The sequence below is a fragment of the Pseudomonas sp. PNPG3 genome (genome assembly GCF_023093815.1).
GTDB lineage: Bacteria > Pseudomonadota > Gammaproteobacteria > Pseudomonadales > Pseudomonadaceae > Aquipseudomonas > Aquipseudomonas asiatica.
The window spans coordinates 1-56,372 of the sequence record NZ_JALLKV010000024.1 but is presented as its reverse complement, the minus strand read 5'-3'; the positions used below and the strand labels follow the sequence as shown (position 1 = coordinate 56,372).

Here is a 56,372-nt window from a genome sequence, read left to right as displayed (position 1 = left end):
GCGCTGGCGGTATTCGTGCTGCTGCGGGTGACCGGCTGGACCGTGCGTCACGGCCAGACCCGGCTCAAGACCTTCGCCGGCCAGCAGGCCCCCGGCCTGTCGCGTGGCGCCATGTGGCGCGCCGTGGCGGTCATCGCCGTGCTGATGTTCGCCAAGTTCGTCTACATCGCCTCGTTCACCAACTATTTCACCTTCTACCTGATCGAGCATTTCGGCCTGAGCGTGCAGCACAGCCAGCTGTACCTGTTCGTGTTCCTCGCGGCCGTGGCCCTGGGCACCTTCGCTGGTGGCCCGGTGGGTGACCGTATCGGGCGCAAGGCGGTGATCTGGGTCTCGTTCCTCGGCGTGGCGCCCTTCGCCCTCGCCCTGCCCTACGCCAACCTGGCCTGGACGGCGGTACTGGCGGTGGCCATCGGCCTGGTGATGTCCTCGGCCTTCGCCGCCCTGGTGGTGTATGCCCAGGAGGCCGTGCCGGGCCGGGTCGGCATGGTGTCGGGGGTGATGTTCGGGTTGATGTTCGGTATCAGCGGCATCGGCGCCGCCGGGCTTGGCGAACTGGCCGACCGGCATGGCATCGAGTGGGTGTACCAGATCATCTCGTTCCTGCCGCTGCTGGGGCTGGCCACCGCGCTGCTGCCAGCAACCCGCTCGCAAGCCCGCCCCAGCCGCTGCTGTTAAAGTGGGCGTGCCAGGCTGCCCGTACAAGAGGTCGAAATGCTGAAGCCGCAGCACGAATTGCTGGTGGAGGTGGATGAGTGGAGCTGGGAGGTGGGCAGCCGTGCGACGGACTACCCGACCGACTGGTTCATCGAGCCCCACAGCCATGCCAAGCATCAACTGATCTATGCCACCAAAGGCCTGATGATCGTCGAGTCCGGTAACGAACGCTGGACCGTGCCTCCCAGCCGCGGCGTATGGATGCCTTGCGGCCAGGTGCACGCGATACGCTGCGTGGGCGAGGTGAAGATGCGCAGTGTGTTCGTGCGCGCCGACGCGGCAGTGCAGTTGCCCCTGCAGAGCAAGGCGATCAGCATCTCGCCGTTGCTCAGCGAACTGATCAAGGCCTCCGTAGGCTTTACCGCGCCGTTTGCCGAAGACTCGCGTGAAGCCCGGGTGATGCGCCTGATCCTCGACGAGATCTGCGTGCTGCCGACCTTGCCGCTGAAGCTGTCGCAGCCCGGCGACAAGCGCCTGCAGGCGATCTGCTCCGCGCTGCACGAGCGGCCTGACGATAACGCCACCGTGGCCGACTGGGGCCAGCAGCTGGGAGTGGACGAAAAGACCATCCAGCGCCTGTTCCGCAAGGAAACCGGCATGACCTTCGGCCAGTGGCGCCAGCAGGCGCGGTTGATGCAGGCACTGGAGCTGATCGCCCTGGGCGAGCGGATCATCGATGTGGCGGGGACGCTGGGGTATGACAGCCCCAGTGCCTTTGCCAGCATGTTCAAGCGCCAGTTCGGTATCACGCCGAGTCAGTTCTTCAAATAGCCTGTAGGAAACATATGAGATCGCCCCGCGTCGCCTGATCTCGCACAGCAACCCTGTCAAGCCGTGTACAGTACCCTCACAACAAAGCCCCCAGAAGGAGCCCGGCACATGACCGTGACGCTGTCCCCCCTGCAGATCGACTGCGATTTCGACTCCGGCAACATCCAGGTGCTGGATGCCAGCAACCCGGCCCGGGTGCACCTGGCCATCCGCCCGGACACCCACAGCGGCCACTACCAGTGGTTCCACTTCAAGGTCAGCGGGCTGACGCCAGGCCAGGTCCATCGCTTCAGCCTCGACAATGCCTCCGGTTCCTCCTACAAGAACGCCTGGAGCGGCTACAACGCCGTGGCCTCCTACGACCAGCAAACCTGGTTCCGCGTCCCCAGCCAGTTCGACGGCACGGCGCTGTCGTTCGAGATAAAGGCCGAACAGCCGCACATCTGGTTCGCCTACTTCGAGCCCTACCCGCGCGCTCGTCACAACCAGCTGATCGAACGTGCACGGCAACTGCCGGGGGTGGAATTGCTCGCCAGTGGCCGCAGCGTACAGGGTCGCGACATTCCCCTGCTGCGTGCCGGTGATGGTGCCGCAGGCAAGCGCAAGCTTTGGCTGATTGCCCAGCAACACCCGGGCGAACACATGGCCGAATGGTTCATGGAGGGCGTGATCGACCGCTTGCAGGCCAACGACGAGGTGATCCGGCAGTTGCTGGCCAAGGCCGACCTGTACCTGATCCCCAACATGAACCCCGACGGTGCCTTCCTCGGCCACCTGCGCACCAACTTCAAGGGCAAGGACCTGAACCGTGCCTGGCAGGACGCCAGCGTCGAGCTCAGCCCCGAGGTCTTCTTCGCCCAGGCACAGATGAAGCAACACGGCGTGGATGCGTTCATCGACGTGCATGGCGACGAAGAGATTCCCCATGTGTTCACCGCGGCCTGCGAGGGCAACCCGGGCTACACGCCGCGTCTGGCCAAACTGGAGGAGCAGTTCCGCAGCACCCTGTGCAGCCTGACCCGCGACTTCCAGACCGTGCATGGCTATACCCGCGACGAACCGGGGCAAGCCAACACGACGCTGGCCTGCAATGCGGTGGGGATGGCGCATGACTGCCTGTCACTGACCCTGGAAATGCCGTTCAAGGACCATGACGACGCGCCGGATGCCGTCACCGGGTGGTCGGGGGCGCGCTCGAAGGCGTTGGCCGGGGCGGTGCTTGAGACCTTGGCGAAGATGGTTGGCGATTTGCGCTGACTGAAACGGCCCATCGCCGGCAAGTCGGCTCTCACAGGACTGCACATGACTCATGGAATTAGCAGGGCCCCTGTGGGAGCGGCTTTAGCCGCGAACACCGGCGTAGCCGGTGCCATGCACCGCGTTGGATTCTTCGCGGCTAAAGCCGCTCCCACAGGTTACGCGGACCGCCGCTCCCACAAGGTCCCTGCGCTCAGAACTGCACATCCAGAATCACGCTGTCGGTATAGGTCGCAGCCGGGGGTGTAGCCTGGTCGGTGTAGACCTTGGCGTTGTAGTTGAACACCTGGCTACCGGTGCCGGTCCCCGTGCCGGGGTTCACATCGGCATCGGCACTGGCCCGCCGCGCAGCCCCTGTCGAACCCCAGCGCACCGCACCGGCGCCCTTGAAAATGTCATAGGCCAGGTAGTTGTTGGCCGCCGACTTCATCCGCCGTCGACCATTGGCCACGTTCTGCCCGTTATCCAGGCCCACCGTGTAGTTGCTGCCCTTGGTGCACGACACGCTCAGGCTCTGGCTCACCGTGCCGAACCCCGCCACCACCGGCGCGCTGGCGAAGTTGATGCTGGGCGTGGTGATCTGGCAGTCGTTGGTCACCGTCATGCTTACCAGCAGGGTCCTGGTACCGGAGCCCTTGTCTCGCCCTATGCAAAGCCCGCCAACACCAATCCCGTCGCAATAGTCCCAGGTCCACTCGACATCGAGGATTTCCTGATATAGCCCCGCCGATACGTTGCTGCCCACCTGCGTGCGCATGTAGATAGGCACATTCTTCGGTGTACCGTTGAGCAACCCGAGCAAGTCGAGGATGCCGGTGGTCCTGAATTCGAAGGGGGTGCCACGGGTGATCGGATAGTTGGTTGTGGCGTCGGCATAGAGGGTGTAGGGGATCACATCCCCGGTAGGCCCTACCAGGCCGCTGGTGGTGGAGGTGATCTTGATCTTGAAGGAGTCGGTGCTACTGAGCACGCTGATCACCGAACCGTTGCATTGCAGGCCCGAGTTGGTGCTGGAAGCTGTCTGGCCCGTGCCACGTACCTGAGTCGAGTTGAGCGAACCAAACGCCGCCGGCGCAGTCAACACTGACGTGCACTTGGCCCAGGCCGAGCCCGCCCACAACAACAAGGCGCATGCCCACAAACCACGCCAGCAGGCCTTCACTTGCACACCAACGGGCCAATCAACGGGATCGAACCTTGCGACTCAGGCAGGTCGAACGCCACCTGGCAATGCCCGCCCCCCTGCAACTCAACCAGCAGTCGGTTATGCGGCGTCAGGTTCTCCAGATAAACCAGGCCATCCCAACCGACCACCGCCTGGCTGCCACTTTCTGCATGGGTGACACGGCTGCCCAGCTTGAGTACCTGCTGTTCGGCGTCCACCAGTTCGACGCTGGCCGCCAGCACGCGCCTGAGCGGAAACTCCAGCAAGTAGCCGCTGCCCCGGCGCACCGCCACCCGCTGTTCCACTTCCGGCGCGAGGATGTCCGGCGGCAAGCCCATGGGGTCGATCTCGTACTTGCCGCGGTAGTAACCGCTGCTGTACGGCACCAGCAGGTGACCATCGGCATCGGTACGGCCGACCTCCTGGTTTTCATAGCGCACCGGCACGTCGGCGTAACCACTGGTGCTGACTAACACGAAGGCATCGTCGATACGGTTGGCAGCGAACAGCCCGGCATCCATCCAAACCAGCGAGCCACTGGCGTCGGCCCAGCGGGTCATCTCTCCACTGCTGCCATACAAACCGGCCTGCAACTGCACCGACTGCAGGCGCCAGGTGACATCGGCCTGGCGGTAGGCATCGCGCTCGCTACCGGCGGCGTAGCCCAGGTTGTAACCGACACCACCCCCCACCGGCGTCGCGCGGCTGTAGTTGACCCGCTGCAGGGTTTTGCCTTGCTGGCTGCGCTCCATGCCCAGGGCCAGGGTGCCGTGCAGGTCGAACGGGATCACCAGTTGCGCCTGCACTGCCCACTGGCTGTTCCCCACTTCACGGTTGGCCGACAGATAAACGCTGCTGTTGCCCCACAGCGGCCTGCTGTAGCTCAGGTTGATCAGCCGGGTACGTGTGCCGTCGCCGGCGCGCACATCGAAATAGCCGGCGCCGATGTTGCCGTATTCGTTCAGGTTCAGGCTCAGCGTGACCTGCTCGCTGCGCTGGCTCAGCTGTATGTCCCGGCTGTCGACCCGGGTCAGATCGGCATAGTCGCCATGGCGTTGCAGGCGCTGGTAGCTGAAGCCGATGCGCTGGCTGTTGTACTGGTAGCCGAGGGCGACCTGGTGGCCCTTGTCGCCGTCGAACCGGCTCTGCGCCAGCGCCGCATTTAGCACGCCGAAGTTGCCCAGCCGCATGTTGCCACCCAGGCCTCCCAGCATCAGCGATTCGGCGCTTTCGGCATGGGTCTCCAGGGTGAAGACGTCGCTGACCCCGTAGCGCAGGCTGGCCGAAGCAACCCCGGGGCCGTAGGCAAAATCGCGCACCCCGTAGTCACGCCGCAGGCTGCCGGCCGCTACCGAATAATCCGCCAGGCCCTGCTGCAGCAGGCTGCTGGTGACGTAGAACGGCAAGGTGGTCGACACCTGCCGGCCAAGGGCATCGGTGGTGACCACCACCGCCTCCCCGGCGCCGTTGATGAACGGCACGTTGGTCAAGGTGTAGGGACCCGGCTGCAATTCGCTGGTGCTGGATTTGTAGCCATTGATGAACAGGTCCAGCGAGGTCGGTACCGCCGCTTCACCGGAGAACGCCGGCAGCGGATAGGTGACCAGGTCAGGGCGTACAGCGAAATCGCGCGACAACTGCAGGCCACCGACCCGCACCGAGCTGGTCCAGGGCAAGGCCCCGGTTACCAGGTCACCAGCTTCGTAGGTCAGCAGGCGCTGCTCGTCGGTGAAGCGCCAGGTGGTGTCGTAGCGCAAGAAGCCTTGGCGCATATCGTCGGTCGGCGCACCATTGAACGACTGGCGCCACTGCCCGCTGCTGGAGAACGTTCCCCAGCTGTCGAACAGGCGCAGTTCGTTCCAGGCCGCCAGGTAGCTGCCGCCGTCATCGGTGTCGTTCAGGTACAGGTCGTAGTTGAACAACGCGCCGAAACTGCTGCGTGCATCGCTGGCCGGGTACAGGTTGCGGTCGCCCAGTTGCTGGTCGGGCAGCCAGGCCGGCGGCACTTGCAGCAGCAGGCGCTGGTTCTGGCTGTCGTAGTCGGCATGCATCCCCACGATGGCCTCAAGCGCCACCTCGCCCTGGGGGGGGCCCGGCAGCGAAACTCCGGCCGCCCGCAACACCTCGCTATCCAGGTACAACTGCCCGGCACGCTGCTGCACCGGCACCAGCTCAGCCCTGGGCACCTGGTTCACCAGCAACTCGAGGTACAACGTGGCATCGGCGATGGCAGACATCTCCGTGGGTGGTGGCGGCAGGTCGTCGGCCAGCACCAGGCCTGGGCCGACCAGGGCGAGCCCCAGGCAACAACGGTGGGTCAGCCACCTCACACACGGTGTCCAACCATTGCCGGGTTCTCCACGGCCTCTGCGCGGCATTCAGGCGCAGGCTCATTGGCTTTGGCGGATGGCGTCCGCGCTGCTCTGGCCGTTTACCCTCCCCTTCAGCACACTCCCGGCACTCGGTGCCAACGGTGCCGGCCAGCGCATGCTGGCACCCGGCAGCACATAACCCAGCAAGCCATCGGCCAGTGGTTTGCTCTGGCTGCCCTGCTGCACCACCACATCAGTCAGGCGTGCATGCACCGGGCCGGTGTTGCGCAGTTCCACGTACGGCTTGCCCTGCACGGTCACTGCGCGCCAGCTGAGTTGCGGCTTGCCGACGCCCTCGGCATTGCGCTTGCCCTCAGGGCCTGCCTTGCCCCACAGGCCTTCGCCGTAGACGAACAGGGGTACCGAGTAGCGCATCTGCAGGCGGATCGCCGCGGTGGTGCCGGGCTCGGCCTTGTCGACCGGGATGGCGGGCGGGATTTCGTCGATGATGATGCGGTAGGCCTGCTCCTGGCCGACTGGCGAGGGGCCGGTGCGGGTCAGGCGGATCAATTGCTTCTGCCCGGGGGCGACGTTGGCCACCGGCGGGCTGCCAATGATCTCGCGCTGTGCCTGGTACTGTTCCTGGTAGTCACCTTGGCGCCAGGCGAACACCCGCACCTGCAGGTTGGCCGGTGCGGTTCCGCGGTTTTCCAGCCACAGTGCGCCAGCCTTCTGGTCAGCCTCCAATACCGGGTCGATCGGCCAGATCAGCACCGAGGTGGCCGCCCAGGCTGGCAGGCTCGCCAGCCACGATACTCCGATCAATCCTCGCGCCCACTTCGCGCCTGCCCCCATGAAGCTCTCCTTGGATACTGGTCATTAGTGCCGATGCATTCACCAGGTCACCGTCACTTGCACCACATCGGTGTAAGTCCCCGCCGGCATCATGCCGGTCAGCTGAACCCGCCCGTACACCGGCAGCTTGATCGCCGTCGGGTCGGTATAGCTCACGGCCACGCTCTGGCCGATCCCCAGGCTCTGGCTGTACGCCGCGTCCCGGTACAACTGGTAGGCCAGCACCTGCGTGCCGCCCGTGCGTTTGAGGTTGCGTGTGCCACTGGCACTGTTCTGCCCGCCATCCACGCTCATGCTCAAGGCCACGCCCGGGGTGCACTGGAAGGTCACCGTGGTACCGCCCAACGAGGTGCCGAGAGTTCCGGTGGCCAGTGCCGACTGCGAGCCGTAGTCGAGCGTCCCGTAGCTGGTCACGCCGCCCACCACCAGGCACCCGGCGACGATCTGCGCCGTCACCAGGAAGCTGCTGGTGGTCGCCGCATCCAGAGGCGCGGCCAGCAGCACGCCAAGGACGCTCATGCCGCCCGCCAGCCAGCTGCGCATGGTTCAGAACGACAGCTCGACGGACACTGTGTCGGTGTATTCCCCCGCCGGCAGGCCGACCTTGCCGCGCGCCTGGCCATACAGGTTGACGGTCTGGGCCACACCACTGCTGAGCGGCAAGGTGATGGTGCCGTTGATGGCCAACACCTGCGTACGCCCGGCATCGGTGTAGAAGTCGTACGGCACGAAGTTGCCGACGCCATCCGCCAGCGCACGGCTGCCCCCGGCCGACTGGCCATCGTGGGAACCTGCACCCACGCGGATGACTGGTACCGTGCCAGCCGAACAGAGAATGCTGATCGCCTCACCGCCGCCGCCGATTACCTGGCCGTCGGCAGTGTTGAACAAGGCATCGTGAGTGCCGAAGTCCAAGGTACCGAAGTCTGCCCCCGAGGAGGCTGAGCTGCCGTTGACCTGACACGCTGCGGTCAAGGTCAGCGTCGACTCGATAGTCCCGGTGGTGGCGGCCTGCGCCTGGTAAGTCAGCATCAGCCCCAGGCCGGCCAGGATGCAGCGTGAAAGGTTCGTTCGCATCGAAGTCTCCTTGTGTCGTTACCAGTCCAGGGTCACCCTCAGGGTGTCACGGTACAGGCCGGCTGGCAGCGCACGCGGTTGCGCCACTACCACACCGTAGATGGGGATCGGTATCTGCCGGGTACTGCTGATGGTGAAGGCACGCGCCTGGCCGATGCCGTAGCGGCTGTTACCACCTGGGTCGATCGCCAGTTGGTAGGGGATCAGCTCGCGGCCGTTGCTCAGCCGCCGTATGCCGTCACTGCCATTCAGGCCGCCGTTGATGCGCACGTTGAACGCCCGCACCTCGGGCGTGCAACTGATCTGCAGGCTGCCTTCGCCGCTCACATCGTCAACCCGGCTGCGCAGCGGCTGGCGCCAGTTCGGACCGCGCTCGCCGAAGTCCAGCACTCCCGGGTTACCCACCGTTGCCGGTTGCGTCTCGTTGCTGCTGATCTGGCAAGCGGTGCTGATCACCAGCCGCGCCTGGATGAAACCGGTGCTGGTGCCATGCGCGGCTCCACCGGGCACCAGCAATGGGCCCAGGGAAGCAGCAGGATCGAGGTGCGGTTCATGGCGTCGCGTCCTTGAGCATGGTTGCATCCCTACCAGGTGACCGTGATTTTGAGCAGGTCGGCGTACAGGCCGGCAGGCGGTACCCAGGCCAGCTTGTCGATCCGTGCGTACAACGGCAGCTCGACCGAGCCGCTGTCCGGCACCCGCGCCGAATGCGCCACATTCACCGCCAGCGGCTCGCGCCAGGCAGCGTCGCGGTAGAGGCGATAAGGGATGAGCCGGGCCGTGTCATCGTCACTGGCCAGAAAGCGCAACTCGCCGACGCCGCCATGCTGCCCACCATCGACGCGGACCTGATAGGGGGTGTGGGGATTGCATTCCAGGCGTGGCGGGCGCTGGCTCAGCAGCGCGCCGGTGAGCGGCTCACCAGGGCCATCCAGCCGTGCAGCAGCGCCCAGATCGATACGCCCCAGCGCCTGCGCACCAGCATCGCGGGGCTGGTTGATCAGCATGCAGCCACGCTGCACCAGCACCCGCACTTCCACCAGGAAGTCCGCCGCCATTGCGCTGCTGCTCAACATAAGGCCCAACAGGGCGGCCAGGTAGCGGTCCGTCACCTTATTATCCTTGTCGATGTCTGCTGTGCTGAGCGTAGCAGCGACGTGACATCACGGTACTGGCATCGAGCCATTTTTTTGTATTAGCCAAAAAGCGCTACCACCTAAAAAAAAACCACACGACACAGAACGCATCGCCGGCATTCTCCTCAAATGGCCAAGGGCCGTTATCCCGGCGGGTATTCTGTTAAGGTGTATTCCCTTCATCCTGCCTAGACTCATGCGGCATGCATGGACGGACACGACAGGAGCGTTTTCATAGATGATTGCAGACAGCACGCTCACCCAAGCCCTCGAGCGCTGCGCCCAGGAGCCGATCCAGCTGCCTGGCAGCATCCAGCCCCACGGCTTCCTTCTAGTGCTGGACGAAACCGACATGCGGGTACTCCAGGCCAGTGAAAATGTCGAGCAGTGGCTGGGCATACCGGCCAGTGAACTGATAGGTCGCGAGTTCGCCGAACTGGTCAGCGGTGCCTTCGACTTGCGCCTGCACCTGGCCCGCCTGCCGCAGGACGAGGTCTTTCCGTTCCACATCAGCGATGTGCACCTGCGCCAGGACGCTCCATATCCTGGCAACCTGCACCTGCTGGTCCACCGTCACGACCAGGTGCTGATCGCCGAATTCGAACCCCCTCGCCTGCCGGCCGATCTTGTCGGGCAAGGCGACTACTACCCGCTGGTGCGCAGCTTCGTAGGCCGCCTGCACCAGGCCGGCAGCCTCGAGGAACTGCTGCAGCAAGCAGTGCTGCAGCTCAAGCGCATCACCGGCTTTGGCAGGGTCAAGGCCTATCGCTTCGATGCCGAAGGCAACGGCCAGGTGCTGGCCGAGGTGGCCGACCCGGGCTACCCGAGCTATCTGGGCCTGTGTTTCCCCGCTTCGGACATACCGCGCCAGGCGCGCGAGCTGTACCGAATCAACCGCATCCGCGTGATCGAGGACGCCAACTACCAGGCCTCGCCGTTGCTGCCCGCTGCCAACCCACGCACCGGCAAGCCGCTGGACCTGAGCTTTGCCGCGCTGCGCAGCGTGTCGCCAGTGCACCTGCAGTACATGCGCAACATGGGTACCCTGGCATCGATGTCGCTGTCGATCGTGGTCGACGGGAAACTCTGGGGCCTGGTGTCCTGCCACCACGAACAGCCGCGCCCGGTGGACTTGCGCACCCGTACCGCCTGCGAACTGCTGGCCAGTGTGCTGTCGCTGCAGATCGAATCGCGCGAGTCCCACGCCAACACTCGCCAGTTGCTCGAGCTGCGCCAGCACATCGTGCGCATGATCTCGTCCATGGCCGACCATGACAGTGTCGGCGACGGCCTGCGCGACTTGCCCGAAGTACTGCTGGCCTTCGCAGGCGCCCAAGGTGCCGCGGTCATTTCCGCCGAACGTTGCGACCTGATCGGCAAGACCCCTCCGGCCGCGCAGGTAAACGCCCTGGTGCACTGGCTCTCCCAGCGTGGCGAAGAGAGCGTGTTCCACAGCGACAACCTGTGCCGCGACATCGATGAACTGCCCGAGCTCGCGGCCCATGCAGGCGGTGTGCTGGCAGTGGCCATTTCGCAGATCCACTCGCACTACCTGCTGTGGTTCCGTCCCGAGCAGGTGCGCACGGTGAACTGGGCCGGGCAGCCGAACAAACAGGTCGGGCCGCAGGGCAACCTCGACCCGCGGCACAGTTTCGATAGCTGGCAGGAAAAACTGCGCGGCTACTGCGAACCCTGGCACCCGCTGGTCATCGAAGGCGTGCAGGAGCTGCGCACGGCAGTGCTGGGGATTGTCCTGCGCAAGGCCGAGGAACTGGCGCAGCTGGCTGGCGAACTGCGTCGCTCGAACAAGGAGCTCGAAGCGTTTTCCTACAGCGTGTCCCATGACCTGCGCGCCCCCCTGCGCCATATTGCCGGCTACTCCGAACTGCTCGGCGAAATCGAGGGCCAGGGCCTCAGCGAGCGCGGCAGGCGCTTTCTGCAACACATCGAGGAAGCCGCGCATTTTGCCGGAAGCCTGGTCGACAACCTGCTCAACTTCTCGCAAATGGGCCGCTCTGCCCTGCGCCTGTCCGAGGTCGACCTCAACGCCCTGGTCGAGGCCATTCGCAGCGAACTGGCGCCCGACTACCAAAACCGCGAAATTGTCTGGGACATCGCCCAACTGCCCAAGGTGGTCGGTGACCCGGCGTTCATCAACATGGCCTTGCACAACCTGCTGGCCAACGCCATCAAATACACACGTGGGCGCACCCCGGCGCGCATCGGCATCAGCGCCGTGCAACATCCGGGCGAAACCGAGATCTGCATTCGCGACAACGGCGTGGGCTTCGACATGGCCTACGCCAACAAACTGTTCGGCGTGTTCCAGCGCCTGCACCGCATGGAAGACTTCGAAGGCACAGGGATCGGCCTGGCCAGTGTTCGTCGCATCATCGAACGCCATGACGGTCGGGTCTGGGCCCATGGCAAGGTTGGCCAGGGTGCTACCTTCCACTTCACCCTCCCGCGCCACCCCGCGACCACTTGAGGCACCGCTACCATCATGCTCAAACCCATCCTGCTGGTCGAAGACAACCCACGGGACCTGGAGCTGACGCTCCTGGCGCTGGAACGCAGCCAGTTGGCCAACGAGGTCATCGTGCTGCGTGACGGTGCCGAGGCACTCGACTACCTGCTACGGCGCAATACCTATGCCGAACGTGACGATGGCAACCCCGCCGTGTTGCTGCTGGACCTGAAACTGCCAAAGGTCGACGGCCTGGAGGTGCTGAAGGAAGTGCGCGCCACCGCCGAGCTGCGCAGCATCCCGACGGTGATGCTGACGTCCTCGCGCGAGGAGCCCGACCTGCTGCGCGCCTACGAGCTGGGGGTGAACGCGTACGTGGTCAAGCCGGTGGAGTTCAAGGAATTCGTCGCCGCCATTTCCGACCTGGGGGTGTTCTGGGCGGTACTCAACGAACCCCCACCCGGCTCGCTGCGCCTGAACCGGCGTGGCAGCATCTAAGGTGGCCGCGACGATGCAGCCAACGCCGCTGAAACTGCTGATGGTCGAAGACAACTCGATGGACGCCGAGCTGACCCTGATGCGCCTGGAACGTAGCGGGTTGCAGGTGCAGGCGCAGCTTGTGTTCGACCATGCCGGTGTCGAGCAAGCCCTGAGCGAGGCCCACTACGACCTGATCTTGTGCGACTGCGTGCTGCCGGGCTCGTCCGGCACCGATGTGCTGGCCATCGCCCAGCGCCTGGCACCCGACATTCCGTTCATTTTCCTGTCTGGTATCTATGGCGAAGAACATGCGGTGGAAATGATCCGCCTGGGCGCCACCGACTATGTGCTGAAGAAGAACCTGCCGCTACTGCCCAAGGCCGTGCGCCGGGCCCTGACCGAAGTGCAGGAGCGCCAGCGCCGGCGCCGCGCCGAAGAGGCCCTGGCAGACGTCGAGGCACGTGCACGCATTGCCATCGACGCTGCCGGCATGGGCACATGGGACATGCGCCCGCAGGAAGGCCTGTTGTTGTGGGATGACCGCTGCAAGACCCTGTTCGGTCTACCCACCGATACTGAAATGAGCCTCGAGGTGTTTTACGCCGGCATCTACCCCGACGACCTGCCGCAGGTGCGCGAGGCGGTGGAACAGGCCATGTGCCCGGAAGGTGGCGGCCTGTATCGGGTCGAATTCCGCATCGCCCAACCCGACGGCCTGGAACCGCGCTGGTTGCTCAGCAGCGGCCAGAGCCGGTTCGTCAACGACCAGTGCGTGCGCTTTTCCGGGGTGTTGCAGGACATCCACACCCAACGCCTGGCCACCCAGGCACTGCGCCAGCTCAACGAAATGCTGGGGGAAAGGGTCGAGCGCCGCACCCGCGAACGCGACCGTGCCTGGGAGCTGTCGCAAGACTTGCTGGCCGTGCTCAACAAGGACCTGACCCCAGTCGCGCTGAACCCCGCCTGGGAAGCCAGCCTGGGCTTGTCCCGCGAACGTCTGAGCCAGTCGTCCTTGCTGCACCTGCTGCCCGAGCATGACCAGGAACTGATGCTCACCGAACTGGCCGCCCTCGCCCATGGTCGCACCAGCGCCCGCTTTGTCGGGCGTATCCTGGATGCCGGTGGTCTGCAGCGCTGGTTGTCTTGGGTGGTGGTGCCGGAAGACACCCTGCTGTATGTGGTGGCACGCGACATCACCAGCGAGCGCGAGGCCGCCCTGGGCCTGGCCGAAGCCAACGCCCGCCTGCGCGAGCAGATCGCCGAACGCGAACGCATCGAGGCCGCGCTGCAGCAGATGCAGCGCCTGGAAGCGGTCGGCCAGCTGACCGCCGGTGTGGCTCACGACTTCAACAACCTGCTGACGGTAATCCTCACCGGCGCCAGCTTCCTTGAGCGCGACCTGGCCAAAGCCGACCTGGAAAAGGCCAGTGCGCGGCTCAAGCACATCCGCGAAGCCGGCGAGCGCGGCGCCAAGCTGACCTCGCAGTTGCTGGCTTTCTCCCGCCGCCAGCGCCTGGAGCCGGTGGCGCTGAACCTCAACCGCACCCTGGCCGGGCTGGAAGAGTTGCTGCGCCGCACCTTGGGCGGCAATGTCTCGGTGCGCCTGGACCTGGAACCAACCCTGTGGCAGGCCTTGACCGACCCGACCCAGACCGAAATGATCATTCTCAACCTGGCGATCAATGCCCGCGATGCCATGCCCGACGGTGGCCAGCTGACGCTGTCGACCCGCAACACCCGGATCGACGCACGTCCACAGCGCCCGGAAGACCCGGACCCTGGCGAGTACGTGATGCTGAGTATCCGCGATACCGGCTGCGGCATGAGCGAAGAGGTGTTGGCCAAGGTGTTCGAACCGTTCTTCACCACCAAGGATATCGGCAAGGGTTCGGGCCTGGGCCTGGCCCAGGTATTCGGCTTCGCCAAACAGTCCGGGGGTGGCGTGCGCATCGACACCACGCCGGGGCGTGGTACGCAGGTGGCCGTGTATCTGCCGGCAGTCAAGGGTGAAGCCGTCAACGAACCGATGCCGTCGCTGCTCAGCCACTCGACTAGCGAAAGCGGTTGTAATCGCACCGTGCTGCTGGTGGATGACGACCATCTGGTACGCGACATGCTTGGTGATGTGTTGCGCCAGTACGGCTACCAGGTACGCCAGGCGCACAGTGGCGAACAGGCTTTGGCCTTGCTGGATGAGCAGATCGACCTGCTACTGAGCGATTTCGCCATGCCCGAGTTCAACGGTGCGCAACTGGCCCTGGCGGCGCGCGAGCGCTACCCGCACCTGCCGGTGGTGCTTCTTACCGGTTATGCAGAGTTGCAGGGACTGGAGTTGCCGGGCAGCCTGGTGATCCAGAAGCCGGTAAAGGCCGATGAACTGGCCCGCTTGCTGAACGAGATGCTTGGAACGGCCAGGTGACCGAACAGAGCCTTCGGCAAAACCTGTGGAAACGACAAAGCCCAGCGCTTGTATTTCCAAGCACCGGACCGAGATACGTTTGAAGCAAGAAAATGGCAGGGGCGGCTGGATTCGAACCAACGCATGGCAGGATCAAAACCTGCTGCCTTACCGCTTGGCGACGCCCCTGTATCGGATGCAGCATCTGCTGCTCTGACAATTCCAACTGAGTGACAACTGGGTTGTTGTCTTGGAATGCGCGGCACTTTAACAACAAACTTTCGGTCTGTGAACCCCCTGATGAAAAAAAATTACCAAAAAACAGCGAGTTAGTCATTTTCGCGGTTGGCGAGGCGACCATCCGTCGCTTTCCGCCCGCTTGGCTTCAACACAATCGCATTCCTCCCTTCCAATCAGATGAGCCATCTGCATTGACCAAGGAGGACCCCATGCCTGTCTCCCACGATCTTTATCAGGACTTGCACTACCCGCGCGAAATCGTCCAGCAGCGCCGACAGCAGGACAAGGCACTGGACCGTCTGCTGGACGAATACATGGACATCGACAACCAGGTGCTGGCCGCCGAGTCGATTTCGGCGGGCAACTTCGAGGATGAAGACCTGCGCCGCCTTAAAGAACGTCGGCTGGCAGTGAAGTACATGATCGAGCGCCAACTGGAGCAAAAGGCCTGAACTAACCCTGCAACATGGCCAGCGTCAGGGCGTCCGGCTCACCGTCGTAGAACTGCACCAGCGCCAGCTGGAACAACGGGTTGCCGGGCGCGGCCTGGGCGAACAGGGTCAGGCACGAGCGCAGCTTGAGGTAGTCAGGGCTGCCGAGCATTTCACGGGCACTCTTGTCATGGTGCTGCAGCAGCGCAGTCACGCACGCTTGCAGGCGCGGGCCGAGCAGCGGATGAGCCAGGTAGGCACGGGCTTCGTCGATACCGGCCAGCGCATAGCGTTCGGCCATGGCGCTGTGGCCCAGGCCATCGAGCTGGGGAAACACGTACCACATCCAGTGGCTGCGCTTGCGCCCGGCCTGCAGCTCCTGCATCACCTGGTCATACACAGGGTTCTGCGCCTCTACGAAGCGCTGCAGATCAAAGTCGGCGTGCATGCTCGCCCCTCCTCGCACCGGTTCCAGCCTTTACTGTACGCCTGCATGGCGAACCTATCTCGTCAGGCGATGATTGCCGCGCACTTTCTGTATTAGTCAAAATGGCTGCCCTCGGGCAAGCTGCACCCTGCCCTGCCATCGCCCAAGGAGCTTTGCTTTTGCCTGCCTGGATCCCTACCCCGCTACGCCAGCTTGGCCAACGCCTGCGCGGCGCCGCCGCCAACCAGAGCGAATTGCTCGGCTGGTTCGAGGACAAGGCGCACAGCCGCGGTTACCAACTCAGCGACGGCCAACGCTGGGTAATCCACTGCATGGCCGAACAGCTGGCGCAGCTCGAACAAGGCCAGCCACGCAGCCTGTACCTGTACGGTTCGGTGGGCCGTGGCAAGAGTTGGCTGCTCGACGGTTTTTTCCAGGCCGTGCCGGTGCAGGCCAAGCTGCGCCTGCACTTCCATGACTTCTTTGCCCGCCTGCACCAGGGCATGCACCGCCACCGGGCGCTGGATGATGCACTGGGCGCGACCCTCGACGAGCTGGTGGGTGATTGCCAGATGCTGTGCTTCGACGAATTCCATGTGCACGACATTGGCGATGCCATGCTGCTCACGCGGCTGTTCAATGCGTTGTTCAGCCGTGGCGTATTCCTGCTTGTGACGTCCAACTATGCACCCGAAGGGCTGCTGCCCAACCCGCTGTACCACGAGCGCTTCCTGCCGGTGATCCGCCTGATCAACAGCGCGATGGAAGTGCTGGAAGTGGGTGGCGATACCGATTTCCGCAGCCTGCCGGCCAACCGCGAACATCAGCGCTTTACCCGGGGCCACTATGTCTGGCCGGGCAATGCAGCGCAGCGCCAGGCGCTGAATGTGCCCGAGCCGCAGCCGGTGATGCTGGAAGTGAACAAGCGCCCGCTGCGCGCACTGGCGGTGGACGGCCGGCGGGTGGTGCTGGGCTTTGACGACCTGTGCGAAAAGGCCACGGCAGTGATCGACTACCTGGTGCTGGCCGGGCAATTCGATGAGTGGATCATCGATGGGCTGGATGACTTGTCGGAATGTTCCCTGGCGGCGCAGCAGCGCTTCGTCAACCTGGTGGATGTGCTGTATGACCAGGACCGGCAGGTGCTGGTGATCGGCAAGCGGCCACTGGAAGAAAGCCTGGGCGGGCCGCTTGCCGACCTGATGCGTACGCGCAGCCGGTTGGGGCAGCTGCATCAGGTAGGACCCTAGAACTGCTTTGCCCGGGCCGGCCTCTTCGCGGGCACGCCCGCTCCCACAGGTATTGCACAGTTCTGTAGGAGCGGGTTTACCCGCGAAGAGGCCAGCCAGGTCAAACCCTCAGCCAGCCCTGGGCAAATCCGCCAGCACCGCCTCGATCTCCCCCAGCACCGCCGGGTCATCCAGGGTCGAAGGCGGCACATAGTCCTGCCCGTCGGCAATCTTGCGCAGCACCGCCCGCAGAATCTTCCCGGAGCGGGTCTTGGGCAGTCGCTTCACCAACCGCACCCGGTTGAAACATGCCAACGCGCCAATCTCCTCGCGCACGCTGCCCACCAGGTCCACCAGCAACTGCGCCTCGGCAATGCCCTCGCCGTCCTTGAGCACCACCAGCGCCAACGGCACCTGCCCCTTGATCTCGTCATGCACGCCAATCACCGCGCACTCGGCCACTGCCGGGTGGCGTGCCACCAGGTCTTCCATCTCGCCGGTGGACAGCCGGTGCCCGGACACGTTGATCACGTCATCGGTGCGCCCCATGATGTAGACGAAGCCGTCATCGTCCAGGTAGCCACCGTCACCCGTGTGGTAATACCCCGGGTAAGTCCGCAGGTAAGCCTGCAAGTAACGCTCGTGGTCGCCCCAAAGCGTCTGGCTGCACCCGGGCGGCAATGGCAGGGCGATGACGATCGAGCCCTGGTGGTTGGGCCCCAGCAGGTGGCCCTCGTCATCCAGCACGCGCACGTGGTAGCCCGGCACCGCCCGGTTGCTCGACCCCGGCTTCGCCGCGCTGCCTTCCAGCCCTACGCAGGGCGCGGTGACCGGCCAGCCGGTCTCGGTCTGCCACCAATGGTCGTGCACCGGCTTGCCACTGACCCGCTCCAGCCACTCGTGGGTGCTGGAATCCAGTTTCTCGCCAGCCAGGAACAACTGGCGCAGCGAGCTCAGGTCGTGCTTGCGGATCAGCTCGCCCTCAGGGTCTTCCTTGCGGATGGCGCGCATGGCCGTGGGCGCGCAGAACAATGCATTGACCTTGTATTGCTCCACCACCCGCCAGTAGGCCGAGGCATCCGGGGTGCGGATCGGCTTGCCTTCGTAGAACACCGTGGTGCAGCCGCTCATCAGCGGCCCATAGACGATCAGCGAATGGCCAACCACCCAGCCCACGTCGGATATGCCCCACCACACATCGCCGGCCTGCATGCCGTAGATATGGCGCATGGCGAAGCACAGCGCGACGGCATTGCCGCCGTTTTCCCGCACGATGCCCTTGGGTTTGCCGGTGGTGCCAGAGGTGTACATGATGTAAAGCGGATCACCCGCATCCAGTTCCACCGGTGGCACCGGCTCGGCTTTGGCCAATGCCGCCTGCCAGTCCAGGTCGCGGCCTGGCTGCAGCTGGGCACGCGCCTGCGGGCGCTGCAGCACCAGCACGTTGCGCGGCTGGTGGCGGGCCAGTTGCAGGGCACGATCGACCAGCGGCTTGTATTCGATTACCCGGTCGAACTCCAGCCCGCAGGACGCCGTCAGCAGCAGCGTCGGCCGGGCATCGTCGATGCGCAAGGCCAGCTCGTTGGCGGCAAAGCCACCGAACACCACCGAGTGCACTGCGCCAATCCGCGCACAGGCCAGCATGGCCATGGCCGCCTGCGGCACCATGGGCATGTAGATGATCACGCCATCGCCCTTGTTCACCCCCAACTGGCGTAACAAACCGGCCAGGCGCGCCACCTCGTCACGCAGTTGGTGGTAGGTGTAGGCCTGTTGCACACCGGTCACCGGCGAGTCGTAAATCAGCGCCAGCTGCTCGCCACGGCCCTGCTCGATCTGGTGATCGAGGGCCAGGTAGCAGCTGTTCAGGCGGCCATCGGCAAACCAGCGGTGGGTACCGTCGGCATTTTCTTGCAGCGTGAGGGCCGGCTTGCGGTGCCAGGCCAGGTGCGCGGCCTGCTCCGCCCAGAAAGCGGCAGGGTCGGAAATGGAATGGGCGTAGCTGTGCTGGTAGCTCATATCGAAAGAAACCCGGTACTTGTTGTTATTGAAGGGCGAAACTTGAGTATGGACCGCTACACCCGCGCCGCCATGGGACTAAAGTCACAACCGACCTGCAAATTTGCAGACAACGCAAAAACGCCCCATAACGGTGCAAAGCCTCTAGAATAGGCCACCCCTTCAGCCACCGAGCAGCTCATGGACATCGATCAGGCCCGTACCTTTCTGGAAATCGTGCGTTGCGGCAGCCTGGTCGCCGCCGCCGAACGCCTGTTCGTGTCACAGACGGCGATCACCGCGCGGGTGCAGCGCCTGGAGCAGCAACTGGGCTGCCAGCTGTTCGTGCGCAGCCGCAACGGCGCCAGCCTGACCAGCGACGGCGAGGCATTCGTCAGTTATGCCAACCAGATGGTGCAAACCTGGGAAGCGGCGCGCCGCGACCTCCCGCTGCCCCAAGGCTGCCAGCAAGTGCTGCACGTGGGCGCTGAGGTGAGCCTGGGCAACCCGATGCTGCTCGACTGGGTCAGTGCCCTGCACCGCGAGCTGCCCAGCCATGCCATCCGCAGCGAGGTGAGCGACGGTGAATCGCTGCTGCGCAAGGTCGAGATGGGCCTGCTGGATGCCGCGCTGGTCTACCAGCCGACCTACGGCCCGGGCCTGCAGGTGGAGCAGTTGATGGAGGAAAAGCTGATCCGTGTGCGCCGGGTCGACCAGCCAGACCCGTACATCTATATCGACTGGGGCGAAGCCTTCCGTCGCCAGCACGATGCCGCCCTGCCCGACTGCGCGCGCCCGGCGCTGAGCTTCAACCTGGGCCCGCTGGCCTTGCAGTTCATACTCGACCAGGGCGGCAGTGGCTACTTCCGCACGCGGGTAGTGCAGGCCTATCTGGACAGCGGGGTGTTCGAGCGGGTACCGCAGGCGCCGGAATTCACCTACCCGACCTTCCTGGTGTACCCGCGCAAACGCGACAGCGAAGCCCTGCAACAGGCCTTCGCCATCCTGCGCCGGCTGGTGGCCGCCGGCGCCAGCGACTGGTCACAACGCTGGGACCCGCTTATCTGAAGCCTCGGCCTCGCTAAGCAACTGGCGCTTGAGGCCGGCGATCAGGTCGGTCTGGGTGATCACCCCCACCAACTGGTCGGCATCGAGCACCGGCAGGCAATGCAGGCCCTGTTCGCACAGCAGTGGCAGCAAGCGCTCCAGAGGGTGCTGGCTGCTGACACTGATTACCCGGCGGCTCATCACCTGCTCCATGCGCACCGTCTTGCGGCCGAACAACCCACGCCAACTGAAGCGGCCACGCTGCATGGCCGGGCCGACCAGATCGCTGAGGCTGACTACTCCCACCAGCTTGCCCTGCTGCAGCACCGGCAGGGTTTTGAGGTGGTGGCTGGCCAGCAGTTTCCAGGCCTGCTCCAGGGTGGTGTCGGGCGTGGCGAACTGCACGTCGCGGGACATCACCGAGGCCGCGGTGATGCCGCCGAGGCTGCGCTGCAGGGCGTGTTGCTCGGTGGCCAGGATGATGCGCTCCAGTTCGTCACGGGTGACATCGACGAACTCGCCCAGTTCTTCCAGAGCCTGGTCCAGGTCTTCCCCACGGATGCCGACCCGCTCGCTGGGCAGCGGGTCATGGGTGTGGTGCAGGTCCTTGCGCGGCACCGCGCCTTTCGGGTAGCGCACGCCGGTGACGCGGTTGTAGAGGATCGCCACCGCTACCAGGATCAGCGCGTTGAGCAGCACCGGCTCCAGCAGGTGGTCGCCCATGGCGGTAAGCCCTGGATCGGCCAGCACCGCGCTCACCGCCACCCCGCCGCCTGGCGGGTGCAGGCAGCGCAGCAGGCACATCACCAGAATCGAGATACCCAGGGCGGCAGCGGCAACCCACAGCTGCGGGCCGAAGCCCTGGCGCATGGCCAGGCCGACCGCGCCGGCCAGGGCGTAGCTGCCCAGCACCGGCCAGGGCTGGGCCAACGGGCCGGAGTGCACGGCGAACACCAGCACGGCCGAAGCCGCCAGCGGGCCGAGCAGGTGCAAGGCAATGCTGGGGCCGTACGCCATGCTGGTCAGCCAGCCGGCGAGGAAAAGGCCGAACAACGCGCCGATACCGGCACGCAACCATTCTTTAGGGGGAATATTCAGGGGCGCTGGCAACAGCCGCTGCAAACGACTTTCGAAACGCGAGGCAGGCATGTAGGTAATCGGAATCTGTAGTTTTTCTGGTTAAAAAGAAAGCCCAGCCGAGGTGGCCTGGGCCTCGTATTGCGGTTGCAATAGCACAAGGGGCTCCGTCCGTGGAGAGATGGAAACCACAGGGTTTCGTGGGGGAATTTTGCCGGGTGGGGTGAGATTGGGCTAATTCAAAAAAATGCGGCTGTACTGCAATTTTTTTGCAGTGGTGATATGGCCAGCAAATTCCCCAAGCGCGCCGCGCAACTTGTGGGAGCGGGTTCACCCGCGAAGAATGCGACACGGTGCATGGCACCGGCTTCGCCGGTGTTCGCGGGTAAACCCGCTCCCACAGGGCCCTGGTATTACCGAGCCTTGCGCGGCAAGTCTATGCTCACCCGCAGCCCGCCCAACGGGCTATCCAGCAGCGCCAGGCGCCCGCCCCAGGCCTCGACGATATCGCGCACGATGCCCAACCCCAGCCCGTGCCCGTCTACCTGCTCGTCCAGCCGCGAACCGCGCTCCAGCACCTGCTGCCGCTGGCCCTCGGGGATACCGGGGCCATCATCATCGACCCACACCTGGTAGCCATCGGCACTCGGCGCGATACCCAGCCGCACCTCGCTGTCGGCCCACTTGCAGGCGTTGTCCAGCAGGTTGCCGAGCAGTTCCAGGAAGTCCTCGCGGTCCCACGGCAGCAGCAGCCCGGGCGGCACATCCCTGGCCAGCAGCAGGCCCTCGCCATGGATCATGCCCAGCGTCCCCAGCAACCCCGGCAGTTCGACGTCGCAGTCGAACTGCGCGCCAGGCAGCGCATCCCCCGCCAGGCGCGCACGGTTCAGCTCACGCGCCAGGCGCTGCTGAATCTGCTCCAGTTGCTCGCGCATCTGCGCGCGAACATCCGGCAGGTCTTTCAGGCGCTCGCTGGAGGCCAGGCTCAGCAACACCGCCAGCGGCGTCTTCAATGCATGGCCCAGGTTGCCCAGGGCATTGCGCGAGCGGCGCAGGCTGTCTTCGGTATGGCTCAGCAGGTGGTTGATCTGCCCCACCAGCGGCGCCAGTTCGCTGGGCACTTCGGCATCCAGCTGCGAGCGCTGGCCCTGCTGCAACTGGGCGATCTGCTGGCGCGCCCGCTCCAGTGGCCGCAGCGAGCGGGTCACGGTGATGCGCTGCAACACCAGCACCAGGATCAGCGCCACCAGGCCCATGCCCAGGCCGATCTGCTGCAGGCGCCGGAAACCTTCGCGTACCGGTGAATAATCCTGTGCCACGCTGATCGAGATGTCCTGGCCCAGGCGCCGGTAGTCAGCACGCAGGGCAAGCAGTTGCTGGCCTTCCGGGCCGAGTTCGTGGCTGTCGGAAAGGCCCGGCGCGGCGGGCTTGGGCATGTCCAGATCCCACAGCGACCGGGAACGCCAGGTGCCTTTATCGAAATCGATGCGGAAGTAATAGCCGGAAAACGGCCGCTGGTAGGCGGCCGAGATACGCCGCTCATCCAGCTGCAGACCCGAAGGCCCGCGCACCAGGGCCACCAACAGGTTTTCGCTTTCCTTGCGCAGGCCATTCTCCAGGTAGCGCTGCAGGCCGACCTCGAACAACCACAGGGTCAGCTGCGCCAGCACCAGGCCGACCACCACCAGCACCGCCACCAGGCCCAGGCTCAGGCGCGCCTGGATCGACTTCACGCGGCGCTCCCGGCGTAGATGTAGCCCTGCCCGCGGCGGGTCTCGATGACGCTGCGGCCCAGCTTGCGTCGCAAGTGGTTGACGTGCACTTCCAGCACGTTGGAGTCGCGCTCGGTTTCACCGTCGTAGAGGTGCTCGGCCAGGTGGCTCTTGGACAGGATCTGCTGCGGATGCAGCATGAAGTAGCGCAGCAGGCGGAACTCGGCGGCGGTCAGCTGGATATCCACGCCGTCACGGTTCACGCACTGCCGGCTTTCGTCCAGGTGCAGGCCGGCCGCTTCCAGCGTTGGCTGGTTGGCCAGGCCACGGGCACGGCGCAACAACGCCTGGATGCGCAGCTGCAGTTCTTCGGGGTGGAAGGGTTTGCTCAGGTAGTCATCCGCCCCGGCCTTCAGCCCTTCGATACGCTCGGCCCACGAGCCACGGGCAGTAAGGATCAACACCGGCGTGGCCAGGCCGGCGGCACGCCACTGGGCCAGCACTTCCAGGCCCGGCAGGCCCGGCAGGCCAAGGTCCAGGATGATCAGGTCGTAGGGTTCGCTCTGGCCCTGATACACCGCGTCGCGGCCATCGGCCAGCCAATCCACGGCGTAGCCCTGGCGCTGCAGGCCTGCGGTAAGTTCATCGGCCAACGGTACATTGTCCTCGACAAGCAACAGGCGCATTCAGTCGTCTTCCTCGTCTTTTAGCAGGGCACCGCTGCTGGCATCGAGTTTGATCTCGCGCACCACGCCTTCAGCTGTCAGCAACTCGACTTCGTATTCGTAGCGATTGTCGTCTTCTTCCAGCTCGGCCTCCAGCAGGCGCGCCCCGGGGTGACGCCCCAGGGCGGTCTCCAACAGATGCTCGAGCGGCAGGATGATGCCCTTCTGGCGCAGTTCCAGGGCTTCGTCCTGATCAAGGTCACGGGCAACGGCCAGGGAACAGACGGCCAGCAGCGCCAGCGCGAAGTAGCGCGCCGGCCGCAGTAGGTGGATCATCAGTTGTCCCGCTCGTCCTTCAGCACTTCACCGGTCTTGGCGTCCAGCGCCACGTCCCATTCGACGTTCTGCGTGTCGCGCAGCTCGACCTTGTAGACGTAGCGACCGTACTCATCTTCAAGTTCCGAGTCGGTGACGGTGGCACCCGGGTGCTTGGCCACGGCGGCGGCCTTGAGTTCGTCCAGCGACTTGACGGTCTTGGCATTGACCAGCTTGACCACTTCGTCGGGCTGCACATCCTTGGCGATGGCGGAATGGGCGCCCAGGGCAAGGGCGGCGGCTACGGTGAACAGGGCAGTCATGCGTTTCATCGTTCTTCTCTCCTGAGAACTGTGCAAGTTGTCTACGGGGTTAAGATTAACCACCGGTCCTTAATTCAACCTGAAAACAACTGGCGCCATGATAGCGCAGGTCAGGCTGCTGTCTCGCGATCACCGAATCCTGCGCGGTCCCTGTGGGAGCGGGCTTGCCCGCGAACACCGGCGCAGCCGGTGCCATACACCATGTTGCATGCTTCGCGGGTGAACCCGCTCCCACAGGGTATTCGCATGAAGCCTTATAATGACCGCCTGCTGCCCAAGAGATCCGCCATGAACGCCATTCACATCAAATACCCCGCCCTCACCTTCAAGGCCGGCCAACGCGCCCTGCGGCAGGTCCGCGAGCGCGGCCTGCAGGCGGCCGATGTCGGTGTGCTGCCGGGTGCGGCTGGCGGGCCGAAGCCGCTGGGCATCCAGGGCCTGGACCTGGCGCTGTTCGGTGAGTGGCTGCCGTCGGCACCACGCCAACGTGCGCTGATCGGCGCCTCGATCGGCGCCTGGCGCTTTGCCAGTGCCTGCCTCGACGACCCGGTCGCAGGCATCCGTCGCCTGGGCGAACTGTACACCGAGCAGGATTTCGCCAAGGGCGTCACCCCGGCCGAAATCAGCCGCAGCTGCCAACACATGCTCGATGACCTGCTGCAAGGCCGCGACAGCCAGCTGCTGGCCAACCCGCACTATCGCCTGAACATCCTGGTGGTGAAGAGCCATGGCCAGCTCGCCCACGACCATCGGGGCCGCCTGGGCCTCGGCCTGGGTTCGGTGATCGCCAGCAACCTGCTCGGCCGCTCGCACCTGGCACGGCACTTCGAGCGCGTCATCCTGCACGACGGCCGCGCCACGCCGCCGCTCGACGCACTGACCGACTTCCCCTCGCGCTGCCTGCCGCTGGACCTGGCCAACCTGCGCCATGCCCTGCTTGCCTCGGGCTCCATCCCCATGGTCATGGAAGGCGTGAAAGACATCCCCGGTGCAGGTGCAGGCACCTACCGCGACGGCGGCCTGCTCGACTACCACCTCGACCTGCCCTACCGCGGCGACGACCTGGTGCTGTACCCGCACTTCACCGACAAGGTCGTACCCGGCTGGTTCGACAAGGCCCTGCCCTGGCGCAAGGGCGATGCCACGCGCCTGCAGAACGTGCTGCTGATGACGCCCTCGCCGCAGTACCTGGCGGCCCTGCCCTACGGCAAGCTGCCCGACCGCAATGACTTCAAGCGTTTCATGGGCGATGCGCCTGGCCGCAAGCGCTACTGGTACAAGGCCATTGCCGAGAGCCAGCGGCTGGGCGACGAGCTGCTGGAACTGATTGCCACCGGGCGGTTGCATGAACGCCTGCAAGCCTTGTAGCGGCCATGCTGGTAGACTGCGCGCATTCTTGATTCACATAGAGTTATGACAGCGTGGAAATCTTCAAGGAATTCACATTCGAATCGGCCCACCGCCTGCCGCACGTCCCTGCCGGGCACAAATGCGGTCGCCTGCACGGCCACTCGTTCAAGGTCGGCCTGCACCTGACCGGCCCGCTCGACCCGCACACCGGCTGGATCCGCGACTTCGCCGAGATCAAGGCGATCTTCAAGCCGATCTACGAGCAACTGGACCATAACTACCTGAACGACATCCCGGGCCTGGAAAACCCCACCAGCGAAGTGATCGCCAAGTGGATCTGGGACCAGGTCAAGCCGCTGCTGCCGGAACTGTCGAAGGTGCGCATCCACGAAACCTGCACCAGCGGTTGCGAATATACCGGCGACTGATTTGGTAAACGCACCAGCCCATTCGCGGGCATGCCCGCTCCCACAGGATGCCCACCGTTCTCGAGGTCTGTGATACACCTGTGGGAGCGGGCGTGCCCGCGAAGAGGCCGGCAGCTTCACCAATAAAGCTTCAGCCCTGCCCCGCCTCCAAGGCATCGCGCAGGAAACCGGGGGCGATGTAGCGCTGGTAATGCGCCTCGGACAGCAGGAAGAACTCGCGGTCGATGGCGTCGCGCAACTGCGGCAGCTCCCAGTCGCGAAATTCCGGCAACAGCACCATGCCGTAGGCTTCCAGGTCACGGATCATCCGCGCCCCGCGGGCAATCAGCTGGTACGCCCAGCAATATTCCGACTGCTGCTCGACAAAGCGGATGGAACGCTGCTCCAGTTGCTGGCGCAGCAGGCCTTTGTCGAACACCTCCAGCTTGGCCATCATCACCTGCACCAGCAGCTGCTCCAGGCGCAGCCACACGGCGCGCTTCTGCGCATCGTCGTAGCCGTTCCAGCTGATCACTTCGTGGTGAAACCGCTTGCAGCCACGGCAAACCGTGTCTCCGTAAACCGTGGAGCACAGGCCGACACAAGGGGTCTTGATGGACTTGTTGGACATGAAAAACAACAGCTTGGCGATGGAACACGAACCCATGTTAGCCCTTTGTCTAACCAGGGTCACTCGTTAAAGTCATCTTCGCCGCCTTACCTTCGGGCTTTTTTTGCCGTAGAATCATCCCGCCTTTTCAAAGGCAACAATGTCCGTTGGAAGCTGTTTTCAAAGCGTCACGAGCACAGTTCATCCGGTAGAACGGTGTTGGCCCGGGCCATGCATCCCTCGCATGCCCGTGCCAGCCCTCATCAGCTCCCCGTTCTGCAGGCGTAAAACTTTGAAAGCAGCTTCTGTAAGGATTCTTTGCGACTCTGGCTGGGCGGCCCACAAAGCCGTGGCAGCGCATGGGTGCATTGAATGCTGGATGAGCGTCCCGGACCCCCTTTAGGGACCACTGATGAGGGAAATAACTGTGCTTGAAGCCTACCGCAAACACATCGAAGAGCGTGCCGCCCTGGGTATCGTGCCCCAGCCGCTGAACGCCGAACAAACTGCAGGCCTGGTCGAGCTGCTGAAAAACCCGCCGGCCGGCGAAGAAGCCTTCCTCGTAGACCTGATCACCCACCGCGTACCGCCAGGGGTCGACGAAGCTGCCTATGTCAAGGCCGCTTTCCTCTCCGCCGTCGCCAAAGGCGAAGCCAAGTCGCCTCTGATCGACCGCAAGCACGCCACCGAACTGCTGGGCACCATGCAGGGCGGCTACAACATCGAAACGCTGGTCGCACTGCTGGATGACGCCGAACTGGGCGCCGTCGCGGCCGAACAGCTCAAGCACACCCTGCTGATGTTCGATGCCTTCCACGACGTGGCCGAAAAAGCCAAGGCCGGCAACGTTCACGCCAAGGCCGTGCTGGAATCCTGGGCTGCCGGCGAGTGGTTCACCTCGCGTCCGGCCATCGCCGACAAGTACACCCTGACCGTGTTCAAGGTCCCTGGCGAAACCAACACCGACGACCTGTCCCCTGCCCCGGACGCCTGGTCGCGCCCTGACATCCCGCTGCACGCACTGGCCATGCTGAAGATGGCCCGCGACGGCATCGAGCCGCAGCAGCCTGGTTCGGTCGGCCCGCTGGCCCAGATCGAAGCGGTCAAGGCCAAGGGTTACCCGGTTGCCTACGTCGGTGACGTGGTCGGTACCGGTTCTTCGCGCAAATCCGCCACCAACTCGGTGCTGTGGTTCTTCGGCGACGACATTCCGTACGTACCGAACAAGCGCGCCGGTGGTTTCTGCTTCGGTACCAAGATCGCCCCGATCTTCTACAACACCATGGAAGACGCCGGCGCCCTGCCGATCGAATTCGACTGCACCAACCTGGCCATGGGCGACGTCATCGACGTTTACCCGTTCAAGGGCGAAGTGCGCCGTAACGGCAGCGACGAACTGGTCACCACCTTCGAGCTGAAAACCGAAGTGCTGCTGGATGAAGTCCGCGCTGGCGGCCGTATCCCGCTGATCGTCGGCCGTGGCCTGACCGAGAAGGCCCGTGCCGAACTGGGCCTGGGCGCCTCCGACCTGTTCAAGAAGCCGGAGCAGCCTGCCGATTCGGGCAAGGGCTTCACCCTGGCACAGAAAATGGTCGGCCGTGCCTGCGGCCTGCCGGAAGGCCAGGGCGTGCGCCCAGGTGCCTACTGCGAGCCGAAGATGACCACCGTCGGTTCCCAGGACACCACTGGCCCGATGACCCGCGACGAGCTGAAGGACCTGGCGTGCCTGGGCTTCTCCGCTGACCTGGTGATGCAGTCGTTCTGCCACACCGCGGCCTATCCGAAGCCGATCGACGTCACCACCCACCACACCCTGCCAGACTTCATCCGCACCCGTGGCGGCGTGTCGCTGCGCCCGGGCGACGGCATCATCCACAGCTGGCTGAACCGCATGCTGATGCCTGACACCGTGGGTACCGGTGGCGACTCGCACACCCGCTTCCCGATCGGCATCTCGTTCCCGGCCGGTTCCGGCCTGGTGGCCTTCGCCGCCGCCACCGGCGTCATGCCGCTGGACATGCCAGAATCCGTGCTGGTGCGCTTCAAGGGCAAACTGCAGCCAGGCATCACCCTGCGTGACCTGGTCCACGCCATCCCTTACTACGCCATCCAGAAGGGCCTGCTGACCGTCGAGAAGAAGGGCAAGAAGAACATCTTCTCCGGCCGCATCCTCGAGATCGAAGGCCTGAACGAGCTGACCGTCGAGCAAGCCTTCGAGCTGTCCGACGCCTCGGCCGAGCGTTCCGCTGCCGGTTGCACCATCAAGCTGCCAGAGAAGGCCATCGCCGAGTACCTGCAGTCCAACATCACCCTGCTGCGCTGGATGATCGGCGAAGGCTACGGCGATGCCCGCACCCTGGAGCGCCGCGCCCAAGCCATGGAAGCCTGGCTGGCCAAGCCTGAGCTGCTGTCGGCTGACGCTGATGCCGAATACGCCGAGATCATCGAAATCGACCTGGCCGAAGTGAAAGAGCCTGTGCTCTGTGCACCGAACGACCCGGACGATGCCCGCCTGCTGTCTTCGGTACAGGGCGAGAAGATCGACGAAGTGTTCATCGGTTCGTGCATGACCAACATCGGCCACTTCCGCGCTGCCGGCAAGCTGCTGGACAAGGTCAAGGGCGGTATCCCGACCCGTCTGTGGCTGGCTCCGCCAACCAAGATGGACGCTCACCAGCTGACCGAAGAAGGCTACTACGGCATCTACGGCAAGGCTGGCGCGCGCATGGAAATGCCAGGCTGCTCGCTGTGCATGGGTAACCAGGCACGTGTGCAGACCGGCTCGACCGTGGTCTCCACCTCGACCCGTAACTTCCCGAACCGTCTGGGCGACGCCACCAACGTGTACCTGGCATCGGCCGAGCTGGCCGCTGTCGCTTCGATCATCGGCAAGCTGCCGACCGTCGAAGAGTACATGCAGTACGCGAAGGACATCGACAGCATGGCTGCCGACGTTTACCGCTACCTGAGCTTCGACCAGATCGCCGAGTTCCGCGAAGCGGCAGCCAACGCCAAGATCCCGGTGGTTCAGGCATAAGCTGAGTTGTAAGACGTAAAAGAAAGCCCCGGCAGAAATGTCGGGGCTTTCTTGTTTCCACCTGTACCGGCCTCTTCGCGGCTAAAGCCGCTCCCACATGGCCCCCACAGTTTTCGAGGGCTGCGCAAGACCTTGTGGGAGCGGCTTTAGCCGCGAAGAGGCCAGCACAGGCAACCTCAGATCACGAACAGGTCGACAAACCTGTGCACCGCCATCTGCTCCAGCTTCTGCTGGTTCTTGCACACATCCACGATCTCCCCACACCTCTGCCGCGCAAAGCGCGTCGCCAGGTTGTCCCTGAACTTGGCCTCCAGCAACGGTATGCCCTCCCCTCGCCGCCGGCGATGCCCGATCGGGTACTCCACCACCACCTGCTCGGTACTGCTGCCATCCTTGAAGAACACTTGCAGCGCATTGGCGATCGAGCGCTTGTCCGGCTCCAGGTACTCACGGCTGAAGCGCGGGTCTTCCACCACCTCCATCTTTTCACGCAGGCGGTCGATGCTTGGGTGGTTGGCATGGAAGGCGTCTTCGTAATGCTCGGCCACCAGATGCCCGAAAATCAGTGGCACTGCCACCATGTACTGCAGGCAGTGGTCGCGGTCGGCGGCATTGGCCAGCGAGCCGCTCTTGGAAATGATGCGGATCGCCGACTCCTGAGTGGTAATGACGATACGGTCGATCTCGTGCAGGCGGTTACGTACCAGCGGATGCAATGTTACCGCAGCCTCACAGGCGGTCTGGGCGTGGAACTCGGCAGGGAAACTGACCTTGAACAGCACGTTTTCCATCACGTAGCTACCCAGGGCTTGCGGCAGGCGCAGCTCTTGCTGCTCGGACGGCTTGAGCGCCAGGTCCTTGTTGGTGTGGCTGAACAGCACATCGTAGAAGCCCCACTGCGGCGCGGTGAGCACGCCAGGCACGCCCATCTCGCCACGCAGGGCAATGTCGGCCAAGCGCACGCCACGGCTGGAAGCATCCCCGGCGGCCCACGATTTGCGCGAACCAGCGTTGGGCGCATGGCGGTAGGTACGCAGCGCCTGGCCATCGACGAACGCGTGGGACAAGGCGCTCAGCATCTGCTCACGGTTGGCCCCCATCAGCCTGGCGCACACGGCGGTGGAGGCTACCTTGACCAGAATCACATGGTCGAGGCCAACGCGGTTGAAGGCGTTTTCCAGCGCCAGCACGCCCTGGATCTCGTGAGCCATGACCATGGCTTCGAGCACATCGCGCATCAGCAGTGGCGCTTCACCTGCGGCCACGCGCTTCTGCGACAGGTGATCGGCAACGGCCAGGATGCCGCCGAGGTTGTCCGACGGGTGGGCCCATTCGGCGGCCAGCCAGGTATCGTTATAGTCCAGCCAGCGAACCGTGCAGCCGATGTCCCAGGCAGCCTTGACCGGGTCGAGGCGGTAGGCGGTGCCGGGCACGCGGGCGCCGTTGGGCACCAGGGTGCCTTCCACCTGGGGGCCTAGCAACTTGGTGCATTCGGGGAAGCGCAGAGCCAGCAGGCCGCAGCCGAGGGTATCCATCAGGCAGTTGCGCGCGGTATCCAGGGCTTCGGCGGATTCGACCCGATACGTGAGGGCGTAATCGGCGAGGGTTTGCAGCACCCGGTCGTAGTCCGGGCGGGCGTTGAGGTCTACGTTGGCGCTCATATCCAGCTCCCTTCAGAATTGCCGGGGCTGCTTTGCAGCCCTTCGCGACACAAGGCCGCTCCTACAGGTACCGCGCAAACCGTGTAGGAGCGGGCTTGCCCGCGAAGGGGCGCAAAGCGGCCCCAACGAACTAAAGCCGAGCGCCAGTGGTGCGTTAGAAGCTATCGCCAGGCACGCGAACCCAGCCCTCCATCAGCACGCGAGCACTGCGGCTCATGATTGCCTTGGTCACTGTCCATTCACCATTCACCTGGCGCGCCTCGGCCCCCACCCGCAGGGTGCCCGAGGGGTGGCCGAAACGCACGGCGCTGCGCTCGCCCCCGCCTGCGGCGAGGTTGACCAGCGTGCCCGGAATGGCCGCCGCGGTACCGATGGCCACCGCGGCCGTCCCCATCATTGCATGGTGCAGCTTGCCCATCGACAAGGCCCGTACCAGCAGGTCGATATCACCTGCCTGCACCGCTTTGCCACTGGACGCAGTGTAGGTGCTCGGCGGCGCGACGAAAGCCACTTTCGGCGTGTGCTGACGCCCGGCAGCCTGGTCGACGTTGTCGATCAGGCCCATGCGCACGGCGCCATGGGCGCGAATCGTCTCGAAGCGCAGCAGCGCCTGCGAGTCACCGTTGATGGCGTCCTGCAGTTCGGTGCCGGTGTAGCCGATATCCGCCGCATTGACGAAGATGGTCGGGATGCCGGCATTGATCAGGGTCGCCTTGAACGTACCGACACCCGGCACCTCGAGGTCATCGACCAGGTTGCCGGTGGGGAACATCGCCCCGCCGTCGCCATCTTCGTCGGCCGCCGGATCGAGGAATTCCAGCTGCACCTCGGCGGCCGGGAAGGTCACCCCGTCCAGCTCGAAGTCGCCGGTTTCCTGTACTTCACCTTCGGTGATCGGCACATGGGCGATGATGGTCTTGCCGATGTTGGCCTGCCAGATGCGCACGGTGGCGATGCCATTGCGCGGAATGCGTGCCGGGTCGACCAGGCCGCTGCTGATGGCGAACGAACCGACCGCGGCGGAGAGGTTGCCGCAGTTACCGCTCCAGTCGACGAAGGCCTTGTCGATGCTGACCTGGCCGAACAGATAGTCGACGTCGTGCTCAGGCTTGATGCTCTGCGACAGAATCACGGTCTTGCTGGTGCTCGAAGTGGCACCGCCCATGCCGTCGATCTGCTTGCCGTAAGGGTCGGGGCTGCCGATCACCCGCAGCAGCAGTGCGTCGCGGGCCGGGCCGGGGATCTGCGCCTGCTCGGGCAGGTCTTGCAGGCGGAAGAACACGCCTTTGCTGGTGCCGCCACGGATGTAGGTGGCGGGGATTTTTACTTGCGGTACATGAGCCATGTTCAATTCCTGTCTTGCGCACCCCCTGTGGGAGCGGGTTCACCCGCGAAAGCGTCCGATCAGAAAACAATGTTGTATCTGCTGACGCATTCGCGGGTAAACCCGCTCCCACAGAGGACCGCGCTGCTCTTGATTAGGCGGTCGCTTCGAGGAAGTCCTGAGCGAAGCGCTGCAGCACCCCGCCGGCCTCGTAGATCGACACTTCCTCGGCGGTGTCCAGGCGGCAGGTCACCGGTACCTCCAGGCGCTCGCCGTTGGCGCGGGTAACCACCAGGGTCAGCGTCGCCCGCGGCGTGCGCGCGCCCAGCACGTCATAGGTTTCGCTGCCATCCAGGCCGAGGGTCTTGCGGTCGGTGCCCGGCTTGAACTCCAGCGGCAGTACGCCCATGCCCACCAGGTTGGTACGGTGAATACGCTCGAAGCCTTCAGCGACGATCGCCTCGACACCGGCCAGACGCACACCCTTGGCCGCCCAGTCACGGGACGAACCCTGGCCGTAGTCGGCACCGGCGACGATGATCAGTGGCTGCTTGCGCTCCATGTAGGTCTCGATCGCCTCCCACATGCGGGTGACCTTGCCTTCCGGCTCGATACGCGCCAGCGAGCCCTGCTTCACGCTGCCGTCTTCCTTGCGCACCATTTCGTTGAACAGCTTGGGGTTGGCAAAGGTGGCGCGCTGGGCGGTCAGGTGGTCGCCACGGTGGGTAGCGTAAGAGTTGAAGTCCTCCTCCGGCAGGCCCATCTTCGCCAGGTACTCGCCGGCAGCGCTGTCGAGCATGATGGCGTTGGACGGCGACAGGTGGTCGGTGGTGATGTTGTCCGGCAGCACTGCCAGCGGGCGCATGCCGCGCAGGGTCCGTTCACCGGCCAAGGCACCCTCCCAGTAAGGTGGGCGGCGGATGTAGGTGCTCATCGGGCGCCAGTCATACAACGGCGCCACCTTCGGCCCACGGTCTTCCTCGATGGCGAACATCGGGATGTACACCTTGCGGAACTGCTCCGGCTTGACCGCGGCACGTACCACGGCGTCGATTTCTTCGTCGCTGGGCCAGATATCCTTGAGGCGGATTTCCTTGCCATCGACCACGCCCAGCACATCTTTCTCGATGTCGAAGCGGATGGTACCGGCGATGGCGTAGGCCACCACCAGTGGCGGCGAAGCGAGGAACGCCTGCTTGGCATACGGGTGGATGCGCCCGTCGAAGTTGCGGTTGCCCGACAGCACGGCGGTGGCGTACAGGTCACGGTCGATGATTTCTTGCTGGATCACCGGGTCCAGGGCACCGGACATGCCGTTGCAGGTGGTGCAGGCGAAGGCGACGATGCCAAAGCCGAGCTGTTCCAGCTCCTTCTCCAGCCCGGCCTCTTCCAGGTACAGCTGCACGGCCTTGGAACCAGGCGCCAGCGACGACTTGACCCACGGCTTGCGGGCCAGCCCCAGTTTGTTGGCATTGCGCGCCAGCAGGCCTGCGGCAATCACGTTGCGCGGGTTGCTGGTGTTGGTGCAGCTGGTGATGGCAGCAATGATCACCGCGCCATCTGGCATCTGCCCTGGCACTTCTTCCCAGCTGCCGGCGATGCCTTTGGCCGCCAGGTCGCTGGTGGCGACGCGGGCATGCGGGTTGGACGGGCCGGCCATGTTGCGCACCACGCTCGACAGGTCGAAGCTCAGGGTGCGCTCGTAGACTGCGCCGCCCAGGCTGTCGGCCCACAGGCCGGTGGCCTTGGCATAGGTTTCCACCAGCTTGACCTGTTGCTCTTCGCGACCGGTCAGGCGCAGGTAGTCGATGGTCTGCTGGTCGATGGCGAACATCGCCGCAGTGGCGCCATATTCCGGGGCCATGTTGGAAATGGTGGCGCGGTCGCCCAGGGTCAGGGCACGTGCACCCTCGCCGTGGAACTCCAGGTAGGCGCCGACGACTTTCTGCTTGCGCAGGAATTCGGTCAGGGCCAGCACCAGGTCGGTGGCGGTGATGTTCGGCGCCAGCTTGCCGGTCAGCTCGACGCCGACGATTTCCGGCAGGCGCATCCACGAGGCACGGCCGAGCATCACGTTCTCGGCCTCCAGGCCACCCACGCCGATGGCGATCACGCCCAGGGCGTCGACATGCGGGGTGTGGCTGTCGGTGCCGACGCAGGTGTCCGGGTAGGCCACGCCACGGTCGTTGTGGATCACCGGCGACATCTTCTCCAGATTGATCTGGTGCATGATGCCGTTGCCCGGCTGGATCACGTCGACGTTCTTGAACGCCTTCTTGGTCCAGTTGATGAAGTGGAAGCGGTCTTCGTTGCGGCGGTCTTCGATGGCGCGGTTCTTTTCGAAGGCCTGCGGGTCGAAACCACCGCACTCGACGGCCAGCGAGTGGTCGACGATCAGCTGCACCGGCACCACAGGGTTGACCTGGGCCGGGTCGCCGCCTTTGTCGGCAATGGCGTCACGCAGGCCGGCGAGGTCGACCAGTGCAGTCTGGCCGAGAATGTCGTGGCACACCACGCGGGCCGGGAACCACGGGAAGTCGAGGTCGCGCTTGCGCTCGATCAGCTGGCCCAGCGAGGCGTCGAGGGTAGCCGGGTCGCAGCGGCGCACCAGGTTCTCGGCGAGTACGCGAGAGGTGTAAGGCAGGCCATCGTAGGCGCCGGGCTTGATGGCCTCGACCGCCGCGCGGGCATCGAAGTAGTCCAGGTCGGTGCCTGGCAGGTGCTTGCGGAATGCAGTGTTCATATCGTTATCAGGCTCGGTCACGGTATTCGGGGGCAGGTGCGGCTCAGGCCTTGGGGGCGCTACGCGCCCCTTTCGCGACACAAGGCCGCTCCCACAGGTACTGCGCCGTCCCTGTGGGAGCGGCCTTGTGTCGCGAAAGGGCTGCGCAGCAGCCCCAGCGATCTATGACTCAGCGCTGCTCGATCGGCACGAACTGGCGCTGCTCGACGCCGACATACTCGGCGCTCGGGCGGATGATGCGGTTGTTGGCGCGCTGTTCGAAGACGTGCGCCGCCCAGCCGGTCAGGCGCGAGCAGACGAAGATCGGGGTGAACAGCTTGGTCGGGATGCCCATGAAGTGGTACGCCGAGGCGTGGTAGAAGTCGGCGTTGGGGAACAGGCGCTTCTGCTCCCACATGGTCTTGTCGATGGCTTCGGAGACCGGGTACAGCACCTTGTCACCGACTTCGTCGGCGAGCTGTTTCGACCAGCCCTTGATCACCTCGTTGCGCGGGTCGGACTCTTTGTAGATGGCATGGCCAAAGCCCATGATCTTGTCCTTGCGCTCGAGCATGCGCAGCAGCTCGGCAGTGGCTTCCTGCGGGCTCTGGAAGCGCTCGATCAATTCCATCGCCGCCTCGTTGGCACCGCCGTGCAGCGGGCCGCGCAGCGAGCCGATGGCAGCGGTGACGCAGGAGTACAGGTCGGACAGGGTCGAGGCACAAACGCGAGCGGTGAAGGTCGAGGCGTTGAACTCGTGCTCGGCGTAGAGGATCAGCGACACGTTCATGACCTTGACGTGCAGCTCGCTCGGCTTCTTGCCGTGCAGCAGGTGCAGGAAGTGGCCACCGAGGGTGTCTTCGTCGCTAGTGCAGTCGATACGCACGCCATCGTGGGTGAAGCGATACCAGTAGCACATCACCGCCGGGAACAGTGCCAGCAGGCGGTCGGTCTTGTCACGCTGGGCCTCGAAGGTCAGTTCGGGCTCCAGGGTACCCAGCACCGAGCAACCTGTGCGCATCACGTCCATCGGGTGGGCGTCACGGGGGATACGCTCGAGCACTTCCTTCAGGGCTTGCGGCAGGTCGCGCAGGCCCTTGAGCTTGCGCTTGTAGTCGGCCAGTTCGGCTTTGCTCGGCAGCTCGCCGTACAGCAGCAGGTAGGCGACTTCCTCGAATTCGGCACCGGCTGCCAGGTCACGCACATCGTAACCGCGGTAGGTCAGCCCGGCACCGGCCTGGCCCACGGTCGACAGCGCGGTCTGGCCGGCCACCTGGCCGCGCAGGCCTGCGCCACTGAGTACTTTTGCTTCGGCCATGGTGTTTCTCCTTTCTTGAACTTGTTATGGAAATCTAGCTGGCTAGTCAGTTTTGCCTGTGCCGGCCTCTTCGCGGGCAAGCCCGCTCCTACAGGGACGGTGTGGCACTCTATGCCTGTGGGGTCCCTGTGGGAGCGGGTGCCCCCGCGAAGAGGCCAGCCGCTCTAACGCAAATCTTTGACCTTCAGCCCTTCTTCTGGGCAAACAGCGCATCGAGGCTCTGCTCGAAGGCGTGGTAACCAATGGCATCGTAGAGCTCCATGCGGGTCTGCATGGTGTCGATCACGTTCTTCTGCGTGCCGTCGCGGCGCAGCGCGGTGTACACGTTCTCGGCTGCCTTGTTCATGGCGCGGAACGCCGACAGCGGGTACAGCACCAGCGACACGTCGACCGAGGCCAGCTCCTCGGTGGTGTACAGCGGCGTGGCGCCAAACTCGGTGATATTGGCCAGGATCGGTGCCTTCACCCGGTCGGCGAAGGTCTTGTACATCTGCAGTTCGGTGATGGCTTCCGGGAAGATCATGTCGGCACCGGCCTCGACGCAGGCGGCGGCGCGGTCCAGGGCGGCGTTCAGGCCCTCGACGGCCAGGGCATCGGTACGCGCCATGATCACGAAGCTGTCATCGGTACGGGCATCGACTGCGGCCTTGATGCGGTCGACCATTTCCTGCTGGCTGACGATTTCCTTGTTCGGGCGGTGGCCGCAGCGCTTGGCGCCAACCTGGTCCTCGATATGGATGGCGGCAGCGCCGAACTTGCTCATCGAGCGCACGGTACGGGCGACGTTGAAGGCAGAGGCACCGAAACCGGTGTCGACATCCACCAGCAGCGGCAGGTCGCACACGTCGGTGATGCGGCGCACATCGGTGAGTACATCGTCCAGGCCGCTGATGCCCAGGTCCGGCAGGCCCAGCGAACCGGCGGCGACGCCGCCACCGGACAGGTAGATGGCCTTGAAGCCGGCGCGTTTGGCCAGCAGGGCATGGTTGGCGTTGATGGCGCCAACCACCTGCAGCGGATGTTCAGCGGCAACGGCGTCGCGGAAACGCTGACCGGGGGTGCTCTTCACAGTCATTTCTCACCTCGTGGGCTGTTGTTGTGGGCGTCCAGATAGTGACGCTCGATATTGCGCTTGGACGCGCCGATGTGGCGGCGCATCAGGAGTTCGGCCAGCTCGCCGTCACGGTCGGCGATGGCATCGAGAATGCGGTGGTGTTCGGCAAAGGCCTGGCGCGGCCGGTTGGGCGTGGCGGAGAACTGGATGCGGTACATGCGCACCAGCTGGTACAGCTCGCCGCAGAGCATCTTGACCAGGGTCTGGTTACCGCTGCCCTGGATGATCCGGTAATGAAAGTCGTAGTCGCCTTCCTGCTGGTAATAGCCCAGGCCGGCCTGGAACGCGGCATCGCGCTCGTGGGTGTCGAGCACCCGGCGCAGTTCGTCGATGTCGGCCTGGCTCATGCGTTCGGCGGCCAGGCGGCAAGCCATGCCTTCCAGCGATTCGCGAATTTCGTACAGCTCGATCAGTTCGGCATGATTGAGCGACACCACCCGCGCCCCCACATGCGGCACGCGCACCAGCAGGCGCTGGCCTTCGAGGCGGTGGATGGCCTCGCGCAGCGGCCCGCGGCTGATGCCATAGGTACGCGCCAGCTCCGGCTCGGAAATCTTGCTGCCGGGGGCGATATCGCCCTTGACGATGGCCGCCTGGATGCGCCGGAAGACGTTTTCGGACAAGGTTTCCGTTTCGTCTGTCAGCACCGGGCTGGGGGTGGATAGGTCCTGCATATTGTCGACACCTTGAAAATCTCTTTGCCAGAAATTAGCGAATTAGACCGAAGCAGTCAAAGACAAAATCAATATTGTCGACAATCGTCTAAGAACGAACTAATGCCAGCCCGGTGCTGTCAGATCGCGCACCGCTGGCGTCAAGGCGCCGGCGTGATAGAATGCCGCGCCTCCGATGGAGTATGGATAGCCTGTCTGTCATCCATTCATGCTGTTGACAGATTAACGAGGAAGCTTGCGCAGTCGCTGCCAGTCGCCTTGCCCTGAACACGGCTCTGAACATGGCTTTGAAAACAGCCCCGAACCTTGCACTGCACCGCGCCAGGAATATGAGACTTACACCCGCATCATTGCTGCTCTGCCTCACCCTGCTGCCGGCCCTTGGCCAGGCCGCAGGCAAGACCGTGTACGGTCTCAACGAATATGCACGCCTGGGCGACCTGGACCTGGAAGTGGCCGCCAAGCTCGACACCGGCGCCAAGACCGCGTCGCTCAGCGCCCGCGATATCAAGCGCTTCAAGCGCAACGGCGAAAGCTGGGTGCGCTTCTACCTGGCCATCGACGCCGCCCATTCGCACCCCATCGAACGCCCGCTGGCACGCGTAAGCAAGATCAAGCGCCGGGCCGGCGACTATGATGCCGAATCGGGCAAGGCCTACACCGCGCGCCCGGTCATCGAACTTGAAATCTGCATGGGCCAGGCCATGCGCACCATCGAAGTCAACCTCACCGACCGCAGCGCCTTCCAGTTCCCGCTGCTGATCGGCTCCGAGGCGCTCAAGCACTTCGACGCGCTGGTCGACCCAAGCCTTAAATACGCGGCCGGCAAACCTGCCTGTGCCACCGACGCTCCCAAAGCAGAGTAATCCCGATGCGCTCTCTTACCCTCCATCTGAAAGTCCTGATCACCGTGCTGGTGCTGTTGGGCGTGGCGGTCACGGCTTATCAGATCTTCGTACTCGGCATCCCGGTAACCGAGGATGAAACCGACGACCTGTGGAATATCGACGCCAAGGTCGAGTTCGTGGCCAGCACCAAGGACCCGGTCAAGGTGCAGATGTTCGTGCCACCGCTGAACCGCGACTACGTCAGCCTCAACGAGAGCTTCATCTCCAACAACTATGGGGTGAGCGTCAACCGTGCCGACGGCAACCGCAAGGTCACCTGGTCGGCCCGCCGCGCCAGCGGCAACCAGACCCTTTACTACCGCCTGGTGCTGACCAAGCGCTACAGCAACGAGAAGACCACGATCAAAGGCCCGACCTTCCGTGACAGCCTGGCAGTGGAAGGCCCCGAGAAGATCGCCGCCGAGGCCCTGATGGCGCCGATCCGCCAGCACTCGGCCGACGTCGAGACCTTCGTCAGCGAGACCATCAAGCGGGTCAACAACCTCAACGACGACAACGTCAAGCTGCTGCTGGCCGGCGACACCTCGGCCATGAAGAAGGCCCAGGTCATCGACCTGCTGCTGTCGATCGCCCACGTACCGATGGAGAAGGTGCACACCATTCGCCTGGTGGCCGACACCCCGCAAACCCCGGAGCTGTGGCTGCGCAGCTTCAATGGCACCGACTGGCTGTACTTCAACCCCGACACCGGCGAGCAGGGCCTGCCCAGCGATCGCCTGCTGTGGTGGACCGGTGACGACAACCTGATCACCGTCGATGGCGGCAAGAAGGCCAACGTTACCTTCAGCATGAACAACAGCGAGATGAACGCCATCCGCCTGGCCAAGCTGACCGACGAGAATACCGACGCCGATTTCCTCGAATATTCGCTGTACGGCCTGCCGCTGCAGACCCAGCAAACCTTCATGATCATGGTGATGATCCCGATCGGTGTGCTGGTGATCCTGGTGCTGCGCAACCTGGTCGGCCTGCAGACCCTGGGTACCTTCACCCCGGTACTGATCGCCCTGGCCTTCCGCGAGACCCAGCTGGGCTTCGGTATCGTGCTGTTCACGGTAATCACCGCCCTGGGCCTGTCGCTGCGCTCGTACCTGGAACACCTGAAGCTGCAGATGCTGCCACGCCTGTCTGTGGTCCTGACCTTCGTCGTGGTACTGATTGCCGCCATCAGCCTGTTCAGCCACAAGCTGGGCCTGGAGCGCGGGCTGTCGGTAGCGCTGTTCCCGATGGTGATCCTGACCATGACCATCGAGCGCCTGTCGATCACCTGGGAAGAGCGTGGCGGCGGTCATGCCATGAAAGTGGCCATCGGCACCCTGTTCGCCGCTTCCCTGGCGCACCTGTTGATGATGGTGCCGGAGCTGGTGTACTTCGTGTTCACCTTCCCGGCCGTGCTGTTGATCCTGGTGGGCTTCATGCTGGCAATGGGTCGCTACCGCGGCTACCGCCTGACCGAGCTCGTGCGCTTCAAGGCATTCCTGAAGAAGGCTGACGCCTGATGTTTGGCCTGATCAAGACGTGGAAAGCCCTGGAGGCCCGGGGCATCATGGGTATCAACCGGCGCAACGCGGACTACGTGCTGAAGTACAACAAGCGCCACCTGTACCCGATCGTCGACGACAAGATCATCACCAAGGAGCGCGCCCTGGCGGCCGGCATCCATGTGCCGGAAATGTACGGCATCATCGAGACCGAGAAAGAGATCGAGAAGCTCGACCAGATCATCGGCGGGCGCAACGATTTCGTCATCAAGCCGGCGCAGGGCGCTGGCGGTGACGGCATCCTGGTGATCGCCGACCGCTTCGAGGACCGCTACCGCACGGTGTCCGGCAAGATCATCAGCCACGAGGAAATCGAACACCAGATCTCGAGCATCCTCACCGGCCTGTACTCGCTGGGCGGGCACCGCGACCGTGCGCTGATCGAGTACCGGGTCACCCCCGACCAGATCTTCAAGAGCATCAGCTACGAGGGCGTGCCGGACATCCGCATCATCGTGCTGATGGGCTACCCGGTGATGGCCATGCTGCGCCTGCCGACCCGCCAGTCCGGCGGCAAGGCCAACCTGCACCAGGGCGCCATCGGCGTGGGTGTCGACCTGGCTACCGGCGTGACCTTGCGCGGCACCTGGCTGAACAACATCATCAGCAAGCACCCGGACACCACCAACGCGGTGGATGGCGTGCAACTGCCGAACTGGGACGGCTTCATGAAGCTGGCCGCCGGCTGCTACGAGCTGTGCGGCCTGGGCTACATCGGTGTCGACATGGTGCTGGACCAGGACAAGGGGCCGCTGATTCTCGAGCTCAACGCTCGCCCCGGCCTGAACATCCAGATCGCCAACGACTGCGGCCTGACCCAGCGCACCCACGCCATCGAGGCGCACTTGGAAGCGCTGGCCAAGGATGGCATCAGCGAAGATGCCGAACAGCGCGTGCGGGTATCGCAAGGTTTGTTCGGGCACGTGCATCCGCGCTGAAATCGCCGGGGCTGCTGCGCAGCCCATCGCGACACAAGGCCGCTCCGATCTCCTTTAGGAGCGGCCTTGTGTCGCGATAGGGCCCCAAGGGCGAAACCCAGTGCTTGAATGTCGCCACAAAGCTAGGCGCATTTCCTGCACAGGTCTACAATCGCCCTCCTCGCTTTTACATCGCCGTCCACACTGATGCCGACCTGTACGCTCCACCCCCTGCCCTACCAGCCCGACCCTGCCGCCTATTTCGCCCGCCTGCGCCAGGCCCCCGGTGCCATCCTGCTGGATAGCGCCCGACCCGGCGCCGAACGCGGGCGCTTCGACCTGCTCAGCGCCTGGCCGCTGCAACACCTGCAAGCGCAGCCCGACGAAGATGGCCGCACCTTCCTCCAGCGCCTGCGCGCCGGCCTGGCACGACTGGGCCATGCGCAGTTGCCCGCAGGCAGCGAGCAGCTGCCGTTTGCTGGCGGCCTGATCGGCTACCTGAGCTATGACTTCGGCCGCCGCCTGGAACACCTGCCCAGCCTGGCCGTGGACGACCTTGGCCTGCCAGACGCGCAACTGGGCCTATATGCCTGGGCGCTGGTGACCGACCACCAGTGCGCGACCAGCCAACTGGTGTTCCACCCGAGCCTGCCGGGCAGCGAACGGGAACGCCTGATCGCCCTGTTCGAAGGTGTCGACAACGCGCAAAGCGGCAGCTTCCAGCTACTCGCGCCGATGGCCGGCGACCTGCAGCCCGATCAGTACAAGGCCGCCTTTGACCAGGTGCAGCGCTACATCCAGGCCGGCGACTGCTACCAGATCAACCTTACCCAGCGCTTCCGCGCGCCCTGCCAGGGCGACCCGTGGCACGCTTACCAGGCCCTGCGCAAAGCCTGCCCCACCCCCTTCTCCGGCTACCAGCAACTGGCCGACGGCAGCGCCCTGCTGAGCTTTTCGCCCGAACGCTTCATCCGCGTCAGCCAGCGCCAGGTGGAAACCCGGCCGATCAAGGGCACCCGCCCGCGCGCCAGCAACCCGGCAGAAGACATGCGCAATGCCGAGGAGCTGCTGCACAGCCCCAAGGATCGCTCGGAAAACCTGATGATCGTCGACCTGCTGCGCAACGACCTGGGGCGTACCTGCGAGATCGGCTCGGTGAAGGTACCGGAGCTGTTCAGCCTGGAGAGCTACCCCAACGTGCACCATCTGGTCAGCAGCATCACCGGCCAGTTGGCCAGCGACAAGGACGCCCTGGACCTGATTGGCGACAGCTTCCCCGGCGGCTCGATCACCGGCGCGCCGAAGATCCGCGCCATGCAGATCATCGACGAACTGGAGCCGGCACGCCGGGCGCTGTACTGCGGCTCACTGCTCTACGTGGATGTGCGCGGCGAGATGGACAGCTCGATTGCCATTCGCAGCCTGCTGGTCAAGGGCGGACAAGTCAGTTGCTGGGGCGGCGGCGCGGTGGTGGCCGACTCCGAGTGGCAGGCCGAATATGAAGAGTCGATTGCCAAGGTGCGGGTGTTGATGGAGACCTTGCAGGGCTTGTGATCGGCGGCGCCTGCTTCGGGGGCTCGCCCGCTCCCACAACTGGCAGATGTGCGCTGTACCTGTGGGAGCAGGCGCCACCGACTGCAAGCCCGCCTAACCCGGCATTTTTTGTTACCATCACCTCACTACGAGCGCACAGCGCCACAGCCAAGATGGAAACCGCCTGATGAGCCAACCCTTCGACGTCGCCGCCCTGGCCGCGACCTATGCCAACAAGTCCCCGCAGGACATCCTCAAGCTTGCCTTCGAGCACTTCGGTGATGACCTGTGGATCTCCTTCAGCGGCGCCGAGGACGTGGTGCTGGTGGACATGGCCTGGAAGCTGAACAAGCAGGTCAAGGTGTTCAGCCTCGATACCGGCCGCCTGCACCCGGAGACTTACCGGTTCATCGATCAGGTCCGCGAGCAGTACAACCTGCCGATCGAAATCCTCAGCCCCGACCGCGCCAAGCTCGACCCGTTCGTCAAGGAAAAGGGCCTGTTCAGCTTCTACAAGGACGGCCACGGCGAGTGCTGCGGTATCCGCAAGATCGAGCCGCTGCGCCGCAAGCTGGCCACCGTGAGCGCCTGGGCCACCGGCCAGCGCCGCGACCAGAGCCCGGGTACCCGCAGCCAGGTGGCGGCAGTGGAAATCGACAGCGCCTTCTCCACGCCCGAACGCACCCTGTACAAGTTCAACCCACTTGCGCAGATGACCAGCGAGGAGGTGTGGGGTTATATCCGCATGCTGGAGCTGCCGTACAACAGCCTGCACGAGCGCGGCTTCATCAGCATCGGCTGCGAGCCCTGCACCCGCCCGGTACTGCCAAACCAGCATGAGCGCGAAGGGCGCTGGTGGTGGGAAGAGTCGACGCAGAAGGAATGCGGGTTGCACGCGGGCAACCTGATCAGCAAGGCATAAACAGCTGGGCCGTTGTGGGAGCGGGTTCATCGAGGCGTCGAACCGCCGCGAACACCGGCGAAGCCGGTGCCATACACCGCGTCGCCTTCTTCGCGGGTAAACCCGCTCCCACAGGGGCCGTGAGGCCCCTGCAATTCCGGATCAGTGCACCGGCAGCTCGACGCCTTCGAACAGGTCTTCCAGCTCCTGCTTGTTGTGGCACTGGATGGCCTTGGCCATCACTTCACGGGTCAGGTGCGGGGCGAACTTCTCGATGAAGTCGCACATGAAACCACGCAGGAAAGTGCCGCGGCGGAAGCCGATCTTGGTAATGCTGGCTTCGAACAGCTCGCTGGCATCCAGGGCCACCAGGTCGCTGTCGAGTTTGGTGTCCACCGCCATCTTGGCGACGATCCCCACGCCCAGCCCCAGGCGCACATAGGTTTTGATCACGTCGGCGTCAGCCGCGGTAAACACCACTTTCGGCGTGAGGCCGCGGTGGTTGAACGCTTCGTCCAGCTTCGAACGCCCGGTGAAACCGAACACGTAGGTAACGATCGGGTATTCGGCGACCGCTTCCAGGGTAAGCTTTGGCAGCTTGGTCAACGGATGGCCCTGCGGCACTACCACGCAGCGATTCCACTTGTAGCACGGCATCATGATCAGGTCGCCGAACAGCTCCAGCGCCTCGGTGGCGATGGCAAAGTCGACCGTACCGTCCGCGGCCATTTCGGCAATCTGCATGGGCGAACCCTGGTGCATGTGCAAGGACACTTCCGGGTACTGCTTGATGAAGTTGCTGATCACCGGCGGCAAGGCATAACGCGCCTGGGTGTGGGTGGTGGCGATGGACAGCGTGCCTTTCTTCTCGTTGGAGAACTCCTGGGCAATCTGCTTGATGCTTTCGACCTTGCGCAGGATTTCGCCGGCGGTATTGATGATGCGCTCACCCGCCGGGGTAACGCGGGTCAGGTGCTTGCCGCTGCGGGCAAAGACTTCAACACCCAGCTCATCCTCGAGCAGGCGGATCTGCTTGCTGATACCTGGCTGGGAGGTATACAGGCTCTGCGCCGTCGCGGAGACGTTGAGGTCATGATGCGCCACTTCCCAGATGTAGCGCAGTTGTTGAAGCTTCATAGGTTTCCCTCGGTTCAGCGATGAGTCCGCGGCAGCAGGCGGCGACGATATATAACTATATTAGTGGTTCTGGAAATAAATCTAGAACTATTTTGTTACATACCACCCCGAAATGGCCTACGGCCATCTTCATGCTTTCCTACGCCCCAAATGCTGCGCCAGCGGCACCATGTATACCGGTACCGGCGACAGCTGCAGCAGCCGTACCGCCGTGCGCCCCAATGGCACATCCACGCCGGCGCCGGTACTGTGGCTACCGAAAATCAGCAGATCGACGCTCAGCCGCTGTGCCTGGTCGAGGATCACCTGCGCTGGGTCGCCCTGACGTACCCGCACTGCCTTGATCACTGCCAGGTCAGCCTCCTCGCCAAGTTCGTCGCGAAAGTTTTCCAGCACACGCTGCTCGATATTGGCCATCACCGTATTCACCCCCTGGCTGTGCAACTGGTCGAGCGTCTGTTCATCGAGGTAGCTCTGCAGGAGAGATTCAGCGAACTGGCCCATGGGCTCCACCGCATGGATCACATACAACTCGGCGCCAAATGTGCGCGCCAGCGCCAGCGCGTGTTGCATGACAAAAGGGGCGTAGACACCGAGGTCGGTGGCATACAGCATGGAGTGGATCATTCGACCTCCTCGACTGCCGCTGCGGCAGAGCAAGCTTCAGCTTAGCAGCGCGCCGGACGCACGCTTTGCCGTCCGGCGCGCTGCCAATGCGGGCTGGAGCGCCCCGACGGGGCCAGAGCCACCCTCAGCGGGGCTGTTCGCCCCGGTCTATGAAAGCCAGCGCCTGATACAGCATCTCCATGCGCGGCAAGTGGCAGCCTGCCGCACGCGCCTGTGCCAACGGCTCGGCATAGATGGCCTGCAGCTCCAGCGGGCGCTTGTGGACATGGTCGTGGTACATGCTGGGCCAGTAGTCGGGCATGCGCTCGGTCACCTGGAACAGGTGCTCGGCATATCCCTCGGGCAACACATGGCCACATGCCGCCGCGCCTTGTACTACCTCCGCCATCAAGGCCTGGATCAGGGCACGGCCATTACTGTCGGCCATCAACGGCGTGGTGCTGGCACCGAGCAGCACCGACAGGCCGTTATAGGGCACGTTCCATACCAGCTTCTGCCAGCGTGCCTGGGCCAGGTCGGGCATGGCCTGCGAGTCGATGCCCGCAGCCCGGAACAGCTCAGCCCCCTCATTGACCAGCGCGGCACCGCCATCGTTGGCCGGCCCGCTGTGGTAGCCAAGGTTGACCGCGCCCAGGGCCTGGTGGCGGATCACGCCGGGTGCCTGGCGGTTGACGCAGATGAAACACAGGCCGCCGAGCAGGTGCATGTCGCTGCGCAAGGCCGGACGCAACTGCTCCTCCACGCCCAGACCGTTCTGCAACAGCACCACCTTGGCGCCCGGTGCAGCCGCCTGCACGATCAGCGGCGCCAACTGGTCATTGCTGGTGGCCTTGGTCCCCACCAGCAGCCAGTCGCAGGGCGGCATGTCGGTGGCACTGGCATAGGCCTGCACCTTCATCTGCAAGTTGCCATGCACGGCACTGTCCAGGGCCAGCCCCTGCTCGCGGACAACCTCGTACTCGCTGCGCAAAAGAAAATGCACATCGAAGCCGGCCCGGGCCAGCATCAACCCATAGAAGCCGCCGATGGCGCCACTGCCGATGATGCCGATACGTGGTGTGTGCGGATGCATGCCGATCTCCTGGTAAAAGTCAGCCCTCTTTTTACACAGGTTGCGCGGCGCTGGGCAGCCCATGCTCGGCAAACACCTGCCATCTCGGAAAAACCCCACACGGACTGGGCCCAGCCCATTGTCGCGCCACCTGTAACGCGCTAAGGTTCGGCTCCCCGCTGCGATTATTCTTGCTGCTGGGCCGCACGGGGATAGTTGGCGGCCGGCACCCGTGACCTGACGAGTAACACGATGGCTGATTTACCGATCGATGACTTGAACGTTGCCTCCAACGAGACCCTGATCACACCCGATCAGCTCAAGAAGGAAATCCCCCTCAGCGCCAAGGCCCTGCAGACCGTGACTGCCGGCCGTGAAGTGGTGCGCAATATTCTCGACGGCAAGGACCATCGCCTGTTCGTCGTGGTCGGCCCTTGCTCGATCCACGACATCAAGGCCGCCCACGAGTACGCCGAGCGCCTGAAAGTGCTGGCCGAGGAAGTGTCCGACACGCTGTACCTGGTCATGCGCGTGTATTTCGAAAAACCGCGTACCACCGTCGGCTGGAAAGGCCTGATCAACGACCCATACCTGGATGACTCGTTCAAGATCCAGGATGGCCTGCACATCGGCCGCAAGCTGCTGCTGGACCTGGCCGAAATGGGCCTGCCGACCGCCACCGAAGCGCTCGATCCTATTTCTCCGCAGTACCTGCAGGACCTGATCAGCTGGTCGGCCATCGGCGCCCGTACCACCGAATCGCAGACCCACCGCGAGATGGCTTCGGGCCTCTCCTCGGCAGTCGGTTTCAAGAACGGCACAGACGGCGGCCTGACCGTTGCCATCAACGCCCTGCAGTCGGTATCCAAGCCACACCGCTTCCTCGGCATCAACCAGGAAGGCGGCGTGTCGATCGTCACCACCAAGGGCAACCCGTACGGCCACGTGGTACTGCGCGGCGGCAACGGCAAGCCGAACTACGACTCGGTCAGCGTCGCCCTCTGCGAACAGGACCTGGCCAAGGCCAAGATCAAGGCCAATATCATGGTCGACTGCAGCCACGCCAACTCCAACAAGGACCCGGCCCTGCAACCACTGGTGATGGAGAACGTCGCCAACCAGATCCTCGAAGGTAACCAGTCGATCATCGGCCTGATGGTCGAGAGCCACCTGAACTGGGGCTGCCAGTCGATTCCGAAGAACCTGGACGAGCTGCAGTATGGCGTGTCGATTACCGATGCCTGCATCGACTGGTCGGCTACCGAGAAGACCCTGCGCAGCATGCGTGCCAAGCTTAAGGATGTGCTGCCGCAGCGTAAGCGCGGCTGATGCAATAAAAGAGCGGGGCCGCTTCGCGCCCCATTCGCGGCACAAGGCCGCTCCTACAGGGTTATGCGATTTCCTGTAGGAGCGGCCTTGTGCCGCGAATGGGGCGCGAAGCGGCCCCGCTTTTTTTACAGAATCAGACCTTGCTCGAATGCCGCTGCTGGCGCTCCATGTAGCGTTCCACGTACGAGCAGGACGGAATCACCGTGTAGCCCATCTGCTCAGCATACTCCAGGGCCCGCTCGGTCAGGGCGGCAGCAATCCCGCGGCCGCGCAGGGCGTTGGGTACGAAGGTGCGATAGATGTCCAGCGTCTGTTTGCCCAGATCCATGTACGTCAGATAGGCACGATGACCGTCCACGCTGGTCTCGAACTGATGACCGGCCTGGTCATGATGGATGGTCAGCGCTTCGCTCATCACTACTCCTCGCAGGTCTTCTCGGCAGACCCATACCTTAACCGATGGTGGTTTATCCGGCACAGAATCCTCTACGCCACCTGTTGCCCACTTCGACCACTGGACGATTGCAATCGTTCGGATCTTCTGGCACTCACAAGATAGTAGGCGTCGCAGGCGGGATTGCTCAAGGTGGTGGCGGTTAAAAATGGCGAAAATGCGGCCAAATGCCATTCTTGACGGCGCGCCCTGCTGCAACCGGATGTACTAGGGCTTAAGACGCTGGCAGACAGTTAGAGTCACCCTTAGTTCAACAAAAAAGTTCCTGTACCACAGTCGCTTGCGAAGCCTGCACGTTTTTTTCACGGGCGTGTCGCAAATCTTGTCGGAAAGGCGTCAAGCAACATTTTTTTTGCAGTTCTTGCGCTTAGTCAGTTTACTTACTACAAGTAATGGGTACTATGTACGCCGGCCACTTTCTCTTTTCCGAGAGATGGCTATTTAATAGAAAGTCCTTGAAGGGGAACACGATGAACAACGTTCTGAAATTCTCTGCTCTGGCTCTGGCCGCAGTTCTGGCTACCGGTTGCAGCAGCGTATCCAAAGAAACCGAAGCTCGTCTGACTGCGACTGAAGACGCAGCAGCTCGCGCTCAAGCTCGTGCTGACGAAGCCTACCGTAAGGCTGACGACGCACTGGCAGCCGCTCAGAAGGCTCAGCAGACCGCTGACGAAGCCAACGAGCGCGCTCTGCGTATGCTGGACAAAGCCAGCCGCAAGTAATAATCCTCACGGATTGTTATGAAGCCGACCCACTTGTGGGTCGGCTTTTTTATTGCCTGCGCACAAGGCAAACGCGCCAGGCAGAAACGAAAAGGCCTGCACTAAGGCAGGCCCGGGTGTGTCGCAATTACCTTACTGCAGTTCGGGCGGAATGCTCGAAACCATCGGCGCACCACCCTGGTTTTCGGTCGGTACGGCAATTTCCACCGGCATGCCATCTTCCGCGGCCACCACATCACGCACCATGTCCCAGTTCATGCGTAGGTTATTGGCCAGATCTTCTCGCTTGAGCAAGGCATTGATAACAGCAGTGTGTTTATCGACCACCGACGGATTACCCTGGTCGTCCAGCGGCGTGTGCGCCTCCAGATAGACCTTGCCACCACTGATACCGAACTTGTAGGGCTCGTTGATGATGCGCACCGGCGTACCCACCGGCACCATCTTCGACAGTTCCAGCACGTTGTTGTTGAGCATGCGGAAGCAACCGTGGCTGGTACGCATGCCAATGCCGAACTTCTTGTTCGAACCGTGGATCAGGTAGCCCGGCACGCCGAGGGTGAACTTGAACGGCCCCAGCGGGTTGTCCGGGCCGGCCGGCACCACGCTCGGCAGGATGTCGCCGTCAGCCGCGTGCTCGGCACGGATGGACGCTGGCGGGGTCCAGGTCGGGTTTGGCGTCTTGGCGGTGATCTTGGTATTGGCGATCGGCGAACCCCAGCCTTCACGACCGATGCCCAGCGGGAATGTATGCACCACGTTCTGCCCTTTCGGGAAGTAGTACATACGGTATTCGGCCAGGTTGATGACGATGCCCTCACGCGGGCCAGGCGGCAGGATGTAGCGGGTCGGCAGGATGATCTCGGTGCCGGCACCTGGCAGCCATGGGTCCACGCCCGGGTTGGCGGCGATCATTTCCAGATAGCCGAGGTCGTTGGCAGTGCCGATATCGGCAAACGTGTCCTCGTACTTTGCCTTGATCACATGCACCTGGCCGATGATGTCTTCACCGGGTGGTGGCAGGGGCAGCTCCAGCGCAGCAGCGGGGCCTGCTACCAGCAGGGCGGCCAGGGACAGGCTACGGGTGACGGCAGGAAAGCGCGGCAACATCCGGTAAATCCTTCGAAAGGTGGGTCAAGAGAATCGATTGTACACCCGCGCCGATGCAAGCGGGAGGCATTGGCGCCATGCAAGCGTTTCAGATGATGAAAGGTGCGGCGTTCAGCCGCCCTGCAGCTCCGGCCACACCGGGCGCATGCCGCGCCGCTGGGCATCGAGGATGGCGCGGCACAGGTCGCACAGGCGACCGTCGCGGTAGATCGAGCGCGGCACCCCCGACCAGCGCGGTTGCGCCGGCAGCAGGCCACCGCACAAGGTGCGGTCGGCCGGTACGCCCAGCTCCAGCTGGCGGGCCACGAGGTGGACGCGGATTTCCTGGCAGGCGAACAGGTCGAGCTGCTCATCAGGCTCGATCAGTTGGTAGGCATACAGGGACCAGGCAGGGCGCGGCATCGGTGGCACTCGAAACGGGGGGCGCAACATTAGCCGAAAGCCGGCGCCGTTTAAAGCGTCACAGCAAGGGTTTTATCGCCGGCCAGGCATTTTCCAGCAGGCGCTGCTGGGCAGCCTGGGCCGGGTGAATGCCATCCGCCTGCATCAACTCAGGCACGCCCCCTACCCCCTCGAGGAAAAACGGCACCAGCGGGACCTGTTTTTCTGCCGCCAGCTGTTCATACACCTGGGCGAAGGCGGTGGTGTAGCGCACGCCATAATTGGGTGGCAGGCGCATGCCCAGCAGCACCACCTTGGCACCGGCATTGCGCGAGCTCTCGATCATCGAGGCAAGATTTTGTTGCAATTGCGCTGGCGGCTGCCCACGCAGGCCATCATTGCCGCCCAGTTCCAGTACCACCAGGCTCGGCTTGTGCGCTGCAAGCAGCGCCGGCAGCCGCGCCTGGCCACCTGCACTGGTGTCGCCGCTGATCGATGCATTGACCACCTTGTCGTCGAAACCTTCGTCCCGCAGGCGGGTCTGCAACAGGGAAACCCAGCCCTGGCGGGTATCCAGGCCAAAACCGGCGCTGATACTATCGCCGACAACCAGCAGTGTTCCCGCCGCCGCGCTCTGGGCCAGGCAATACAGGGCCAGACCGGCACTCAACCACCACACTCGCATCGGATTCTCCATGGGCCCCAGCATTCTCGTTGCGCAGAACCTTAGCAAAGTGGTCCCCAGCGCGGAAGGTGACCTGACCATCCTGCACGCCCTGTCCCTCGACCTGGCCCAAGGCGACAGCCTGGCAATCGTCGGCGCCTCGGGTTCGGGCAAGTCGACCCTGCTTGGCCTGCTCGCCGGCCTCGACCAGCCCAGTGCCGGCAAGGTCATCCTTGCTGGCCACGACCTGGGGCCGCTGGATGAAGACCAGCGCGCGCGGGTGCGCGCCGAACATGTGGGTTTCGTGTTCCAGTCGTTCCAGTTGCTCGACAGCCTCAATGCCCTGGAGAACGTCATGCTGCCGCTGGAGCTGGATGGCCGCCGCGATGCCCGCGAACACGCGCGCACCCTGCTCGAACGGGTCGGTCTGGGCAAGCGCCTGAGCCACACTCCGCGCCAGCTTTCGGGCGGCGAACAACAACGGGTGGCCATCGCCCGCGCCTTCGCCGCGCAACCGGCAGTGCTGTTTGCCGACGAACCCACCGGCAATCTCGACAGCCACACCGGCGAGCGCATCAGCGACTTGCTGTTCGAACTGAACAAGGAGCGCGGCACCACCCTGGTGCTGGTTACCCATGACGAACGCCTGGCCCGGCGCTGCCGCCGCCAGATTCGCCTGGATGCGGGCCGCCTGGTGGCCCCGGCGGAGGCCTGATGACCCACATGCCGCTGTCCCGCCTGTGCGGCCTGGCCCTGCGCCAGCTGCTGCGCGACATTCGCGCAAGCGAAGTGCGCGTGCTGTTCTTCGCCCTGCTGGTGGCGGTCGCGGCCAGCACTGCCATCGGCTATTTCGGTGCCCGCCTCAACGGCGCCATGCAACTGCGCGCCAGCGAGTTCCTTGGTGCCGACCTGGTGCTGCAGGGCAGCGCCCCGGCCCGCGACCAGCAGATCGAGGCCGGCAAGGCACTGGGCCTGCGCCACGCCCAGGTCGTCGAGTTCACCAGCGTGGTCGGCGGCGACAACGGCATCCAGCTGTCCAGCGTCAAGGCTGCCGACGGTGCCTACCCATTGCGCGGGCAAGTGCGCAGTGCTGCGCAGCCCTATGCCACAGAAACCCCGGGCGGCGGCCCGGCACCTGGCGAAGCATGGGTCGAACCACGCCTTTTGGCGGCATTGGGGCTGAAGGTTGGCGACAGCATCGACGTGGGCATGAAGACGCTGCGCATGAGCCGCGTACTGACCTACGAACCGGACCGCGCCAACAACTTCTACAGCCTTACCCCACGGGTAATGATGAACCTGGCCGACCTGCAAGCCACCGGCGTGATCCAGCCGGGCAGCCGGGTCACCTACCGCGACCTGTGGCGCGGCGATGCCGAAGCGCTGGCCCAGTACCGCGGGGCACTGAAAAAGGACCTGGCCGCCAACCAGCGCCTGCGCGACACCCGCGATGGCAACCAGCAGGTCGGCGGCGCGCTGGGCAAGGCCGAGCGCTACCTGAACATGGCCAGCCTGGTGGCGGTGCTGCTGGCAGGCGTTGCCGTGGCCCTGTCGGCCAACCGCTATGCCGCACGCCGCCTGGACGCCAGCGCCCTGCTGCGCTGCCTGGGCCTTTCGCGCCGCCAGGCACTGGGCCTGTACTGCCTGCAGTTGGCCATGCTCGGCCTGGTCGCCGCGCTGGCCGGCGCCCTGCTCGGCTGGCTGGCGCAACTGGGCCTGTTCCGCCTGCTGCATGGCCTGTTGCCAAGCGTGGTGCCTGCAGGCGGCATCGTCCCAGCCCTGGCCGGCATCGCTACCGGGCTGGTAGCCCTGGCCGGTTTCGCCCTGCCGCCAATTGCCGCGCTGGGCCAGGTACCGCCGCTTCGCGTGCTGCGCCGCGACCTGCTGCCGATACCGCCCAGCAGCTGGCTGGTGTACGGTGCGGCCCTGTTCGCCCTGGGCCTGATCATGTGGCGCCTGAGCCTCGACCTGCTGCTCACCTTCGCCCTGCTCGGTGGCGGCCTGGTCGCCGCGCTGCTGCTCGGCGGCCTGCTGCTGCTCGGTTTGCGCAGCCTGCGCCAATTGCTGGCCGGGGCACCACTGACCTGGCGACTGGGGCTGGGCCAACTGCTGCGCCACCCCATGGCCGCTGCCGGCCAGGCCCTGGCCTTCGGCCTGATCCTGCTGGCCATGGCCCTGGTCGCGCTGCTGCGCGCGGAACTGCTCGACACCTGGCAAGCGCAGTTGCCCAAGGATGCACCCAACCATTTCGCCCTGAACATCCTGCCGGATGATCGTGAGCCCTTCGCCCAACACCTGCAGCAGGTCAATGCCACCTCGGCGCCGCTGTACCCGGTGACACCCGGCCGCCTGGTAAAAATCAACGAGCAACCGGTGCAGCAGGTGGTCAGCAAGGACTCGGCAGGTGAGCGCGCCGTTCAGCGCGACCTCAGCCTGACGTGGGCGGCCGAGCTGCCCGAAGGCAACGCACTGACAGGCGGCAACTGGTGGCAGGCGTTGCCCGCCGAAGATGAAATCCCCGGTGTGTCGGTGGAGGCGGAACTGGCCAACAGCCTGAAGCTGCAACTGGGTGACCTGCTAACCTTCGACATCGGCGGCCAGCAACGCCAGGCACGGGTCAGCAGCCTGCGCAGCGTGCACTGGGACAGCTTCCAGCCGAACTTCTACATGATCTTCCAACCCGGCACGCTGCAGGGGCTTCCGACCACCTACCTGACCAGCTTCTATCTGGCACCGGGCCATGACCTGGATGTGGTGGCGCTGTCACGGGCATTCCCGGCAGTGACCATCCTGCAGGTGGACGCCTTGCTCGATCAGCTGCGCAGCATCCTCGCCCAGGTGACCCTGGCGGTCGAGTATGTGTTGCTGTTCGTGCTGGCAGCTGGGTTGGCGGTGCTGTTCGCTGGCTTGCAGGCGACGCTGGACGAGCGTATCCGCCAGGGCGCCTTGCTGCGTGCGCTGGGCGCGGCGCGGCCATTGCTGGTCAAGGCGCGGCGGATCGAGTTCGGCTTGCTGGGTGCGGCCAGCGGCTTGCTGGCGGCGGTCGGGTGTGAGCTGATTACCTTGGTGCTGTACCGCTATGCCTTCGACCTGCAATGGAGCCCGCATGTGTGGTTGCTGCTGTTGCCGCTGGCAGGGGCGCTGCTGGTAGGTGGTGCAGGGGTGCTGGGGACGCGGCGGGCGTTGAATGCCAGCCCGCTGGCGGTTTTACGCGAGAGTTGATGACAGCCTGTGCCGGCCTCTTCGCGGGTAAACCCGCTCCCACAGGTCCGACACAACGGTCAAATGCTGTGGTAACCCTGTGGGAGCGGGCAAGCCCGCGAAGAGGCCGGCACAGTCAAAATCGACTCATTGCCCGTAGCTGATGCTGTTTACATACCAGGTCGCTTCACCGGTAGGCGTGTGCACCACCACCTCATCACCCTCCTCCTTCTTCAGCAAGGCGCGAGCCATGGGCGAGTCGATCGAGATGTAGTCATTGCGCCCATAGATCTCGTCATACCCGACAATGCGAAACTTCATGGTCTCGCCCTCGTCGTTCTCAATCTCCACCCAGGCACCGAAAAACACCTTGCCCTCCTGCTGCGGCGAGTAGGCCACCACCTTCACATCTTCAAGACGCTTGCGCAGATAACGCACCCGACGGTCGATCTCGCGCAGCAGCTTCTTGTTGTACTGGTATTAGTTCCCCTACCAACAAGGTACTGAAATCCCGCCAACCCGCTACCCCCCGCTCCCCACCCCGCCCCTCACCAGTAAAAAGGAATGCCGCGGTGCGCCTCCTTTATAAGAGGACGTGAACCGATGCTCCTGCCCACTAAGCCACCAACCGCGAACCGCCCCCCCCTGACAACCCATAGCCTGCACGAACCAACAGAGAAGCGTCATTTAATTGACGAAATCATAAGCTGGCCTTTGGTTGGGCAATCAGAGGGCCGATAGACAGGAGCGAGCAAGAAAGAAGCAACGGAGTCGATAACTACGGAAGGAAACTGCCTGCCAATGGCGAGAGGGGGGGGAGCGGGAGACAGGTAAGCGGAGAGCCAGCAAGAAATGCAAAGAGACAGAAGTGCTGGAGCCAAGGGCGTGACCAAGGCAGAAAGCCATTCACACCAAGCGGGCTGATACCCAACCCCCAGAAACCAAGCGGTAACACAAAAAGCACCTTGCCCACGAGAAATGGGAGGTGCTAACATCAAAAAATATACAACTTTCATAAAGTATACTGAGTGTACCGAAGATGTCAACACGGCGCATCAAATTAAATTCCACGCATCTGGGCCAGGCTGCACCACACGCTGGCACACGATTGAGTGCCAAGCCCAACCGACCCGAGGCACTTCCACAATCCTCAGGTTTCGCCAGCGCCTACTGCCCGAACACAGAGCACCAGAACACATCCACCCGCTGCATTCCTGCCGATCCAGCGCCAGCCGCAGCCGATCTGCGGTGCGGATCCGGAGCCGGCTGTCAACCCGTCACAAGGCCAGACAAACGATGAGTGTTGCGTTTATTAAGGTCATGTACCGCAGCAAGACCACCGGACACATCGGACAGACCATCCAGGGAATCCTCACGAAGCACGGCGTCCTAGTCTCCCTCCTTCAGTACCACGTTGAGCGCGACGGTAGCACCTCGGCTCAAGCCGAAATCAACCGCGCGGTGAAATTACTGCTGGAGTTCACCGAACACACTGACATCCCATTCCACTCTGCAGTAGATCTGTTAAGGATGGTCTGAAATAGCCCTGTATTTCTGACTGACTTCAGCCTACGCTGATT

At 64.0% G+C, this 56,372-nt stretch carries 49 protein-coding genes, 1 tRNA gene and 2 pseudogenes (1 of these 52 running past the window's edge); 22 read left to right on the top strand and 30 right to left on the bottom strand.

Features of this window, described 5'->3' with window-relative positions:
- From MJ643_RS17035 to MJ643_RS17025, 3 genes are all read left to right on the top strand, one after another.
- Positions 1–678, top strand: partial view of an MFS transporter gene (locus tag MJ643_RS17035; RefSeq protein ID WP_038409241.1) — the 3' portion only. The gene continues 555 nt to the left of window position 1, outside the view; the window shows 678 of its 1,233 coding nt (coding positions 556–1,233); the start codon falls outside the window, past its left edge; its stop codon occupies positions 676–678.
- Positions 679–714: 36 nt separating this feature from the next.
- A complete protein-coding gene (locus MJ643_RS17030) occupies positions 715–1,488 on the top strand; it encodes a helix-turn-helix transcriptional regulator (RefSeq protein WP_023662542.1) in 774 nt (257 codons plus the stop codon).
- A 108-nt stretch (positions 1,489–1,596) separates the two neighbouring features.
- Entirely contained in the window at positions 1,597–2,745 is a 1,149-nt protein-coding gene (locus MJ643_RS17025; protein ID WP_024086645.1) for a M14-type cytosolic carboxypeptidase, read from the top strand.
- 193 nt (positions 2,746–2,938) lie between these two features.
- Here the strand turns inward: MJ643_RS17025 and MJ643_RS17020 are convergent, their stop codons facing one another.
- From MJ643_RS17020 to MJ643_RS16990, 7 genes and pseudogenes are all read right to left on the bottom strand, one after another.
- Complete coding sequence (locus MJ643_RS17020) at positions 2,939–3,907, bottom strand: spore coat U domain-containing protein (protein WP_247726967.1); 969 nt, start codon at positions 3,905–3,907, stop codon at positions 2,939–2,941.
- Entirely contained in the window at positions 3,904–6,201 is a 2,298-nt protein-coding gene (locus MJ643_RS17015; protein WP_196184771.1) for a fimbria/pilus outer membrane usher protein, read from the bottom strand. Before MJ643_RS17015 ends, MJ643_RS17020 begins: the two co-directional genes overlap by 4 nt.
- Positions 6,202–6,300: 99 nt before the next feature.
- Positions 6,301–7,077 (bottom strand): molecular chaperone, encoded by a 777-nt coding sequence (locus MJ643_RS17010; protein ID WP_196184768.1) that lies wholly within the window; start codon positions 7,075–7,077, stop codon positions 6,301–6,303.
- 39 nt (positions 7,078–7,116) lie between these two features.
- Positions 7,117–7,620, bottom strand: coding sequence for a spore coat U domain-containing protein (locus MJ643_RS17005; protein WP_013971931.1), 504 nt, complete (start codon positions 7,618–7,620; stop codon positions 7,117–7,119).
- Positions 7,621–7,623: 3 nt separating this feature from the next.
- Positions 7,624–8,154 carry a spore coat U domain-containing protein gene (locus MJ643_RS17000; protein WP_196184767.1) on the bottom strand — a complete coding sequence of 177 codons (531 nt, stop codon included), beginning with the start codon at positions 8,152–8,154 and terminating at the stop codon, positions 7,624–7,626.
- A gap of 18 nt (positions 8,155–8,172) precedes the next feature.
- A pseudogene (locus tag MJ643_RS16995) lies at positions 8,173–8,708 on the bottom strand (spore coat U domain-containing protein).
- Positions 8,709–8,738: 30 nt separating this feature from the next.
- On the bottom strand, positions 8,739–9,266 hold the full coding sequence (locus tag MJ643_RS16990; protein WP_196184765.1) for a spore coat U domain-containing protein: 528 nt from the start codon (positions 9,264–9,266) through the stop codon (positions 8,739–8,741).
- Between the two features lie 262 nt (positions 9,267–9,528).
- On the opposite strand from MJ643_RS16990, the gene MJ643_RS16985 reads away from it, so the two are divergent.
- The 3 genes from MJ643_RS16985 to MJ643_RS16975 are packed head-to-tail and all read left to right on the top strand — an operon-like array spanning position 9,529 to position 14,656.
- Entirely contained in the window at positions 9,529–11,778 is a 2,250-nt protein-coding gene (locus tag MJ643_RS16985) for an ATP-binding protein (protein ID WP_196184764.1), read from the top strand.
- A gap of 15 nt (positions 11,779–11,793) precedes the next feature.
- On the top strand, positions 11,794–12,255 hold the full coding sequence (locus tag MJ643_RS16980) for a response regulator (RefSeq protein WP_013971927.1): 462 nt from the start codon (positions 11,794–11,796) through the stop codon (positions 12,253–12,255).
- 13 nt (positions 12,256–12,268) lie between these two features.
- Positions 12,269–14,656 carry a hybrid sensor histidine kinase/response regulator gene (locus MJ643_RS16975; RefSeq protein ID WP_013971926.1) on the top strand — a complete coding sequence of 796 codons (2,388 nt, stop codon included), beginning with the start codon at positions 12,269–12,271 and terminating at the stop codon, positions 14,654–14,656.
- Positions 14,657–14,749: 93 nt separating this feature from the next.
- Here MJ643_RS16975 and MJ643_RS16970 read toward each other — a convergent pair.
- Positions 14,750–14,824: transfer RNA gene (locus tag MJ643_RS16970), tRNA-Gln, on the bottom strand.
- A 260-nt stretch (positions 14,825–15,084) separates the two neighbouring features.
- Here MJ643_RS16970 and MJ643_RS16965 point away from each other — a divergent pair.
- Complete coding sequence (locus tag MJ643_RS16965) at positions 15,085–15,327, top strand: DUF465 domain-containing protein (RefSeq protein WP_013971925.1); 243 nt, start codon at positions 15,085–15,087, stop codon at positions 15,325–15,327.
- Between the two features lies 1 nt (position 15,328).
- On the opposite strand, the gene MJ643_RS16960 is transcribed toward MJ643_RS16965, so the two are convergent.
- Positions 15,329–15,754 carry a DUF1810 domain-containing protein gene (locus MJ643_RS16960; RefSeq protein WP_003256418.1) on the bottom strand — a complete coding sequence of 142 codons (426 nt, stop codon included), beginning with the start codon at positions 15,752–15,754 and terminating at the stop codon, positions 15,329–15,331.
- 158 nt (positions 15,755–15,912) lie between these two features.
- Between MJ643_RS16960 and zapE the strand changes: the two genes are divergently transcribed.
- Positions 15,913–16,983, top strand: coding sequence for a cell division protein ZapE (gene zapE, locus MJ643_RS16955; RefSeq protein ID WP_047932627.1), 1,071 nt, complete (start codon positions 15,913–15,915; stop codon positions 16,981–16,983).
- A 108-nt stretch (positions 16,984–17,091) separates the two neighbouring features.
- Here zapE and MJ643_RS16950 read toward each other — a convergent pair whose 3' ends face one another.
- Entirely contained in the window at positions 17,092–18,981 is a 1,890-nt protein-coding gene (locus MJ643_RS16950; protein ID WP_013971923.1) for a propionyl-CoA synthetase, read from the bottom strand.
- A 180-nt stretch (positions 18,982–19,161) separates the two neighbouring features.
- Between MJ643_RS16950 and MJ643_RS16945 the strand changes: the two genes are divergently transcribed.
- The gene (locus tag MJ643_RS16945) at positions 19,162–20,028 is read left to right on the top strand and encodes a LysR family transcriptional regulator (protein ID WP_047932629.1); all 867 of its coding nucleotides are present in this window, start codon (positions 19,162–19,164) and stop codon (positions 20,026–20,028) included.
- On the opposite strand, the gene MJ643_RS16940 is transcribed toward MJ643_RS16945, so the two are convergent.
- From MJ643_RS16940 to MJ643_RS16920, 5 genes are all read right to left on the bottom strand, one after another.
- A complete protein-coding gene (locus tag MJ643_RS16940; protein WP_013971921.1) occupies positions 20,002–21,156 on the bottom strand; it encodes an HPP family protein in 1,155 nt (384 codons plus the stop codon). The genes MJ643_RS16945 and MJ643_RS16940 overlap by 27 nt on opposite strands.
- Positions 21,157–21,497: 341 nt before the next feature.
- Positions 21,498–22,817, bottom strand: coding sequence for a sensor histidine kinase (locus tag MJ643_RS16935; protein ID WP_013971920.1), 1,320 nt, complete (start codon positions 22,815–22,817; stop codon positions 21,498–21,500).
- Positions 22,814–23,482, bottom strand: a complete 669-nt coding sequence (locus tag MJ643_RS16930) for a response regulator transcription factor (RefSeq protein ID WP_013971919.1) — start codon at positions 23,480–23,482, stop codon at positions 22,814–22,816. The genes MJ643_RS16935 and MJ643_RS16930 overlap by 4 nt, the downstream gene beginning before the upstream one ends.
- Positions 23,483–23,797 carry a PepSY domain-containing protein gene (locus tag MJ643_RS16925; RefSeq protein WP_013971918.1) on the bottom strand — a complete coding sequence of 105 codons (315 nt, stop codon included), beginning with the start codon at positions 23,795–23,797 and terminating at the stop codon, positions 23,483–23,485.
- The gene (locus MJ643_RS16920; protein WP_003256549.1) at positions 23,797–24,108 is read right to left on the bottom strand and encodes a PepSY domain-containing protein; all 312 of its coding nucleotides are present in this window, start codon (positions 24,106–24,108) and stop codon (positions 23,797–23,799) included. The genes MJ643_RS16925 and MJ643_RS16920 overlap by 1 nt, the downstream gene beginning before the upstream one ends.
- Positions 24,109–24,387: 279 nt before the next feature.
- Here MJ643_RS16920 and MJ643_RS16915 point away from each other — a divergent pair, with 279 nt between their 5' ends.
- Both MJ643_RS16915 and queD read left to right on the top strand, forming a co-directional pair.
- Complete coding sequence (locus MJ643_RS16915) at positions 24,388–25,467, top strand: patatin-like phospholipase family protein (RefSeq protein WP_044046954.1); 1,080 nt, start codon at positions 24,388–24,390, stop codon at positions 25,465–25,467.
- Positions 25,468–25,520: 53 nt separating this feature from the next.
- Positions 25,521–25,877 carry a 6-carboxytetrahydropterin synthase QueD gene (gene queD, locus MJ643_RS16910; protein WP_003256551.1) on the top strand — a complete coding sequence of 119 codons (357 nt, stop codon included), beginning with the start codon at positions 25,521–25,523 and terminating at the stop codon, positions 25,875–25,877.
- A 130-nt stretch (positions 25,878–26,007) separates the two neighbouring features.
- Here queD and MJ643_RS16905 read toward each other — a convergent pair whose 3' ends face one another.
- Positions 26,008–26,487 carry a DUF1289 domain-containing protein gene (locus tag MJ643_RS16905; RefSeq protein WP_015269719.1) on the bottom strand — a complete coding sequence of 160 codons (480 nt, stop codon included), beginning with the start codon at positions 26,485–26,487 and terminating at the stop codon, positions 26,008–26,010.
- A gap of 406 nt (positions 26,488–26,893) precedes the next feature.
- Here MJ643_RS16905 and acnB point away from each other — a divergent pair, with 406 nt between their 5' ends.
- Entirely contained in the window at positions 26,894–29,503 is a 2,610-nt protein-coding gene (gene acnB / locus MJ643_RS16900) for a bifunctional aconitate hydratase 2/2-methylisocitrate dehydratase (protein ID WP_023661205.1), read from the top strand.
- Positions 29,504–29,679: 176 nt separating this feature from the next.
- On the opposite strand, the gene prpD is transcribed toward acnB, so the two are convergent.
- The 6 genes from prpD to MJ643_RS16870 form a co-directional block, all read right to left on the bottom strand.
- Positions 29,680–31,164, bottom strand: a complete 1,485-nt coding sequence (gene prpD / locus MJ643_RS16895) for a 2-methylcitrate dehydratase (protein WP_047932632.1) — start codon at positions 31,162–31,164, stop codon at positions 29,680–29,682.
- A 154-nt stretch (positions 31,165–31,318) separates the two neighbouring features.
- Positions 31,319–32,509, bottom strand: a complete 1,191-nt coding sequence (gene prpF / locus MJ643_RS16890) for a 2-methylaconitate cis-trans isomerase PrpF (RefSeq protein WP_013971913.1) — start codon at positions 32,507–32,509, stop codon at positions 31,319–31,321.
- 133 nt (positions 32,510–32,642) lie between these two features.
- On the bottom strand, positions 32,643–35,231 hold the full coding sequence (gene acnD, locus MJ643_RS16885; RefSeq protein ID WP_015269715.1) for a Fe/S-dependent 2-methylisocitrate dehydratase AcnD: 2,589 nt from the start codon (positions 35,229–35,231) through the stop codon (positions 32,643–32,645).
- Positions 35,232–35,400: 169 nt separating this feature from the next.
- Complete coding sequence (prpC, locus tag MJ643_RS16880; RefSeq protein ID WP_013971911.1) at positions 35,401–36,528, bottom strand: 2-methylcitrate synthase; 1,128 nt, start codon at positions 36,526–36,528, stop codon at positions 35,401–35,403.
- A 184-nt stretch (positions 36,529–36,712) separates the two neighbouring features.
- A complete protein-coding gene (gene prpB / locus MJ643_RS16875) occupies positions 36,713–37,603 on the bottom strand; it encodes a methylisocitrate lyase (RefSeq protein ID WP_003259689.1) in 891 nt (296 codons plus the stop codon).
- Positions 37,600–38,316 carry a GntR family transcriptional regulator gene (locus MJ643_RS16870; protein ID WP_013971909.1) on the bottom strand — a complete coding sequence of 239 codons (717 nt, stop codon included), beginning with the start codon at positions 38,314–38,316 and terminating at the stop codon, positions 37,600–37,602. The genes prpB and MJ643_RS16870 overlap by 4 nt, the downstream gene beginning before the upstream one ends.
- A 329-nt stretch (positions 38,317–38,645) precedes the next feature.
- Here MJ643_RS16870 and MJ643_RS16865 point away from each other — a divergent pair, with 329 nt between their 5' ends.
- The 5 genes from MJ643_RS16865 to MJ643_RS16845 all read left to right on the top strand — a co-directional run bounded on the left by MJ643_RS16865 (position 38,646) and on the right by MJ643_RS16845 (position 44,137).
- Entirely contained in the window at positions 38,646–39,182 is a 537-nt protein-coding gene (locus tag MJ643_RS16865) for an ATP-dependent zinc protease (protein WP_023662146.1), read from the top strand.
- Between the two features lie 5 nt (positions 39,183–39,187).
- Positions 39,188–40,723, top strand: a complete 1,536-nt coding sequence (locus MJ643_RS16860; RefSeq protein ID WP_038409225.1) for an inactive transglutaminase family protein — start codon at positions 39,188–39,190, stop codon at positions 40,721–40,723.
- Positions 40,723–41,703 carry an alpha-L-glutamate ligase-like protein gene (locus MJ643_RS16855; protein ID WP_013971907.1) on the top strand — a complete coding sequence of 327 codons (981 nt, stop codon included), beginning with the start codon at positions 40,723–40,725 and terminating at the stop codon, positions 41,701–41,703. The genes MJ643_RS16860 and MJ643_RS16855 overlap by 1 nt, the downstream gene beginning before the upstream one ends.
- A 186-nt stretch (positions 41,704–41,889) precedes the next feature.
- Positions 41,890–43,236, top strand: a complete 1,347-nt coding sequence (gene pabB / locus MJ643_RS16850; RefSeq protein WP_013971906.1) for an aminodeoxychorismate synthase component I — start codon at positions 41,890–41,892, stop codon at positions 43,234–43,236.
- A gap of 166 nt (positions 43,237–43,402) precedes the next feature.
- Positions 43,403–44,137: a phosphoadenylyl-sulfate reductase gene (locus tag MJ643_RS16845; protein ID WP_015269712.1), complete on the top strand. Its 735-nt coding sequence runs from the start codon at positions 43,403–43,405 to the stop codon at positions 44,135–44,137.
- Between the two features lie 141 nt (positions 44,138–44,278).
- On the opposite strand, the gene cysB is transcribed toward MJ643_RS16845, so the two are convergent.
- The 3 genes from cysB to MJ643_RS16830 form a co-directional block, all read right to left on the bottom strand.
- Positions 44,279–45,253 carry an HTH-type transcriptional regulator CysB gene (cysB, locus tag MJ643_RS16840; protein ID WP_013971904.1) on the bottom strand — a complete coding sequence of 325 codons (975 nt, stop codon included), beginning with the start codon at positions 45,251–45,253 and terminating at the stop codon, positions 44,279–44,281.
- Between the two features lie 129 nt (positions 45,254–45,382).
- On the bottom strand, positions 45,383–45,880 hold the full coding sequence (locus MJ643_RS16835) for a universal stress protein (protein ID WP_013971903.1): 498 nt from the start codon (positions 45,878–45,880) through the stop codon (positions 45,383–45,385).
- Positions 45,881–46,004: 124 nt separating this feature from the next.
- Positions 46,005–46,952, bottom strand: a complete 948-nt coding sequence (locus tag MJ643_RS16830) for a putative 2-dehydropantoate 2-reductase (protein ID WP_013971902.1) — start codon at positions 46,950–46,952, stop codon at positions 46,005–46,007.
- A 231-nt stretch (positions 46,953–47,183) separates the two neighbouring features.
- Between MJ643_RS16830 and MJ643_RS16825 the strand changes: the two genes are divergently transcribed.
- Entirely contained in the window at positions 47,184–48,260 is a 1,077-nt protein-coding gene (locus MJ643_RS16825) for a 3-deoxy-7-phosphoheptulonate synthase (protein ID WP_013971901.1), read from the top strand.
- Between the two features lie 133 nt (positions 48,261–48,393).
- Here the strand turns inward: MJ643_RS16825 and MJ643_RS16820 are convergent, their stop codons facing one another.
- Positions 48,394–48,675: a GNAT family N-acetyltransferase gene (locus MJ643_RS16820; RefSeq protein WP_003259781.1), complete on the bottom strand. Its 282-nt coding sequence runs from the start codon at positions 48,673–48,675 to the stop codon at positions 48,394–48,396.
- Positions 48,676–49,184: 509 nt separating this feature from the next.
- On the opposite strand from MJ643_RS16820, the gene oprI reads away from it, so the two are divergent.
- Entirely contained in the window at positions 49,185–49,436 is a 252-nt protein-coding gene (gene oprI, locus MJ643_RS16815; protein WP_003259780.1) for an outer membrane lipoprotei OprI, read from the top strand.
- 132 nt (positions 49,437–49,568) lie between these two features.
- On the opposite strand, the gene MJ643_RS16810 is transcribed toward oprI, so the two are convergent.
- From MJ643_RS16810 to MJ643_RS16800, 3 genes are all read right to left on the bottom strand, one after another.
- Complete coding sequence (locus MJ643_RS16810) at positions 49,569–50,546, bottom strand: L,D-transpeptidase family protein (protein WP_003259779.1); 978 nt, start codon at positions 50,544–50,546, stop codon at positions 49,569–49,571.
- 111 nt (positions 50,547–50,657) lie between these two features.
- On the bottom strand, positions 50,658–50,948 hold the full coding sequence (locus tag MJ643_RS16805) for a hypothetical protein (RefSeq protein ID WP_013971899.1): 291 nt from the start codon (positions 50,946–50,948) through the stop codon (positions 50,658–50,660).
- A 58-nt stretch (positions 50,949–51,006) separates the two neighbouring features.
- Positions 51,007–51,612, bottom strand: a complete 606-nt coding sequence (locus MJ643_RS16800; RefSeq protein WP_023663107.1) for an arylesterase — start codon at positions 51,610–51,612, stop codon at positions 51,007–51,009.
- A 10-nt stretch (positions 51,613–51,622) separates the two neighbouring features.
- Between MJ643_RS16800 and MJ643_RS16795 the strand changes: the two genes are divergently transcribed.
- Together MJ643_RS16795 and MJ643_RS16790 are read left to right on the top strand one after the other, a co-directional pair.
- The gene (locus tag MJ643_RS16795) at positions 51,623–52,306 is read left to right on the top strand and encodes an ABC transporter ATP-binding protein (RefSeq protein ID WP_003259775.1); all 684 of its coding nucleotides are present in this window, start codon (positions 51,623–51,625) and stop codon (positions 52,304–52,306) included.
- Complete coding sequence (locus MJ643_RS16790; protein ID WP_038409221.1) at positions 52,306–54,813, top strand: FtsX-like permease family protein; 2,508 nt, start codon at positions 52,306–52,308, stop codon at positions 54,811–54,813. The genes MJ643_RS16795 and MJ643_RS16790 overlap by 1 nt, the downstream gene beginning before the upstream one ends.
- Positions 54,814–54,939: 126 nt before the next feature.
- On the opposite strand, the pseudogene greB reads toward MJ643_RS16790, so the two are convergent.
- Positions 54,940–55,272, bottom strand: a pseudogene (gene greB / locus MJ643_RS16785) (transcription elongation factor GreB); the annotation flags it as partial.
- Between the two features lie 816 nt (positions 55,273–56,088).
- On the opposite strand from greB, the gene MJ643_RS16780 reads away from it, so the two are divergent.
- Complete coding sequence (locus tag MJ643_RS16780) at positions 56,089–56,331, top strand: hypothetical protein (protein WP_247726966.1); 243 nt, start codon at positions 56,089–56,091, stop codon at positions 56,329–56,331.
- Positions 56,332–56,372 lie beyond the last annotated feature (41 nt).

Excerpts from the sequence above, each read along its gene's own strand:
- MJ643_RS17030 (WP_023662542.1), top strand. The coding sequence starts at position 715 with ATGCTGAAGCCGCAGCACGAATTGCTGGTGGAGGTGGATGAGTGGAGC.
- MJ643_RS17025 (WP_024086645.1), top strand. The coding sequence starts at position 1,597 with ATGACCGTGACGCTGTCCCCCCTGCAGATCGACTGCGATTTCGACTCC.
- MJ643_RS17010 (WP_196184768.1), bottom strand. The coding sequence starts at position 7,077 with ATGGGGGCAGGCGCGAAGTGGGCGCGAGGATTGATCGGAGTATCGTGG.
- MJ643_RS17005 (WP_013971931.1), bottom strand. The coding sequence starts at position 7,620 with ATGCGCAGCTGGCTGGCGGGCGGCATGAGCGTCCTTGGCGTGCTGCTG.
- MJ643_RS17000 (WP_196184767.1), bottom strand. The coding sequence starts at position 8,154 with ATGCGAACGAACCTTTCACGCTGCATCCTGGCCGGCCTGGGGCTGATG.
- MJ643_RS16985 (WP_196184764.1), top strand. The coding sequence starts at position 9,529 with ATGATTGCAGACAGCACGCTCACCCAAGCCCTCGAGCGCTGCGCCCAG.
- MJ643_RS16980 (WP_013971927.1), top strand. The coding sequence starts at position 11,794 with ATGCTCAAACCCATCCTGCTGGTCGAAGACAACCCACGGGACCTGGAG.
- MJ643_RS16975 (WP_013971926.1), top strand. The coding sequence starts at position 12,269 with ATGCAGCCAACGCCGCTGAAACTGCTGATGGTCGAAGACAACTCGATG.
- MJ643_RS16965 (WP_013971925.1), top strand. The coding sequence starts at position 15,085 with ATGCCTGTCTCCCACGATCTTTATCAGGACTTGCACTACCCGCGCGAA.
- MJ643_RS16960 (WP_003256418.1), bottom strand. The coding sequence starts at position 15,754 with ATGCACGCCGACTTTGATCTGCAGCGCTTCGTAGAGGCGCAGAACCCT.
- MJ643_RS16950 (WP_013971923.1), bottom strand. The coding sequence starts at position 18,981 with ATGAGCTACCAGCACAGCTACGCCCATTCCATTTCCGACCCTGCCGCT.
- MJ643_RS16945 (WP_047932629.1), top strand. The coding sequence starts at position 19,162 with ATGGACATCGATCAGGCCCGTACCTTTCTGGAAATCGTGCGTTGCGGC.
- MJ643_RS16940 (WP_013971921.1), bottom strand. The coding sequence starts at position 21,156 with ATGCCTGCCTCGCGTTTCGAAAGTCGTTTGCAGCGGCTGTTGCCAGCG.
- MJ643_RS16930 (WP_013971919.1), bottom strand. The coding sequence starts at position 23,482 with ATGCGCCTGTTGCTTGTCGAGGACAATGTACCGTTGGCCGATGAACTT.
- MJ643_RS16925 (WP_013971918.1), bottom strand. The coding sequence starts at position 23,797 with ATGATCCACCTACTGCGGCCGGCGCGCTACTTCGCGCTGGCGCTGCTG.
- MJ643_RS16920 (WP_003256549.1), bottom strand. The coding sequence starts at position 24,108 with ATGAAACGCATGACTGCCCTGTTCACCGTAGCCGCCGCCCTTGCCCTG.
- MJ643_RS16915 (WP_044046954.1), top strand. The coding sequence starts at position 24,388 with ATGAACGCCATTCACATCAAATACCCCGCCCTCACCTTCAAGGCCGGC.
- MJ643_RS16905 (WP_015269719.1), bottom strand. The coding sequence starts at position 26,487 with ATGTCCAACAAGTCCATCAAGACCCCTTGTGTCGGCCTGTGCTCCACG.
- prpD (WP_047932632.1), bottom strand. The coding sequence starts at position 31,164 with ATGAGCGCCAACGTAGACCTCAACGCCCGCCCGGACTACGACCGGGTG.
- prpF (WP_013971913.1), bottom strand. The coding sequence starts at position 32,509 with ATGGCTCATGTACCGCAAGTAAAAATCCCCGCCACCTACATCCGTGGC.
- acnD (WP_015269715.1), bottom strand. The coding sequence starts at position 35,231 with ATGAACACTGCATTCCGCAAGCACCTGCCAGGCACCGACCTGGACTAC.
- prpC (WP_013971911.1), bottom strand. The coding sequence starts at position 36,528 with ATGGCCGAAGCAAAAGTACTCAGTGGCGCAGGCCTGCGCGGCCAGGTG.
- prpB (WP_003259689.1), bottom strand. The coding sequence starts at position 37,603 with ATGACTGTGAAGAGCACCCCCGGTCAGCGTTTCCGCGACGCCGTTGCC.
- MJ643_RS16870 (WP_013971909.1), bottom strand. The coding sequence starts at position 38,316 with ATGCAGGACCTATCCACCCCCAGCCCGGTGCTGACAGACGAAACGGAA.
- MJ643_RS16865 (WP_023662146.1), top strand. The coding sequence starts at position 38,646 with ATGAGACTTACACCCGCATCATTGCTGCTCTGCCTCACCCTGCTGCCG.
- MJ643_RS16860 (WP_038409225.1), top strand. The coding sequence starts at position 39,188 with ATGCGCTCTCTTACCCTCCATCTGAAAGTCCTGATCACCGTGCTGGTG.
- MJ643_RS16855 (WP_013971907.1), top strand. The coding sequence starts at position 40,723 with ATGTTTGGCCTGATCAAGACGTGGAAAGCCCTGGAGGCCCGGGGCATC.
- pabB (WP_013971906.1), top strand. The coding sequence starts at position 41,890 with ATGCCGACCTGTACGCTCCACCCCCTGCCCTACCAGCCCGACCCTGCC.
- MJ643_RS16845 (WP_015269712.1), top strand. The coding sequence starts at position 43,403 with ATGAGCCAACCCTTCGACGTCGCCGCCCTGGCCGCGACCTATGCCAAC.
- cysB (WP_013971904.1), bottom strand. The coding sequence starts at position 45,253 with ATGAAGCTTCAACAACTGCGCTACATCTGGGAAGTGGCGCATCATGAC.
- MJ643_RS16835 (WP_013971903.1), bottom strand. The coding sequence starts at position 45,880 with ATGATCCACTCCATGCTGTATGCCACCGACCTCGGTGTCTACGCCCCT.
- MJ643_RS16830 (WP_013971902.1), bottom strand. The coding sequence starts at position 46,952 with ATGCATCCGCACACACCACGTATCGGCATCATCGGCAGTGGCGCCATC.
- MJ643_RS16825 (WP_013971901.1), top strand. The coding sequence starts at position 47,184 with ATGGCTGATTTACCGATCGATGACTTGAACGTTGCCTCCAACGAGACC.
- MJ643_RS16820 (WP_003259781.1), bottom strand. The coding sequence starts at position 48,675 with ATGAGCGAAGCGCTGACCATCCATCATGACCAGGCCGGTCATCAGTTC.
- oprI (WP_003259780.1), top strand. The coding sequence starts at position 49,185 with ATGAACAACGTTCTGAAATTCTCTGCTCTGGCTCTGGCCGCAGTTCTG.
- MJ643_RS16810 (WP_003259779.1), bottom strand. The coding sequence starts at position 50,546 with ATGTTGCCGCGCTTTCCTGCCGTCACCCGTAGCCTGTCCCTGGCCGCC.
- MJ643_RS16805 (WP_013971899.1), bottom strand. The coding sequence starts at position 50,948 with ATGCCGCGCCCTGCCTGGTCCCTGTATGCCTACCAACTGATCGAGCCT.
- MJ643_RS16800 (WP_023663107.1), bottom strand. The coding sequence starts at position 51,612 with ATGCGAGTGTGGTGGTTGAGTGCCGGTCTGGCCCTGTATTGCCTGGCC.
- MJ643_RS16795 (WP_003259775.1), top strand. The coding sequence starts at position 51,623 with ATGGGCCCCAGCATTCTCGTTGCGCAGAACCTTAGCAAAGTGGTCCCC.
- MJ643_RS16790 (WP_038409221.1), top strand. The coding sequence starts at position 52,306 with ATGACCCACATGCCGCTGTCCCGCCTGTGCGGCCTGGCCCTGCGCCAG.
- MJ643_RS16780 (WP_247726966.1), top strand. The coding sequence starts at position 56,089 with ATGAGTGTTGCGTTTATTAAGGTCATGTACCGCAGCAAGACCACCGGA.